At 71.3% G+C, this 57,671-nt stretch carries 51 protein-coding genes; 31 read left to right on the top strand and 20 right to left on the bottom strand.

What is annotated here, in order from left to right:
• Positions 1–764: 764 nt before the first annotated feature.
• The 3 genes from ACIHEI_RS02255 to ACIHEI_RS02265 form a co-directional block, all read right to left on the bottom strand.
• The gene (locus tag ACIHEI_RS02255; protein WP_396605319.1) at positions 765–1,424 is read right to left on the bottom strand and encodes an HAD-IA family hydrolase; all 660 of its coding nucleotides are present in this window, start codon (positions 1,422–1,424) and stop codon (positions 765–767) included.
• Between the two features lie 74 nt (positions 1,425–1,498).
• Entirely contained in the window at positions 1,499–1,945 is a 447-nt protein-coding gene (locus ACIHEI_RS02260; protein ID WP_387637754.1) for a deaminase, read from the bottom strand.
• A gap of 31 nt (positions 1,946–1,976) precedes the next feature.
• Complete coding sequence (locus tag ACIHEI_RS02265; RefSeq protein WP_396605320.1) at positions 1,977–2,564, bottom strand: pyridoxamine 5'-phosphate oxidase family protein; 588 nt, start codon at positions 2,562–2,564, stop codon at positions 1,977–1,979.
• 138 nt (positions 2,565–2,702) lie between these two features.
• On the opposite strand from ACIHEI_RS02265, the gene ACIHEI_RS02270 reads away from it, so the two are divergent.
• From ACIHEI_RS02270 to ACIHEI_RS02350, 17 genes are all read left to right on the top strand, one after another.
• Positions 2,703–3,506: a methyltransferase domain-containing protein gene (locus ACIHEI_RS02270; RefSeq protein ID WP_396605321.1), complete on the top strand. Its 804-nt coding sequence runs from the start codon at positions 2,703–2,705 to the stop codon at positions 3,504–3,506.
• 61 nt (positions 3,507–3,567) lie between these two features.
• Positions 3,568–3,777, top strand: coding sequence for an SPOR domain-containing protein (locus tag ACIHEI_RS02275; RefSeq protein WP_387868300.1), 210 nt, complete (start codon positions 3,568–3,570; stop codon positions 3,775–3,777).
• Between the two features lie 80 nt (positions 3,778–3,857).
• Positions 3,858–4,328, top strand: a complete 471-nt coding sequence (locus tag ACIHEI_RS02280) for a CYTH domain-containing protein (RefSeq protein WP_396605322.1) — start codon at positions 3,858–3,860, stop codon at positions 4,326–4,328.
• Positions 4,329–4,373: 45 nt separating this feature from the next.
• Positions 4,374–4,769: an NUDIX domain-containing protein gene (locus ACIHEI_RS02285; protein ID WP_387637740.1), complete on the top strand. Its 396-nt coding sequence runs from the start codon at positions 4,374–4,376 to the stop codon at positions 4,767–4,769.
• 216 nt (positions 4,770–4,985) lie between these two features.
• Positions 4,986–7,796: a SpoIIE family protein phosphatase gene (locus ACIHEI_RS02290; RefSeq protein WP_392953856.1), complete on the top strand. Its 2,811-nt coding sequence runs from the start codon at positions 4,986–4,988 to the stop codon at positions 7,794–7,796.
• 75 nt (positions 7,797–7,871) lie between these two features.
• Positions 7,872–10,412 (top strand): SpoIIE family protein phosphatase, encoded by a 2,541-nt coding sequence (locus ACIHEI_RS02295; protein WP_387637735.1) that lies wholly within the window; start codon positions 7,872–7,874, stop codon positions 10,410–10,412.
• Between the two features lie 201 nt (positions 10,413–10,613).
• Entirely contained in the window at positions 10,614–12,518 is a 1,905-nt protein-coding gene (gene typA / locus ACIHEI_RS02300) for a translational GTPase TypA (protein WP_392953860.1), read from the top strand.
• A 345-nt stretch (positions 12,519–12,863) separates the two neighbouring features.
• On the top strand, positions 12,864–14,489 hold the full coding sequence (locus ACIHEI_RS02305) for an ABC transporter substrate-binding protein (protein ID WP_392953863.1): 1,626 nt from the start codon (positions 12,864–12,866) through the stop codon (positions 14,487–14,489).
• A 138-nt stretch (positions 14,490–14,627) separates the two neighbouring features.
• A complete protein-coding gene (locus tag ACIHEI_RS02310; RefSeq protein ID WP_387637728.1) occupies positions 14,628–15,554 on the top strand; it encodes an ABC transporter permease in 927 nt (308 codons plus the stop codon).
• On the top strand, positions 15,547–16,470 hold the full coding sequence (locus tag ACIHEI_RS02315) for an ABC transporter permease (RefSeq protein ID WP_392953867.1): 924 nt from the start codon (positions 15,547–15,549) through the stop codon (positions 16,468–16,470). The genes ACIHEI_RS02310 and ACIHEI_RS02315 overlap by 8 nt, the downstream gene beginning before the upstream one ends.
• A 17-nt stretch (positions 16,471–16,487) precedes the next feature.
• Positions 16,488–17,540: an ABC transporter ATP-binding protein gene (locus ACIHEI_RS02320; RefSeq protein WP_387637722.1), complete on the top strand. Its 1,053-nt coding sequence runs from the start codon at positions 16,488–16,490 to the stop codon at positions 17,538–17,540.
• Positions 17,533–18,549: an ABC transporter ATP-binding protein gene (locus tag ACIHEI_RS02325; protein WP_396605323.1), complete on the top strand. Its 1,017-nt coding sequence runs from the start codon at positions 17,533–17,535 to the stop codon at positions 18,547–18,549. Before ACIHEI_RS02320 ends, ACIHEI_RS02325 begins: the two co-directional genes overlap by 8 nt.
• Positions 18,550–18,772: 223 nt before the next feature.
• Positions 18,773–20,395, top strand: coding sequence for an ABC transporter substrate-binding protein (locus ACIHEI_RS02330; protein ID WP_396605324.1), 1,623 nt, complete (start codon positions 18,773–18,775; stop codon positions 20,393–20,395).
• A 78-nt stretch (positions 20,396–20,473) separates the two neighbouring features.
• Positions 20,474–21,400 carry an ABC transporter permease gene (locus ACIHEI_RS02335; protein ID WP_387637714.1) on the top strand — a complete coding sequence of 309 codons (927 nt, stop codon included), beginning with the start codon at positions 20,474–20,476 and terminating at the stop codon, positions 21,398–21,400.
• Positions 21,393–22,406, top strand: coding sequence for an ABC transporter permease (locus ACIHEI_RS02340; RefSeq protein ID WP_396605325.1), 1,014 nt, complete (start codon positions 21,393–21,395; stop codon positions 22,404–22,406). The genes ACIHEI_RS02335 and ACIHEI_RS02340 overlap by 8 nt, the downstream gene beginning before the upstream one ends.
• A gap of 16 nt (positions 22,407–22,422) precedes the next feature.
• The gene (locus ACIHEI_RS02345) at positions 22,423–23,475 is read left to right on the top strand and encodes an ABC transporter ATP-binding protein (protein WP_396605326.1); all 1,053 of its coding nucleotides are present in this window, start codon (positions 22,423–22,425) and stop codon (positions 23,473–23,475) included.
• Entirely contained in the window at positions 23,465–24,547 is a 1,083-nt protein-coding gene (locus ACIHEI_RS02350) for an ABC transporter ATP-binding protein (RefSeq protein WP_396605327.1), read from the top strand. The genes ACIHEI_RS02345 and ACIHEI_RS02350 overlap by 11 nt, the downstream gene beginning before the upstream one ends.
• 54 nt (positions 24,548–24,601) lie before the next feature.
• Here the strand turns inward: ACIHEI_RS02350 and ACIHEI_RS02355 are convergent, their stop codons facing one another.
• From ACIHEI_RS02355 to ACIHEI_RS02400, 10 genes are all read right to left on the bottom strand, one after another.
• Positions 24,602–25,666 carry an ABC transporter ATP-binding protein gene (locus tag ACIHEI_RS02355; RefSeq protein WP_396605328.1) on the bottom strand — a complete coding sequence of 355 codons (1,065 nt, stop codon included), beginning with the start codon at positions 25,664–25,666 and terminating at the stop codon, positions 24,602–24,604.
• 10 nt (positions 25,667–25,676) lie between these two features.
• The gene (locus ACIHEI_RS02360; RefSeq protein WP_387637700.1) at positions 25,677–26,750 is read right to left on the bottom strand and encodes an ABC transporter ATP-binding protein; all 1,074 of its coding nucleotides are present in this window, start codon (positions 26,748–26,750) and stop codon (positions 25,677–25,679) included.
• Between the two features lie 64 nt (positions 26,751–26,814).
• Positions 26,815–27,792, bottom strand: a complete 978-nt coding sequence (locus ACIHEI_RS02365; RefSeq protein WP_392953888.1) for an ABC transporter permease — start codon at positions 27,790–27,792, stop codon at positions 26,815–26,817.
• A gap of 81 nt (positions 27,793–27,873) precedes the next feature.
• Positions 27,874–29,637 carry an ABC transporter substrate-binding protein gene (locus ACIHEI_RS02370; protein ID WP_392953891.1) on the bottom strand — a complete coding sequence of 588 codons (1,764 nt, stop codon included), beginning with the start codon at positions 29,635–29,637 and terminating at the stop codon, positions 27,874–27,876.
• An 89-nt stretch (positions 29,638–29,726) separates the two neighbouring features.
• Positions 29,727–30,764, bottom strand: coding sequence for an ABC transporter permease (locus tag ACIHEI_RS02375; RefSeq protein WP_392953894.1), 1,038 nt, complete (start codon positions 30,762–30,764; stop codon positions 29,727–29,729).
• A 484-nt stretch (positions 30,765–31,248) separates the two neighbouring features.
• Positions 31,249–32,976 (bottom strand): ABC transporter family substrate-binding protein, encoded by a 1,728-nt coding sequence (locus ACIHEI_RS02380; protein WP_392953897.1) that lies wholly within the window; start codon positions 32,974–32,976, stop codon positions 31,249–31,251.
• Positions 32,977–33,169: 193 nt separating this feature from the next.
• The gene (locus ACIHEI_RS02385; protein WP_396605329.1) at positions 33,170–35,554 is read right to left on the bottom strand and encodes a hypothetical protein; all 2,385 of its coding nucleotides are present in this window, start codon (positions 35,552–35,554) and stop codon (positions 33,170–33,172) included.
• A 300-nt stretch (positions 35,555–35,854) separates the two neighbouring features.
• A complete protein-coding gene (locus ACIHEI_RS02390; RefSeq protein ID WP_396605330.1) occupies positions 35,855–36,310 on the bottom strand; it encodes a DUF6113 family protein in 456 nt (151 codons plus the stop codon).
• Entirely contained in the window at positions 36,307–37,194 is an 888-nt protein-coding gene (gene mshB / locus ACIHEI_RS02395; protein WP_396605331.1) for an N-acetyl-1-D-myo-inositol-2-amino-2-deoxy-alpha-D-glucopyranoside deacetylase, read from the bottom strand. The genes ACIHEI_RS02390 and mshB overlap by 4 nt, the downstream gene beginning before the upstream one ends.
• A 67-nt stretch (positions 37,195–37,261) precedes the next feature.
• Positions 37,262–37,456, bottom strand: a complete 195-nt coding sequence (locus ACIHEI_RS02400) for a DUF2304 domain-containing protein (RefSeq protein ID WP_380487809.1) — start codon at positions 37,454–37,456, stop codon at positions 37,262–37,264.
• A 229-nt stretch (positions 37,457–37,685) separates the two neighbouring features.
• On the opposite strand from ACIHEI_RS02400, the gene ACIHEI_RS02405 reads away from it, so the two are divergent.
• The 5 genes from ACIHEI_RS02405 (at position 37,686) to ACIHEI_RS02425 (ending at position 43,478) form a co-directional block, all read left to right on the top strand.
• Complete coding sequence (locus ACIHEI_RS02405) at positions 37,686–39,803, top strand: alpha/beta fold hydrolase (RefSeq protein ID WP_396605332.1); 2,118 nt, start codon at positions 37,686–37,688, stop codon at positions 39,801–39,803.
• Positions 39,804–39,924: 121 nt separating this feature from the next.
• A complete protein-coding gene (locus ACIHEI_RS02410; RefSeq protein ID WP_396605333.1) occupies positions 39,925–40,878 on the top strand; it encodes an ABC transporter ATP-binding protein in 954 nt (317 codons plus the stop codon).
• Positions 40,875–41,597, top strand: coding sequence for an ABC transporter permease (locus ACIHEI_RS02415; RefSeq protein ID WP_396605334.1), 723 nt, complete (start codon positions 40,875–40,877; stop codon positions 41,595–41,597). The genes ACIHEI_RS02410 and ACIHEI_RS02415 overlap by 4 nt, the downstream gene beginning before the upstream one ends.
• 8 nt (positions 41,598–41,605) lie before the next feature.
• Positions 41,606–42,838, top strand: a complete 1,233-nt coding sequence (locus ACIHEI_RS02420; protein ID WP_396605335.1) for a sensor histidine kinase — start codon at positions 41,606–41,608, stop codon at positions 42,836–42,838.
• A 10-nt stretch (positions 42,839–42,848) separates the two neighbouring features.
• Positions 42,849–43,478 carry a response regulator gene (locus ACIHEI_RS02425; protein ID WP_392953916.1) on the top strand — a complete coding sequence of 210 codons (630 nt, stop codon included), beginning with the start codon at positions 42,849–42,851 and terminating at the stop codon, positions 43,476–43,478.
• 212 nt (positions 43,479–43,690) lie between these two features.
• Here the strand turns inward: ACIHEI_RS02425 and ACIHEI_RS02430 are convergent, their stop codons facing one another.
• Positions 43,691–44,560 carry a transglutaminase family protein gene (locus ACIHEI_RS02430; protein WP_387637669.1) on the bottom strand — a complete coding sequence of 290 codons (870 nt, stop codon included), beginning with the start codon at positions 44,558–44,560 and terminating at the stop codon, positions 43,691–43,693.
• Positions 44,561–44,610: 50 nt separating this feature from the next.
• Positions 44,611–45,558: a GNAT family N-acetyltransferase gene (locus ACIHEI_RS02435; protein ID WP_396605336.1), complete on the bottom strand. Its 948-nt coding sequence runs from the start codon at positions 45,556–45,558 to the stop codon at positions 44,611–44,613.
• Positions 45,559–45,742: 184 nt separating this feature from the next.
• On the opposite strand from ACIHEI_RS02435, the gene fdxA reads away from it, so the two are divergent.
• Together fdxA and dapC are read left to right on the top strand one after the other, a co-directional pair.
• Positions 45,743–46,069, top strand: a complete 327-nt coding sequence (fdxA, locus tag ACIHEI_RS02440) for a ferredoxin (protein WP_350511846.1) — start codon at positions 45,743–45,745, stop codon at positions 46,067–46,069.
• Positions 46,070–46,086: 17 nt separating this feature from the next.
• Positions 46,087–47,232, top strand: a complete 1,146-nt coding sequence (gene dapC, locus ACIHEI_RS02445; RefSeq protein WP_396605337.1) for a succinyldiaminopimelate transaminase — start codon at positions 46,087–46,089, stop codon at positions 47,230–47,232.
• Between the two features lie 56 nt (positions 47,233–47,288).
• Here the strand turns inward: dapC and ACIHEI_RS02450 are convergent, their stop codons facing one another.
• Both ACIHEI_RS02450 and ACIHEI_RS02455 read right to left on the bottom strand, forming a co-directional pair.
• Positions 47,289–48,017, bottom strand: a complete 729-nt coding sequence (locus tag ACIHEI_RS02450) for a hypothetical protein (RefSeq protein WP_392953927.1) — start codon at positions 48,015–48,017, stop codon at positions 47,289–47,291.
• A gap of 347 nt (positions 48,018–48,364) precedes the next feature.
• Positions 48,365–49,318, bottom strand: a complete 954-nt coding sequence (locus tag ACIHEI_RS02455) for a hypothetical protein (RefSeq protein WP_396605338.1) — start codon at positions 49,316–49,318, stop codon at positions 48,365–48,367.
• A 156-nt stretch (positions 49,319–49,474) separates the two neighbouring features.
• Here ACIHEI_RS02455 and dapE point away from each other — a divergent pair, with 156 nt between their 5' ends.
• Positions 49,475–50,548 carry a succinyl-diaminopimelate desuccinylase gene (gene dapE, locus ACIHEI_RS02460; protein WP_387637655.1) on the top strand — a complete coding sequence of 358 codons (1,074 nt, stop codon included), beginning with the start codon at positions 49,475–49,477 and terminating at the stop codon, positions 50,546–50,548.
• A gap of 279 nt (positions 50,549–50,827) precedes the next feature.
• The gene (locus tag ACIHEI_RS02465) at positions 50,828–51,610 is read left to right on the top strand and encodes a TIGR00730 family Rossman fold protein (RefSeq protein ID WP_387637652.1); all 783 of its coding nucleotides are present in this window, start codon (positions 50,828–50,830) and stop codon (positions 51,608–51,610) included.
• A gap of 20 nt (positions 51,611–51,630) precedes the next feature.
• Here the strand turns inward: ACIHEI_RS02465 and folP are convergent, their stop codons facing one another.
• Positions 51,631–52,443 carry a dihydropteroate synthase gene (folP, locus tag ACIHEI_RS02470; protein WP_387638864.1) on the bottom strand — a complete coding sequence of 271 codons (813 nt, stop codon included), beginning with the start codon at positions 52,441–52,443 and terminating at the stop codon, positions 51,631–51,633.
• A gap of 207 nt (positions 52,444–52,650) precedes the next feature.
• Here folP and ACIHEI_RS02475 point away from each other — a divergent pair, with 207 nt between their 5' ends.
• Positions 52,651–53,097, top strand: a complete 447-nt coding sequence (locus ACIHEI_RS02475) for a DivIVA domain-containing protein (RefSeq protein ID WP_396605339.1) — start codon at positions 52,651–52,653, stop codon at positions 53,095–53,097.
• A complete protein-coding gene (tag, locus tag ACIHEI_RS02480; RefSeq protein WP_387637647.1) occupies positions 53,094–53,660 on the top strand; it encodes a DNA-3-methyladenine glycosylase I in 567 nt (188 codons plus the stop codon). Before ACIHEI_RS02475 ends, tag begins: the two co-directional genes overlap by 4 nt.
• A gap of 102 nt (positions 53,661–53,762) precedes the next feature.
• Here the strand turns inward: tag and ACIHEI_RS02485 are convergent, their stop codons facing one another.
• Entirely contained in the window at positions 53,763–54,563 is an 801-nt protein-coding gene (locus ACIHEI_RS02485) for an enoyl-CoA hydratase/isomerase family protein (protein ID WP_396605340.1), read from the bottom strand.
• A gap of 292 nt (positions 54,564–54,855) precedes the next feature.
• On the opposite strand from ACIHEI_RS02485, the gene ACIHEI_RS02490 reads away from it, so the two are divergent.
• A complete protein-coding gene (locus ACIHEI_RS02490) occupies positions 54,856–55,023 on the top strand; it encodes a DUF3117 domain-containing protein (protein WP_014137929.1) in 168 nt (55 codons plus the stop codon).
• 105 nt (positions 55,024–55,128) lie between these two features.
• On the opposite strand, the gene ACIHEI_RS02495 is transcribed toward ACIHEI_RS02490, so the two are convergent.
• Positions 55,129–55,806, bottom strand: a complete 678-nt coding sequence (locus tag ACIHEI_RS02495) for an O-methyltransferase (RefSeq protein ID WP_387637642.1) — start codon at positions 55,804–55,806, stop codon at positions 55,129–55,131.
• Between the two features lie 247 nt (positions 55,807–56,053).
• Between ACIHEI_RS02495 and sigE the strand changes: the two genes are divergently transcribed.
• Both sigE and ACIHEI_RS02505 read left to right on the top strand, forming a co-directional pair.
• On the top strand, positions 56,054–56,761 hold the full coding sequence (gene sigE, locus ACIHEI_RS02500; RefSeq protein ID WP_387637639.1) for an RNA polymerase sigma factor SigE: 708 nt from the start codon (positions 56,054–56,056) through the stop codon (positions 56,759–56,761).
• Positions 56,758–57,594: an anti-sigma factor family protein gene (locus tag ACIHEI_RS02505; RefSeq protein ID WP_396605341.1), complete on the top strand. Its 837-nt coding sequence runs from the start codon at positions 56,758–56,760 to the stop codon at positions 57,592–57,594. The genes sigE and ACIHEI_RS02505 overlap by 4 nt, the downstream gene beginning before the upstream one ends.
• The last annotated feature ends 77 nt before the right edge of the window (positions 57,595–57,671 follow it).

Here is a 57,671-nt window from a genome sequence, read left to right on the forward strand (position 1 = left end):
GCCTGGTTGGGCGTCAGGGAGGCCGTACTGCCGGCGGACCGCCGCCTGAACGGCCGCCAGGGAGGTCGCACGGTCAGCCCGTCGGCCACACGCTCGGCACCTGGCTGAGCGGCCACCCGGAGCGCCGCGTCCAAGTGGTTGCCGCGTCTCTCACCGACGCCTGAACGGCCGTCGCGCCCAGCCGCACGGCTGGCCCGCCCCGCCGACGCCTGAACAGTCGCAGGAGGGGGCATGGTCGGCCCGCCGCTGCCTGGTTGGGCGTCAGGGAGGCCGTACTGCCGGCGGACCGCCGCCTGAACGGCCGCCAGGGAGGTCGCACGGTCAGCCCGTCGGCCACACGCTCGACACCTGGCTGAGCGGCCACCCGGAGCGCGCCGCGCCCAGGTGGCCACCGCGTCTCTCGCCGACGCCTGAACGGCCGTCGCGCCCAGCCGCACGGCTGGCCCGCCCCGCCGAGGTCTGAACAGTCGCAGGAGGGGGCATGGTCGGCCCGCCGCTGCCTGGTTGGGCGTCAGGGAGGCCGTACTGCCGGCGGACCGCCGCCTGAACAGCCGCCAGGGAGGTCGCACGGTCAGCCCGTCGGCCACACGCTCGACACCTGGCTGAGCGGCCACCCGGAGTGCCGCGTCCAAGTGGTTGCCGCGTTTGCCGCGTTCCTCGCCGACGCCCGAGCATCCGCCGGAGCAGCCCCGCGACAGTCCGCCGACGCCTGAACGCCCGCCCGGGAGGCCGCACGAGCAGCCCGCCCAGCGCCCGAGTGCCCGTCAGGGCAGTCGTACGACCAGTCCGCCGCCGTTCGGGTCGGCGGTGACGGTGACGCCGGTGAGGTCGTCCACCCAGTGATCAGGCCGGTGGGCGGCGGCGCGGGGGCCGATGCCGAGGACTGGCATGCCGGCGGCGCGGGCGGCGGTGATGCCGGCTTCGGAGTCCTCGAGGACCAGGCATTCGGCGGGGGCGACGCCGAGCTCGGCGGCGGCCTTCAGGAAGCCCTCGGGGTCGGGCTTGCTGGCGCCGACGTGTTCGGCGGTGATCATCAGCGGGGGCAGCGGGACGTCGGCGGCGGCCATCCGGACTCGGGCGAGGCGGTCGTCGGCGGAGGTGACCAGGGCGTGCGGCAGTCCGGCCAGTGACTCCAACAGGCGTCGGGCGCCGGGGACTTCGACCACGCCGTCGGTGTCGGCGGTCTCCTCGGCGAGCATCTGCCGGTTCTCGGCGAGGTTCTGTTCCATCGGGCGGTCGGGCAGCAGCAGGGCCATGGTCAGGTGGCCCTGCCGGCCGTGGACGGTGCGCATCGCCTCGTCCGCGTCGAGGCCGTTCCGTTCGGCCCAGCGGCGCCAGCAGCGTTCGACCACGGCGTCGGAGTTGACCAGGGTGCCGTCCATGTCGAGCAGGACGGCCCGGACCGGCGGGGTGAGGACGGGCATCGGGGCTCCTCGGGGGCCTCGGACGAGTGTTTGTTCCACAATCGTACAAAACCGGGGCCGAGGGCCGTCCGGGCTCACCCCAGCAGGTGCGCGTTGACCGCCCGGGCCTCCGCGGCCAGCTCCGGCAGCTCCACCACCTCGACGCCCGCCGCGGTGAGCAGCGCGCCGCCCCGGCCCTCGGTGACGAACAGCGCGGGCTCCAGCCAGGCCACCACTACCCGCGGCACCCCGGCCGCGACGATCAACTCGGCGCACGGGTGCGGCCGGGAGGCGCGCTGCCCGCACGGCTCCAAGGTGCTGTAGACGGTGGCGGTGCGCAGCCGCGGATCGCCGGGCGCGAGCTTGCCGAGCGCGGCCTCCTCGGCGTGGTTCACCGCGTCGACCTCCCGGCTGAAGCCTTCGGCCAGCACCTCGCCGTCCGCACCGACGATCACCGCGCCCACCGAGAACGCCGTCCGGGACGGCGGGCAGCGCCGGGACAGTTCGATCGCGTGGCGCAGCCACTCCTGGTCGGTGGTCATGGGGGGCTCCTTCGGTACGGGACGGCGCCCCTCACCGTACGGGCCGCGGCGGCAGCGGGAGTGGCACCGAGGGCAGGCCGTCGATGCTGACGGCGACGTGGTCCTTGCCCTCGCAGTAGGCGCTGAAGTTCTCCTCGCCCTTGCGGGTGAAGAACTGGTCGTGCAGGTCGCGTTCGGAGCGGTAGTCCATGAACGGGACGGCGTACCCGCAGGAGTCGCTCACCCTCTCGGCCCGCACCAGGACGATCGCGCGCAGCCCGACACCGTCCGCGGACGGGTCGAAGTGCCCGAGCAGTTCGGCGAACCGCGGGTCGTCGCGGAAGACCGGCTCGCCCCGGCCGTGCACCCGCAGCACCGTCGGCGGGCCCTCGAAGGCGGTCCACATCAGGGTGATCCGGCCGTTCTCCCGCAGGTGGGCGATGGTCTCGGCGTGCGAACCGCCGAAGTCCAGGTAGGCGACGGTGAGTTCGTCGAGGACGGCGAGGGTGCCGGCCCGGCCTTTGGGGGAGAGGTTGACGTGTCCGTCGCCGGAGAGCGGGGCGGTGGCCACGAAGAACACGGGCTGCCTGTCGATGAACGCGCGCAGCCGGTCGTCGATGCGTTCGTAGGTCTTTCCCATACCCGCGATTCTGCGCCCGGCCGAGCCCGGCGGGCGAGGGGAATTGGGGAGCGTCCCACAGTGCGAGACGCGATTGTCCGATTCGTGGAACGTTTTCCTATCCTGGGAGGGTCGTTTTCGAGGGAGAGGGGAACCGCCGTGGCCGGCTACACCCACGGGCACCACGCCGCCGTCCTGCGCTCGCACCGCACCCGCACCGCCGCCAACTCCGCGGCCTATCTGCTGCCCGAACTGCGCCCCGGGCAGCGGCTGTTGGACGTCGGTTGCGGGCCCGGCACGATCACCGCCGACCTGGCCGACCGGCTCGGCCCGACCGGCCGGGTGATCGGCATCGACCCGTCCGCCGAGGTGCTCGCCCAGGCCGCCGCGCTCGCCGCCGAACGCGGGCTGGAGCAGCTGATCTTCGAGGCCGCCGACGTGTACCGACTCCCGTACGCCGATGCCTCGTTCGACGTGGTGCACGCCCACCAGGTGCTCCAGCACCTCGCCGACCCGGTCGCCGCGCTGCGCGAGCTGCGCCGGGTCACCGCCCCCGGCGGGGTGATCGCGGTCCGCGACGCCGACTACGCCGCGATGGCCTGGTACCCCCAACTGCCCGAACTGGACGAATGGTTGGCGCTCTACCGGAAGACCGCCCGGGCCAGTGGCGGCGAACCCGACGCCGGCCGCCGACTGCTGTCCTGGGCGCACGCCGCCGGGCTGACCGACGTCCGGCCGTCCTCCGGCACCTGGACGTACGCCACCGAGGCCGAACGTGCCTGGTGGTCGGAGAGCTGGGCCGAGCGGACGGTGCACTCCAACACCGCCGCCACCGCCCTGGCCGAGGGCCTCGCCACCCCCGCCGACCTGGACCGGATCGCCGCCGGCTGGCCCCGCTGGGCCGCGCATCCGGACGCCTGGTTCGCCGTACTGCACGGTGAACTCCTGGTGCGCGTAAGCTAGTTGGCCCAGCCGAGCGGTCCGGCCCGCCCCCCATCGGGCCGGACCGCTACCGTGTGGCGCCATGGGACAACCGGACCGCACGCCCGCCACGCACCGCGTCATGCGGCAGGACGACAACGGCAATCGCTTCCTGCTCGCCCGCGGACTCACCCGCCCCGCCGCCGAGGCCCTGGCCGCCGAGTACGAGGCCCGCGGTCACAAGCAGCTCTACTGGATCGAAGCCGAGGACCCCGACGGACCCGCCCAGCCCGAGGGGACCCGCGCCCCGTAGCTTCCGGGCCCTGCCGCCCGCGGCCGCGTAGCGTGGCGGCCACCGGGAGAGCCGGAACGCCGAGCGAGGAGGGCCTTTCGTTGGCTGAGGAGATCGAGCGCAAGTTCCTGGTGCCGTCGGGCGAAACCGTCCCCGACGGGCGGGAGTTCGAAGTCCGGCAGGGCTACCTGGTGATCGGGCCGGAGGGGTCCGAGGCCCGGGTGCGCGACCAGGGCGGGGAGTACTCCCTGACGGTCAAGCGCGGCACCGGCCTGGTGCGCGGCGAGTGGGAGACCCCGCTCACCGCCGAGCAGTTCGAGGCGCTGTGGCCCGCCACCGAGCAGGCCCGGGTCGCCAAGACCCGCCGGGTGGTGCAGCTCGGCCGGTGCGAGGCCGTGGTCGACACCTTCCACGGCCGGCTGGCCGGACTGCGCACCGTCGAGGTCGAGTTCACCGACCGGGAGGAGGCCGCCGCCTTCACCCCGCCGCCCTGGTTCGGACCCGAGGTCACCGACCGCCCGGACCTGAAGAACCAGCACCTCGCCACCGCCGCCGGGCCGCCGCGCCCCTGACATAGGGTCGGGAGCCGACGAGCGGTACGAACGGCAAGGGCGGCCATGGCAGAGCTGATCGACACGGTGGCGTGGGTGCGACTGGAGGGCGGGCGGATCCTCTGCGCGCGCCCCCGCGGCAAGGACGTTTTCTACATCCCCGGCGGCAAGCGCGAGGGCGACGAGACCGACCTGCAGACGCTGACCCGCGAGATCGCCGAGGAACTCACCGTCGCCATCCGCCCCGACACCGTCACCCACGCCGGCACCTACCACGCCGACGCCCACCCGGGCGGCCCCACCGTCCGGATGGCCTGCTACCGCGCCGAATACACCGGCACCCTCGCCGCCAGCAGCGAGATCGAGGACGTCGAATGGTTCGGCTACGCCGACCGCGACCGCGTCCCCCCGGTCGACCAGCTGCTCTTCGACGACCTGCACCGCGACGGCCACCTGCACTGAGCACGGGAGACCCCGGCCGCGCAGGGAAATGCCCGTTCTGTACGCCAATCGGACAGACGACCCGTATGCCGGGATAGCTGCGCGTTTCCCTGGGTATGGCAGTGTTCGGCTTGATTCGTCACGATCAGTGGGCCGGGTTCGGCGCGGCCGTGGCGACGGCCCATGCCCCGGCAGCCCGTCGGCGGCGTGTTCCAGCGACGGCCGGAGGCCCCGTAGGTGGCGAAGCCGGGTGACGGCGGGGAAGAACACGAGGCGTCGGGCCTGCCCCCGCGCGGGCCGCGGCGGCCGAGCCGCCCCGCACTGCCCCGGGGCGCCGACCGGTCCGGCAGCGCGGCCGCCCGCGCTCGCCTGCGCCGCCACCCCGGCCACGAACCGCCGCCGCCCACCCCCGGGCCGTCCGCCGGCCCCGTCGCCGGGCAGCGCCCCGCCGGGCTCGAACCGTCCGCCCGGAGCAGCGGTACGTCCCGCGGCCGCCCCGCCCGGGCGTTCCCCGGCGGGCCCGGCCAGCACCCGGCCGCGCGCTCCGAGGCCCCGCCGACCACGCTGCACCCGAGCCGCCGCACCGAGGGCGGCAGCCTGCTCGACGTGGTGCGGGTGGCGATCGTCATCCTGGACACCGCGGGCCGGGTGGTGCTGTGGAGCCCGACCGCCGAGGAGATGCTCGGCTGGCCCAGCGAGGTGCTGGTCGGCCGGGCGATCGAGGACCTGCTGTCCGACCCGGCCGACCAGCAGCGCGCCAGGGCCGCCCTCCAGGAGACGCTGAGCCGCGGCTCCTGGCACGGCTTCACCGGCATCAGCGACCGGTACGGCATGCCGGTCGAGGTGGAGGTCCGGCTGTCGCTGCTGGTGGACGGCGACGGCGCCCCCTACGTGCAGGCCGCGCTCACCGAGGCCGCCGCGCTGCGCGCCGTCGAACGCGACCTCGCGGTCCGCGACGCGCTGTTCGAACAGTCCCCGCTGGGCATCGCCGTGCTGGACACCGACCTGCGCTACACCGCCGTCAACCGCACGCTGGCCGAGATGAACAACCTGCCCGCCGAGGCGCACATCGGCCGCACCACCGGCGAGACCATGCCGGAGCGCTCCACCGACGAGATCACCGCCCTGCAGCGCCAGGTACTGGCCACCGGCGAGCCCGTCATCGACGTCACGCTGGCCTCGCCGAACAGCGGCCGGGGCGGCTACCGGTCGATCTCGTTCAGCCGGATGACCGACCGGGCCGGCCGGGTGCTCGGCATCTCCGGCACCGCGATGGACGTCACCGAGCGCTACCGGGCGGTGGCCAAGGTGGAGGGCGCCCGGCGGCGGCTGTCGCTGCTCAACGAGTTCGGCTCCCGGGTCGGTGACCTGCTGGACGCCTCGATGATCGCCCAGGAACTGGCCGGCGCGGTGGTCCCGCGGCTGGCCGACTACGCCGCGGTGATCCTGCTGCAGGCCGTCGCGCACGGTGACGACCTGCCCCGGCACGGCCACGACCGGCGCACCTCGCTGCTGCAGCTCGGCGTGGCCGGCGTCGAGGACGGGCCGGCGGTGGAGACCATGCTCCGGCGCAGCGCCCGGATCACCTTCGAGGACGACTCGGTGTTCGGCCGCGTGCTGCGCCGCGGCGTCCCCGAACTGCTCACCGGCGCCGAACTGGAGGCGCTGTCCTTCCCCGGCGACCCCAAGGTGGAGGCCGCCCGCGACCTCGGCATCCACTCCCGGCTGGTGGTGCCGCTGCGGGCCCGCGGCATCGTGATCGGCCTGCTGGTGGTCAGCCGGGCCGGCTACCGGGAGGGCTTCGACCGCGACGACCTGGCCTTCACCGTCGAACTCGCCGACCGGGCCGGCAGCTCGCTCGACAACGCCCGGCTGTACGCCCGCGAGCGGACGGCCGCGCTCACCCTGCAGCGCACCCTGCTGCCCCAGCAGGTGCCGCAGCCGGCCGGCGTCGAGGTGGCGTACCGGTACGTGCCGGGCTCCAGCGGCACCGAGGTCGGCGGCGACTGGTTCGACGTCATCCCGCTGCCCGGCGAGCGCACCGCGCTGGTGGTCGGCGACGTGATGGGCCACGGCCTGCGGGCCGCCGCCACGATGGGCCGGCTGCGCACCGCGGTCCGGGTGCTGGCCGCCCTCGACCTGGCGCCCGAGGTGGTCCTGCGGCACGTCCACGAGCTCGCCGACGACCTCGCCCAGGGCCCCGACGAGGCCCTGCTCGCCACCTGCGTCTACGCGGTGTTCGACCCCGCGCGGCGCAACCTGACCGTCACCAAGGCCGGCCACATCCCGCCGGTCCTGGTGGTGCCCGGCGCCGACGCCGAGCCGGCCCGCTCCGGCGGCCCGCTGCCCGGCGGCGCCGGCCAGGTGCTCGATCTGCCCTCCGGTGCGCCGCTCGGCGTCGGCGGGGTGCCGTTCGAATCCATCGAGATGGAGATCCCCGACGGCAGCCTGCTCGCCCTGTGCACGGACGGGCTGGTGGAGTCCCGGGACAAGGATCTGGACGTGGGACTCGGGAGGTTGATCAGCGTGCTCGAACAGCCGTACGCCTCGATCCAGCAGGCGTGCGAGGCCGTCCTCGACACCATGGAGCAGGGCCGCGAACCCGACGACGTGGCGCTGCTGCTGGCCCGGCTGGGCCGGGAACGGGAGGACGCCCCCACCGCCGGCTGGACCCTGCCGGCCGAGCCGACCGCGGTCTCCCGGGCCCGCCGGCTGGTCCGCCACACACTCGCCGACTGGGGCGTCGAAGCACTCACCGACACCGCCGAACTGCTGGTCAGCGAACTCGTCACGAACGCCGTCCGGTACGCCAGCGCCCCGATCGGGGTCCGGCTCACGCTCGGCGAGGTGCTGCTGGTGGAGATCTCCGACCCGCTGCCGGACCCGCCCCGGGAGCGGCACGCGAGCGCCGGCGACGAGGGCGGGCGCGGTCTCGAACTGGTCCGCCGGCTCGCGCTGCGCTGGGGAACCAGGGCGGAGGGGCTGGGCAAGGTCGTCTGGTTCGAACTGGCAGACTCGGACGTTCAACCACCCGAGTCGATGTTGTGACGTTGAAGGGCGTGTGCGTCCACGCCCGAATGATGAATACTCGGACATCGAAATACTCGGTCGTCTCGACACCGGATGGGCGCGCGGGTTGGAGGGGTCGGTCCGTTGAACAGCTTCCCGGCACGGAACACGACGCACGGCAGCAGCGGCCGAGCCGCACTGCCGGAGCAGCCGGGTGCCCCGACGGTGCCTGCCACCCTCCCTGACGGCTGGGAACAGGCCTCCTCGGGCACCATCTACGACTACATCCGGGTCGCCACCTTCGCGATCGGCCCCGACGGGCGGATCGCGCAGTGGAGCGACCGGGCCGCCGAATTCTTCGGCGTGCCCGCCGCCGAGGCGGTCGGCGCGGACCCGATCACCGCGTTCGTCCCGCGCGAACTGTGGCAGCGCGGCCGGGCCCGGCTGGAACGCATCCTGTCCGGCGAGGAGTGGGTCGGCACCGCCCCCTACCGGGACCTGTCCGGCGCGGAGAGCCTCGCAGAGGTCTACGCGATGCCCGACAGCGCCGACGGCTCCGCCACCTGCCTGGCCGTCGACCTCGGCCGGCTGCGCGCCATCGAGACCGACCTGGCCGCCTCCGAGGCGGTCATCGGCCAGACCCCCACCGGGTTCTTCCTGTTCGACACCGACCTGAAGCTGCAGCGCGTCAACGCCGCCTTCGCCACCGGCGTCGGCCGCAGCCCCGCCGCCCTGCAGGGCCTCGCCCCGGGCGACGTGTTCCGGCCCTCCGACGCGGACCGGCTGCTGCTCGCCCTGCGCAAGGTCCTCACCGGCCAGGAGCCGGTCCTCGACCTGCGGCTGTCCGGCCCCGCCCGCCCCGGCCGCCCGGCCGCCCGCGAGGACGACCGCACCTGGGCCGTCTCGCTGTACCGCCTCACCGCCGCCGGCGGACGCCCGATCGGCGTCGCCGGACAGGTCCAGGACGTCACCAGCCGGCACATCGCCGAACGCGAGGCCGCCGGCGTGCGCCGCAGCCTCGCCCTGCTCAACGAGGCGTCCACCCACATCGGCTCCACCCTCGACCTGGAGACCACCGCCAAGGAACTGCTCGACGTGATCGTCCCGCAGTTCTGCGACGTCGCCACCGTCGACCTGTACACCGCGCTGCTCACCGGCGACTCCTCGCTCACCGCCAACCCGGAGAACGGCGAACTGCGTCGGGTCGCCGTCTCCAGCGTGGTCGGCAACGCCCCGTCGGTGCTCGGCAGCGAACGCGGCGGCGTCCGGGTCGCCGAGGCCGGCGGCACGCTCTGCTACCCGCCGCGCTCCCCGCACGCCCGCGCGCTGCGCACCGGCCGCAGCGTCGTCCCGCAGCCCGGGCCCGACCCGCTGCTGCGCTCCACCCTGGTGGTGCCGCTGGTCGCCCGCGACCAGGTGCTCGGCCTGGTGCAGCTGTCCCGGGCCATCGGCAGCGAGCCGTTCGACGCCCGCGAGGTCGCGATCGCCGAGGAACTCGTCGCCCGCGCCGCCGTCTGCGTCGACAACGCCCGGCTGTACCGCCGCGAGCACGAGCGCGCGCTGATCCTGCAGCGCAGCCTGCTGCCCCCGGGCAACCCGGCCGCGTCCGGCCTGGAGATCGCCCGCCGCTACCTGCCCAGCAACAACAACACCGAGGTCGGCGGCGACTGGTTCGACGTCATCCCGCTGCCCGGCAGCCGCACCGCCCTGGTGATCGGCGACGTGATGGGCCGCGGCCTGCGCGCCGCCGTCGCGATGGGCCAACTGCGCACCGCCGTGCGCACCCTGGCGATGCTCGACCTGGACCCGGAAGAGGTGCTCTCCGCCCTCGACGAGATCGCCCGGGGCCTCGGCAACGACGACGCCGAACCGGACCGGGCCGGCGCCGAGGTCTACCTCGCCACCTGCGTGTACGCCGTGTACGACGCCGTCAAGCAGCGCTGCACCTTCGCCAACGCCGGCCACCTCCCGCCGGTGCTGCTCGCCCCCGGCGAGCGCGCCCGGATGCTCGACGTGCCGCCCGGCCTGCCGCTCGGCGTCGGCGGCGAACCGTTCGAGGAGGTCACCGTCGACCTGCCCGAGGGCGCCGTCCTCGGCCTGTACACCGACGGACTGGTGGAGTCCCGCAAGCACCAGCTGGACGAGGGCCTGAAGGCCTTCCGCACCGCCCTCACCAACGGCTCCGACCAGCTGGAGGAGCTCTGCGACCAGGTGCTGGAGGAGCTCAACCCGCACCACGGCGAGGACGACATCGCGCTGCTGATGGCCAAGGTCCACGCGCTGCCCAAGGGTTCGGTCGGCGACTGGCGGCTGCCGCCCGAGCCGACCTCGGTCGCCCGGGCCCGCGAGGCCGCCTGCGGCTGGCTGCTGGAACGCGGCCTCGACGAGCTCGTCGACACCTCCGAACTGCTGGTCAGCGAACTCGTCACCAACGCCCTGCGGCACGGCCGCGGCGAGATCCGGCTGCGCCTGCTGCGCGACAAGACCATGGTCTGCGAGGTCTGGGACGACGCCTACGCCCAACCGCGCCAGCGCCGCGCCCAGGAGACCGACGAGGGCGGCCGCGGCCTGCAGCTCGTCTCGCTGCTGGCCGAGCGCTGGGGCAGCCGCCGCACACCCAAGGGCAAGATCGTCTGGTTCGAGCTGTCCCTCTAGGCTCCGGCGTCCGTTCGTACCGGAAGCGGGTGTCGGGCCGTTGTGATTCAAACCTCGACCGGCTGCCCGTTTCTGCTCCATTGCGGGCTTCCCCGTACGATGGGGAGAAGCCGAGGCATGTGCCGTGCCCGGTGGGTGGACCGGTGAATGCTGACGCGGGCCGGGCACCGTGACCCACGATTCCGGGAGAATCAGCGCCGCATGCCCACGCGCAACGACATCCGCAACGTCGCCATCGTCGCCCACGTCGACCACGGCAAGACCACTCTGGTCGACGCCATGCTCAAGCAGGCCGGTGCCTTCGCGGCCCACCAGCACCTCGACGACCGCATGATGGACTCGAACGACCTGGAGCGCGAGAAGGGCATCACCATTCTCGCGAAGAACACCGCGGTCAAGTACCACCCCAAGGACGGCGGCGCGCCGATCACCATCAACATCATCGACACCCCGGGCCACGCCGACTTCGGTGGCGAGGTCGAGCGCGGCCTGTCGATGGTGGACGCGGTCGTCCTGCTGGTCGACGCCTCCGAGGGCCCGCTGCCGCAGACCCGCTTCGTGCTGCGCAAGGCGCTCTCCGCGCGCCTGCCCGTCATCCTGTGCATCAACAAGACCGACCGTCCGGACGCCCGGATCGACGAGGTCATCAACGAGACCTACGACCTGTTCCTGGACCTGGACGCGGACGAGGACCAGATCGAGTTCCCGATCGTCTACGCCTGCGCCCGTGACGGCGTGGCCTCGCTGACCAAGCCGGAGAACGGCACGGTGCCGGCCGACTCCGAGAACCTGGAGCCGTTCTTCTCCACCATCCTGGAGCACGTCCCGGCCCCGACCTTCGACGAGAACGCCCCGCTGCAGGCGCACGTCACCAACCTGGACGCCGACAACTTCCTCGGCCGCATCGCGCTGCTCCGCGTCGAGCAGGGCGAGCTGCGCAAGGGCCAGACGGTGGCCTGGATCAAGCGCGACGGCTCGATCCAGAACGTCCGCATCTCCGAGCTGCTGATGACCGAGGCGCTCACCCGCAAGCCCGCCGAGGTGGCCGGCCCCGGTGACATCTGCGCCGTCGCCGGCATCGGCGACATCATGATCGGTGAGACCCTCGCCGACCCCGAGAACCCGATCGCGCTGCCGCTGATCACCGTCGACGAGCCGGCGATCTCGATGACCATCGGCACCAACACCTCGCCGCTGGTCGGCAAGGGCGGCTCCGGCAAGGGCGCGGACGCCAAGTCCGCCGGCAAGGTCGACCGCAAGGTGACGGCCCGCCAGGTCAAGGACCGCCTGGACCGCGAGCTGATCGGTAACGTCTCGCTGCGCGTGCTCGAGACCGAGCGTCCCGACGCCTGGGAGGTGCAGGGCCGCGGTGAGCTGGCGCTGGCCATCCTGATCGAGACCATGCGCCGGGAAGGCTTCGAGCTGACCGTCGGCAAGCCGCAGGTCGTCACCCGCGAGGTCAACGGCAAGACCCACGAGCCGGTCGAGCGCCTCACGGTGGACGTCCCCGAGGAGCACATGGGCGCCGTCACCCAGCTGATGGGCATCCGCAAGGGCCGGATGGACAACATGTCCAACCACGGTTCGGGCTGGGTCCGGATGGAGTTCGTGGTGCCGTCCCGCGGCCTGATCGGATTCCGGACGGAGTTCCTCACCAACACCCGCGGCACCGGCATCGCGCACTCGATCCACGAGGGCTACGAGCCGTGGTTCGGCAACCTGACGACCCGTAACAACGGTTCGCTGGTCGCCGACCGCTCCGGTGTGGTCACCGCCTTCGCGATGACCAACCTGCAGGAGCGCGGCGTGCTGTTCTGCGACCCCGGCACCGAGGTGTACGAGGGCATGATCGTCGGCGAGAACTCGCGCTCCGACGACATGGACGTGAACATCACCAAGGAGAAGAAGCTCACCAACATGCGTTCCTCGAACGCTGACGTGGCCGAGTCGATCGTCCCGCCGCGCAAGCTCTCGCTGGAGCAGTCGCTGGAGTTCTGCCGCGAGGACGAGTGCATCGAGGTGACCCCGGAGACCGTGCGCATCCGCAAGGTCGTCCTGGACGCCAAGGACCGCGGCCGCACCGCGTCGCGCGCCAAGAAGGGCTGACGCCCGCCAGTTTCGGCCGACCGGCCGGTGTCCTTCGGGACGCCGGCCGGTCGTGTTTTTGGTGACTCTCCGTCATGAACGGCCAGAGAGGGAGTGTTCGTTAATCGGACGTCACTGATCGTCATCTGTGACAACTGTCCGTTTCGCCCCTGTCTGGCTATGTCTGCAATGTCCGATTTTTGAGATTCATCCAACATTCATGTGACCAAATTGAAATCTGGATTGGTCAATTCCGTATCCAAGGGTGACCGATAGTGGGTGCAGTCGAGCTCGGGTCGAGGCTCCTGCGCAGGGGTGCGCGCCAGGCCGCGAGCGATCTGTAACACGATTTCAGGAGGCACACCCATGCGCGGTGCCAGCCAGGCCAAGTGGGTTGTCGCGGCCGTCGCGGTCGCCCTCGCCGCCACTGCTTGCGGCAGCGGCTCTTCGGACGGCGCTTCCGGGCCGGCCAACGCTCAGGGCACGTTCAGCTACCAGAGCGCCGAGCCGCAGAACCCGCTCCAGCCCGCCAACGCCATGGAGGTCGGCGGCGGTCGCGTCATCAAGAACCTGTTCAAGGGTCTGGTGGACTACGACCCCGGCAACGGCCAGCTGCGCAACCAGGTCGCCGACAAGATCGAGACCACCGACGCGCAGAACTACACCGTCACCCTGAAGTCCGGCTGGACCTTCCACGACGGCACCCCGGTGACCGCGCAGTCCTTCGTGGACGCGTGGAACTGGTCCGCCAACGTCAAGAACAACCAGATCAACTCCAACTGGTTCTCCGACATCCAGGGCTACGACGCGGTCCACCCGGCCAAGGGCGACCCGACCGCCGACACCATGTCCGGCCTGAAGGTCGTCGACGACACCCACTTCACCATCGCGCTGACCGGCCCGGTGTCGTACTTCCAGTACAAGCTCGGCTACACCGCCTTCGCGCCGCTGCCGAAGGTGTTCTACACCGACCCGGCGAAGTACGGTCAGTCGCCGATCGGCAACGGCCCCTACAAGTTCGTCTCGTGGGAGCACAACAAGGCGATCACCCTCGCCGCCTACGACAACTACGCGGGCGTCGACAAGCCGAAGAACGGCGGCGTCGTCTTCAAGAGCTACTCGCAGCCCGAGGCCGCGTACAAGGACCTGGTCTCCGACAACCTGGACGTGCTGGACCAGGTCGACCCGAGCGACCTCGCCTCCTACAAGAGCGACCTGGGCGACCGGGCCGTCGACCAGCCGCAGGGCTCCATCCAGGCGCTGTCCTTCTCGCTCTACCAGGACTCCTGGAAGGGCCAGGACAAGGCCAAGGTCCGGCAGGGCCTGTCGATGGCGATCGACCGCGACACCATCACCAAGACGGTGCTCAACGGCTCCCGCCAGCCCGCCAACACCTGGGTCGCCCCGGGCGCCATGGGCTACAAGGACAACACCTGCGGCGAGGCCTGCACCTACAACCCGGCGAAGGCCAAGCAGCTGATCGCCGAGGGCGGCGGCGTCCCCGGCAACAAGATCACCGTGCTGTACAACTCCGACGGCGGCCACAAGGACTGGGTGGACGCGGTCTGCAACTCCATCCGCCAGGCCACCGGCGTGGAGTGCGTCGGCGACCCGAAGCCCGACATGAAGAGCGCCCGTGACCTGATCAAGGGCAAGAAGGTCGACGGTCTGATGCGGACCGGCTGGCAGCAGGACTACCCGCTGAACGCCAACTTCCTGCGCGACGTGTACGGCACCGGCGCCGACGCCAACGACGCCGGCTACTCCAGCCCGGAGTTCGACAAGCTGGCCGCCGCGGCGGACAAGGCCACCACCGTCGAGGAGACCGCCGCCCTGTACCAGCAGGCCGAGGCCCAGCTGGCCAAGGACATGCCGGCCATCCCGCTCTGGTACTACAAGACCACCACCGGTTACTCGAAGAACGTGCAGAACGTGAAGTACGACTCGTTCGGCGACCCGGTGTTCACCCAGGTCGAGGTCAAGCAGAAGTAACCGAGCCGGCACCGCGCGGCTCGAACCGACACGGCCGGTGTCCGTCCCCGCCCCACCGGGCGGACCGGCACCGGCCGTTGTCACGCCAAGAACTCTGATCGGGACGACGGCCCGTCAGAGCAGTAAATTGGAGGCACGATGGGGCGCTTTGTCGCTAGGCGACTGCTCCAGATGATCCCGGTGTTCCTGGGCACGGTCACGATCATTTTCTTCATGACCCGCATGCTGCCCGGCGACCCGGCGGCGGCCATGTGGGGAGACAAGGCCGCCGACCCCGCACAGCTGGCGGCGTTCAAGCACCGGATGGGACTCGACGTCTCCATCGGCCAGCAGTACCTCAACTACATGGGGGACCTGTTCCGGGGAAACTTCGGTGAGACCCTGTCCGGCCGCAAGGTCGTCGACGTCATCGGTGAGGCCCTTCCGGTCACCATCCGACTGGCGCTGCTGGCCTTCCTCTTCGAGCTGGTGGTCGGCGTCGGCATCGGCCTGCTGGCCGGCCTGCGCCGCGGCAAGGCGTTCGACAAGAGCACCCTGGTGTTCACCCTGCTGCTGATCTCGATCCCGGTCCCGGTGCTCGGCTTCATCTTCCAGAACGTCTTCGCGATCCAGCTCAAGTGGATCACCCCGACCGTTCAGGACTCGATGAACCTCGGCCAGCTGATGCTGCCCGCCATCGTGCTCGGCTCGCTGTCCCTCGCGTACGTCGCCCGACTGACCCGCACCTCCATCGCGGAGAACATCAAGTCGGACTACATGCGCACCGCGATCGCCAAGGGCCTGCCCCGGCGCAAGGTCATCGGCACCCACCTGCTGCGCAACTCGATGATCCCGGTGGTGACCTTCCTGGGCACCGACCTCGGCGCCCTGATGGGCGGCGCGATCGTCACCGAGGGCATCTTCAACGTCAAGGGCGTCGGCAACGCGCTGTACCACGCCATCAACCTCAACGAGGGCGCGACCGTCTCCGGTTTCGTCGTCGTGCTGGTGCTGGTGTACCTGGCCGCCAGCCTGATCGTCGACCTGCTCTACGCGGTCCTGGACCCGAGGATCCGGTATGCCTGACCTGATCGAGAAGACCGCCCCGGCGCAGGGCTCCGCCGAGCCCAAGCCGGAGAAGCCCCGCAGCCTCGGCTCGGACGCCTGGCACGACCTGCGCAAGCGGCCGATCTTCATCATCTCGGCGGCGCTGATCGTGCTGCTGATCGCCTTCGCTATCGCCCCCAGCCTGTTCACCTCGGTGGACCCACGGGCCGGCGACCTGCGCCTGCACTACCTGAGCAAGCCGAACTACCTGCACTTCTTCCAGGCGGACTGGTTCGGCTACGACGGCCAGGGCCGGTCCATCTACGCCCGGATGATCTACGGCGCCCGCGCCTCCGTGGTGGTCGGCATCTGCGTCACCGCCGGCGTCACCGTCCTCGGCGGCCTGGCCGGCATGATCGCCGGCTACTACGGCGGCTGGGTCGACGCGGTGATCTCCCGGATCACCGACATGTTCTTCGGCATCCCGCTGCTGCTCGGCGCGCTGGTCGTGCTGAACGCCTTCACCACCCGCACCGTCTGGTCGGTGGTCTTCGCCCTGGTCGCCCTCGGCTGGACCCAGATGACCCGCGTGATGCGCGGCTCGGTGATCACCGTCAAGCAGTCGGACTACGTGACCGCCGCCAAGGCGCTCGGCGCCGGCACCGGCCGGATCATGCTCAAGCACATCCTGCCGAACGCGATCGCCCCGGTGATCGTGGTCGCCACCATCGCGCTCGGCGGATACATCGCCACCGAGGCCACGCTGAGCTTCCTCGGCATCGGCCTGCAGGACCCGACCATCTCCTGGGGCATCGACATCAACTCGGCCCAGAAGGTCCTCCGTACCGCGCCGTTCGCGCTGTTCTTCCCGGCCGGCATGCTCAGCATCACCGTGCTGGCGTTCATCATGCTCGGCGACGCGGTGCGCGACGCCCTCGACCCGAAGCTGCGCTGAGAGAGGCGGCCCGCATCATGACCACCGCACCCGAGAAGACCACTGCCACCAAGGACCGCCTGGTCCCCGGCACCCCGCTGCTCGAAGTCCGCGACCTGCACGTCGAGTTCAAGACCCGGGACGGCATCGCCAAGGCCGTCAACGGCGTCAACTACTCGGTCGCCGCCGGCGAGACCCTCGCCGTGCTCGGCGAGTCCGGCTCCGGCAAGTCCGTCACCGCGCAGACCATCATGGGCATCCTCGACATGCCGCCCGGCCGGGTCACCGCCGGCGAGATCATGTTCCGCGGCCGGGACATGCTCAAGATGTCGAACGAGGAACGCCGGAAGATCCGCGGCCGCAAGATCGCGATGATCTTCCAGGACGCGCTGTCCTCGCTGAACCCGGTGCTCTCCGTCGGCTACCAGCTCGGCGAGATGTTCCGCGTCCACGAGGGCGCCTCCCGCAAGGAGGCCAAGGCCAAGGCCATCGAACTGATGGACCGGGTCCGCATCCCCGCCGCCGCGCAGCGGGTGAACGACTACCCGCACCAGTTCTCCGGCGGCATGCGGCAGCGCATCATGATCGCGATGGCGCTGGCCCTCGAGCCGGACCTGATCATCGCGGACGAGCCCACCACCGCGCTGGACGTCACCGTCCAGGCGCAGGTGATGGACCTGCTGGCCGAGCTCCAGGCCGAGTACCACATGGGCCTGATCCTGATCACCCACGACCTCGGTGTGGTCGCCGACGTCGCCGACAAGATCGCCGTCATGTACGCGGGCCGGATCGTCGAGACCGCCCCCGTGCACGACCTGTACGCCAGCCCCGCCCACCCCTACACCAAGGGCCTGCTCCGGTCGATCCCGAGCCTCGACCAGAAGGGCGAGGAGCTCTACGCGATCAAGGGCCTGCCGCCCAACCTCTACAAGGTCCCGGCCGGCTGCGCGTTCAACCCGCGCTGCGACGTGGCCACCGACCTGTGCCGCACCGAGATCCCCGCCCTGCACCAGGTCACCGACCGGGACGGGGCCGAGCTCGCCGGCCGCAAGAGCGCCTGCCACTTCTGGAAGGAGACCCTCCATGGCTGAGCCCATCCTGGAGGTCCGCGACCTGGTCAAGCACTACCCGCTCACCCAGGGCGTCCTCCTCAAGAAGCAGGTCGGCGCGGTCAAGGCCGTCGACGGCGTCTCCTTCACCCTCGACAAGGGCGAGACCCTCGGCATCGTCGGCGAGTCCGGCTGCGGCAAGTCCACCCTCGCCAAGGTCCTGATGAACCTGGAGCGGGCGACCGCCGGCCAGGTCCTCTACAAGGGCGAGGACATCTCCCGGCTGTCGGGCTCCGCGCTGAAGGCGGTGCGGCGCAACATCCAGATGGTGTTCCAGGACCCGTACACCTCGCTGAACCCGCGCATGACGGTCGGCGACATCATCGGGGAGCCGTTCGAGATCCACCCCGAGGTGGCGCCGAAGGGCGACCGCCGCAAGGCCGTTCAGGATCTGCTGGACGTGGTCGGTCTCAACCCCGAGTACATCAACCGGTACCCGCACCAGTTCTCCGGCGGCCAGCGTCAGCGCATCGGCATCGCCCGCGGTCTGGCGCTGAAGCCGGAGATCATCATCTGCGACGAGCCGGTCTCCGCGCTGGACGTGTCGGTGCAGGCCCAGGTGATCAACCTGCTGGAACAGCTCCAGAGCGAGTTCGAGCTGTCGTACATGTTCATCGCGCACGACCTGTCGATCGTCCGGCACATCTCCGACCGCGTCGGCGTGATGTACCTCGGCAAGATCGTCGAGATCGGCACCGACGCCGAGATCTACGAGCACGCCACCCACCCCTACACCCAGGCGCTGCTGTCCGCCGTGCCGGTGCCCGACCCGACCGGCCGCGAGAGCCGCGAGCGGATCATCCTCACCGGCGACATCCCGTCCCCGGCGAACCCGCCGTCCGGCTGCCGGTTCCGCACCCGGTGCTGGAAGGCGGAGGAGCGCTGCTCCACGGAGCTGCCGCTGTTGGCCGTTCCGGAGCTGCTGACCGGCGAGGCCAAGCACGAGTCGGCCTGCCACTTCGCTGCCGAGCGCGAGGTCGCGGCGGCGTAGCGCACAACCACGGGCACGAGTAACCAGGCACCCATCAGCCGGGTCGCGATCAACGGCAAGTCATTGCCCGCGACGCGATCTTGCTGGTGGGTGCCTTCCGCTGCGCGCAGTTCCTCACGCCCCTGGTTGGTGTGCTCCGTCCGGCTGCGCTGTGGTCGCGTGACCGCTCGGCGGCACTTCTCATGAGGTGAGATGCGTCATGCACCCTTGAGGAGGAAGCTCCATGCCTTCAGGCACCCGTGTGCGCCGGGCCGTGGTCAGTGCGACGTCCGTGGCCCTGATGGCCACGGGTTGTGGTGGTGGCGGCAGTTCGAGCAACGGTCCGTCGGATGCCGCCAAGACGTTCACGTACCAGGGCTCCGAGCCGCAGAATCCGTTGCAGCCGGCGAACGCCAACGAGGTTGGTGGCGGGCGCATCGTGCAGAACCTGTTCAAGGGCCTGGTGGACTACGACCCCGCCACCGGGAAGCTGCGCAACCAGGTCGCGGACACCATCGACACCACTGACGCGCAGACGTACACCGTGGTGCTGAAGTCGGGTTGGACGTTCCACGACGGGACGCCGGTGACGGCGAAGAGCTTCGTGGACGCGTGGAACTGGGCGGCGAACACCAAGAACAACCAGATCAACAGTTCGTGGTTCGAGGACATCCAGGGCTACCCGGACGTCCACCCGGAGAGCGGCAGTCCGACGGCGGACACCATGTCGGGGCTGACCGTCCAGGACGGGACGCACTTCACGATCAAGCTGAACCACAAGGTCTCGTACTTCCCGTACAAGCTGGGGTACGTGGCCTTTTCGCCGCTTCCGGAGGGGTTCTACCAGGACCCGGCGGGCTACGGGCAGAAGCCGGTGGGCAACGGGCCCTACGAGTTCGTGAGTTGGGACCACAACTCGCAGGTGGTCACCAAGACGTTCGCCAACTACCAGGGGGTGGACAAGCCGAAGAACGGCGGCGTGGTGTTCAAGATGTACACCAACGCGGAGGCGGCCTACGCGGACCTGCAGTCGAACAACCTGGACGTGATGGACCAGGTGCCGCCGTCGGCACTGGCGAACTACAAGGGAGATCTGGGCTCCCGGGCGATCGACGCTCCGCAGGGTGGGATCCAGAACGTCGGGTTCACGCTGTACCAGCCGGAGTGGCAAGGGGCGGACAAGGCCAAGGTCCGGCAGGGACTGTCGATGGCGATCGACCGGAACACCATCACCAGAACGGTGCTCCAGGGTTCGCGGGCGCCGGCGTCGGCGTGGGTCGCGGAGGGGGTGGAGGGCTACAAGGCGGGGACGTGCGGGGACTTCTGCACGTACAACCCGGACAAGGCGAAGCAACTGATCCAGGAGGGCGGTGGCGTCCCCGGGAACTCGCTGAAGATCACCTACAACGCGGACGGCGGTCACAAGGAGTGGGTGGACGCGGTCTGCAACTCGATCCGGCAGACGACCGGGGTGAACTGCGCCGGTGATCCGAAGACCGACTTCAAGACCGCCCGGGCGGCGATCACCGGGCACCAGATCAACGGCATGTTCCGGACCGGCTGGGTGCAGGACTACCCGTTGAACGCGAATTTCCTGGCGGACGTGTACCGCACCGGCGCGGCCTCGAACGACACCGGCTACTCCAGCCCGGAGTTCGACAAGCTCGCCACGGAGGCCGACAAGGCCGCGTCGATCCAGGCCACCGCGACCGGCTACCAGCAGGCCGAGGCGCAGCTGGCGACGGACATGCCGGCCATCCCGCTCTGGTACTACCGGACGAACTCCGGCTACTCCAACAAGGTGCAGAACGTGTCGTTCGACTCCTTCGGCAACCCGGCCTGGACCCAGGTCGAGGTCAAGAGCTGATCCCGTCCGGCGCCGGCCCCGCCCTCCCCGCACGGAGGGCGGGGCCACACCGGTCACCCCCTCGGAGGGAGGGCTCCCATGGGTCATTACGTCCTGCGGCGCGTGCTCCAGATGATCCCGGTGTTCTTCGGGGCCACGCTGCTGATCTTCCTGATGGTGTACAGCCTGCCGGGCGACCCGATCGCGGCGATGTTCGGCGACAAGGCGGCCGACCCGGCGACCGTGGCCCACCTGAAGCACCAGTACTACCTCGACCAGCCGCTGTGGAAGCAGTACCTGCACTACATGAACAACATCTTCCACCTGGACTTCGGCACCAGTTTCACCGGCCGCCCGGTCTCCGAGATCATGAAGGACGCCTTCCCGGTCACCATCCGGCTCGCGCTGGTCGCGTTCTTCTTCGAGATCGTGATCGGCCTGCCGCTGGGCCTGATCGCCGGCCTGAAGCGGGGAAGTGTCGCGGACACCGCGGTGCTGCTGCTGACCCTGATCGTGATCTCGATCCCGGTGTTCGTGCTCGGGTACATCGCGCAGACGGTGTTCGCGATCAACCTGGGCTGGGTGACGGCGACGGTCCAGGACTCCCGGGACATCACCCAGTTGATCCTGCCCGGCCTGGTGCTGGCCTCGCTGTCGCTGGCGTACGTGGCCCGGCTGACCCGCACCTCGATCGGCGAGAACCTGCGCGCCGACTACATGCGCACAGCGGTGGCCAAGGGCCTGCCGCGGCGGACCATCGTCGGGCGGCACCTGCTGCGCAACTCGCTGATCCCGGTGGTGACGTTCCTGGGCACCGACCTGGGCGCGCTGATGGGCGGCGCGATCGTCATCGAGGGCATCTTCAACATCACCGGTGTCGGCAACGTCCTCTACCGGGCGATCAACCAGAAGGAAGGCCCGACGGTGGTCGGCATCGTCACGGTGCTGGTGATGGTGTACCTGCTCGCCAGCCTGATCGTCGACCTGCTGTACGCCGTCCTGGACCCGAGGATCCGCTATGCCTGACCGCAACGAGTCCCTCCCGGACGACCACGATCCGCTGCGGAACATCAACCCCACCGACAGCGACCACCTGGACTACGTCGGCCAGCAGGGCCTGGCGGTGGAGCGGGACTCGCTGATCGAACCGGACCCCGGCAAGCGGGAGCAGGCCCGCAGCCTGTGGGGCGACGCCTGGCGGGATCTGCGGCGGCGGCCGATCTTCCTGGTCTCGGCGGCGCTGATCGTGCTGCTGATCCTGATCGCGGTCTTCCCGCAGCTGTTCACCAGCACCGATCCACGGGCCTCCGACCTGCTCCACAACTACCTGCGCCGGCCGGACTGGACGGACTTCTTCGGGGCCGGCTGGTTCGGTTACGACGGGCAGGGCCGGTCCATCTACGCCCGGGTGATCTACGGGGCGCGGGCGTCGATCACGGTCGGCATCTGCGTCACCCTGGCGGTCACCCTGCTGGGCGGCCTGACCGGGATGGTCGCCGGGTACTTCGGCGGCAGCGTCGACGCGGTGCTGTCCCGGGTCACCGACATCTTCTTCGGCATCCCGCTGCTGCTCGGCGCCCTGGTGCTGCTGAACGCGTTCGCCACCCGCAACGTGTGGTCGGTGGTGATCGCGCTGGCCTTCCTCGGCTGGACCCAACTGGCGCGCGTGATGCGCGGGTCGGTGATCACCGTCAAGCAGTCGGACTACGTGGTGGCCGGGCGGGCACTGGGCGCCGGGACGGGGCGGCTGATGTTCCGGCACATCCTGCCGAACGCGATCGCCCCGGTGATCGTGGTCGCCACCATCGCGCTGGGCGGGTACATCACGGCGGAGGCGACGCTGAGCTTCCTCGGCATCGGCCTGCAGGACCCGACCATCTCCTGGGGCGTGGACATCTCCTCCGCGCAGAAGGTGATCCGGCAGGCGCCGTTCGTGCTGTTCTTCCCGGCCGCGGCGCTCTCCATCACCGTGCTGGCCTTCATCATGCTGGGCGACGCGGTGCGCGACGCCCTCGATCCGAAGCTGCGCTGAGCGAGGGGAGAGGCACATGACCACCGCCGCCGACCAGGCCCGCCCGGCCCGCGAGGAGCCGTACACCGGCCCGCTGCTGGACGTGAAGGACCTGCACGTCGAGTTCAAGACCCGCGACGGCGTCGTCCGGGCCGTCAACGGCGTCAACTACAGCGTCAGCGCGGGTGAGACGCTCGCCGTGCTGGGCGAGTCCGGCTCCGGAAAGTCCGTCACCGCGCAGGCCGTCATGGGCATCCTCGACATGCCGCCGGCCAGTATCCCCAAGGGGGAGATCCTGTTCCGCGGCCGGGACATGCTGAAGATGTCCAAGGACGAGCGCCGGAAGATCCGCGGGCAGAAGATCGCGATGATCTTCCAGGACGCGCTGTCCTCGCTGAACCCGGTGCTCTCCGTCGGCTACCAGCTCGGCGAGATGTACCGGGCGCACCGCGGCAGCAACCGGAAGGACGCCAGGGCCAAGGCCGTCGAACTGATGGACCGGGTGCGGATCCCCGCCGCCGCGCAGCGGGTGGACGACTACCCGCACCAGTTCTCCGGCGGCATGCGGCAGCGCATCATGATCGCGATGGCGCTGGCCCTGGAGCCGGACCTGATCATCGCGGACGAGCCGACCACGGCGCTGGACGTCACCGTCCAGGCGCAGGTGATGGACCTGCTGGCGGAGCTCCAGGCCGAGTACCACATGGGCCTGATCCTGATCACCCACGACCTCGGTGTGGTCGCCGACGTCGCCGACAAGATCGCCGTCATGTACGCCGGCCGGATCGTCGAGACCGCCCCCGTGCACGACCTGTACGCCAGCCCCGCCCACCCGTACACCCGCGGCCTGCTGGACTCCATTCCGCGTCTCGACCAGAAGGGCCAGGAGCTCTACGCGATCAAGGGCCTGCCGCCCAACCTGCTGCGGATCCCGGCCGGCTGCGCGTTCAACCCGCGCTGCCCGCGGGCGCAGGAGGTGTGCCGGCAGGAGGTGCCGCCGCTGGCGCAGGTGACCGAGGACGACGGGACGCCGCTGGCCGGGCGGGGCAGCGCGTGCTTCTTCTGGAAGGAGACCCTCCATGACAGCTAACGGCGCCACACCGCTCGGGGCGACCACCCCCGAGGAGGTCGCGTTCGCCCAGGAGGTGCGGCGCGGCGAACCCATCCTGGAGGTGCGGAACCTGGTCAAGCACTTCCCGCTGACCCAGGGCGTCCTGCTCAAGAAGCAGGTCGGCGCGGTCAAGGCCGTCGACGGGGTGTCCTTCGACCTGATGCAGGGGGAGACGCTCGGCATCGTCGGCGAGTCCGGCTGCGGCAAGTCCACGCTGGCCAAGGTGCTGATGAACCTGGAGCGGGCGACCGCCGGCCAGGTCCTCTACAAGGGCGAGGAGATCTCGCGCCTGTCCGGCTCCGCGCTGAAGGCGGTGCGGCGCAACATCCAGATGGTGTTCCAGGACCCGTACACCTCGCTGAACCCGCGCATGACGGTCGGCGACATCATCGGGGAGCCGTTCGAGATCCACCCCGAGGTGGCTCCGAAGGGCGACCGCCGCAAGGCCGTTCAGGATCTGCTGGACGTGGTCGGTCTCAACCCCGAGTACATCAACCGGTACCCGCACCAGTTCTCCGGCGGACAGCGTCAGCGCATCGGCATCGCGCGCGGTCTGGCGCTGAAGCCGGAGATCATCATCTGCGACGAGCCGGTCTCCGCACTGGACGTGTCGGTGCAGGCCCAGGTGATCAACCTGCTGGAGCAGCTCCAGAGCGAGTTCGAGCTGTCCTACATGTTCATCGCGCACGACCTGTCGATCGTCCGGCACATCTCCGACCGCGTCGGCGTGATGTACCTCGGGCGGATGGTGGAGATCGGCACCGACCTGGAGATCTACGACCACGCCACCCACCCGTACACCCAGGCGCTGCTGTCCGCCGTCCCGGTGCCCGACCCGACCGCGCGGGAGTCCCGGGACCGGATCGTGCTGATCGGGGACGTGCCCTCGCCGGCGAACCCGCCGTCCGGGTGCCGGTTCCGCACCCGGTGTTGGAAGGCCCAGGAGCGGTGCGAGCGGGAGGACCCGGCGCTGACCGTCCGGGAGTGGCTGGAGGGCCGGGCCCGGCACGACTCGGCCTGCCACTTCGCCGCCGAACGCGAGAACACCTGACACGAAGAGGGCCCCCACCGAGCGGTGGGGGCCCTCTTCGGGCGTGACGCGGGATCAGGCGCGCTGCTCCGGAACGGCGGCCGTCGAGCCGTCCTCCGGGAAGTGGCAGGCAGTCAGGTGACCTGCGACGTTGCCGGACAGCTGGATCAGCGGCGGCTCCTCCACGGAGCACTTCTCCTGCGCCTTCCAGCAGCGGGTGCGGAAGCGGCAGCCCGACGGCGGGTTGAGCGGCGACGGGACGTCACCGGTCAGCCGGATCCGCTCGCGGTTGTCGTCCGGGTCGGCCTCGGGCACGGCGGACAGCAGCGCGTGGGTGTACGGGTGGCGGGGCGACTCGTACAGCGACTTGCGGTCGGCGATCTCGACGATCTTGCCGAGGTACATGACCGCGACACGCTGCGAGAAGTGGCGCACCACCGACAGGTCGTGGGCGATGAACAGGAAGGCGATGCCCAGCTCGCGCTGCAGCTCCTGGAGCAGGTTGACGACCTGCGCCTGGATGGAGACGTCCAGCGCCGAGACCGGCTCGTCCGCGACGATCAGCTTCGGGTTCAGCGACAGCGCGCGGGCCACGCCGATGCGCTGGCGCTGGCCGCCGGAGAACTCGTGCGGGAAGCGGTTGTAGTGCTCCGGGTTGAGACCGACGGTCTCCAGCAGCTCCTGCACCCGGCGCTGGATGCCGCCCTTCGGGTTGATCCCGTTGATCTCCATCGGCGCGCCGATGATCGCGCCGACGGTGTGCCGCGGGTTCAGCGAGGAGTACGGGTCCTGGAAGATCATCTGGATCTCGGACCGGATCGGCGCCAGCTCCTTGCGGGAGGCGTGCGTGATGTCCTGGCCGTTGTAGCGGATCTCGCCGCCGGTCGGCTCCAGCAGGCGGGTCACCAGCCGGCCGAGGGTCGACTTGCCGCAGCCGGACTCGCCGACCAGGCCGACCGACTCGCTGCCGTAGACCTCCAGGTCCACGCCGTCCACCGCGTGCACCGCGCCGACCTGGCGCTTGAACAGGAAGCCGTCCATCACCGGGAAGTGCTTCTGCACGCCCTTGATGGTCAGCAGCGGGTCACCGGAACCGGTGGCGGCGCCGCCCGGCTTTTCGAGGGTCAGTTCGTTGCTCATGATGTCCCTCTCAGCCGAGCCGCGGCTTGATCTGGTCGATGAAGATGTCCTGCCGCTTCGCCGCGCTCAGGTGGCAGGCAGCGGCGTGCCCGGTGGCCGGGGCGAGCGGCGGGCGCTCCGAGGTGCAGCCGCCGCCGATGACCTGCTCGACGAAGTCGCAGCGCGGGTTGAACGGGCAGCCGGTCGGCAGGTTGATCAGGCTCGGCGGGGTGCCGCGGACCGGACGCAGCGGCAGGTCCACGTCGCCGGTCAGGCTCGGCATCGAGGACAGCAGGCCCCAGGTGTAGGGGTGCTGCGGGGCCTTCAGGACCTCGCGGACGGTGCCGCGCTCCACGGCCCGGCCCGCGTACATCACCATGATGTTCTGCGCGGTGCGCGCCACCACGCCCAGGTCGTGGGTGATCAGGATGATCGCGGTGCCCATCTCCTGCTGAAGGTCCTTCAGCAGGTCGAGGATCTGGGCCTGGACGGTGACGTCCAGCGCGGTGGTCGGCTCGTCGGCGATCACCAGCTTGGGGTCGCAGACCAGCGACATGGCGATCATCGCGCGCTGGCGCATACCGCCGGAGAACTGGTGCGGGTAGTCGTCGACCCGGGTGGTGGGCTGCGGGATGCCGACCCGGGTCAGCATCTCGATGGCCCGGTCCCGGGACTCCTTCTTGGAGGCACCGGTGTGCTTGCGGAACGTCTCGCCGATCTGCTTGCCGATGGTGTGGTACGGCGACAGCGCGGTCAGCGGGTCCTGGAAGATCATCGACATGGTCTTGCCGCGGAGCTTCTCCAGCTCGCGGTTGGACGCGCCGACCAGCTCCTGGCCGTCCAGCTTGATCGAGCCGGTGATGTCGGTCCGGTCCGGGTTGTGCAGGCCCAGCACGGCCAGGTTGGTCACCGACTTGCCGGAGCCGGACTCACCGACGATGCCGAGCGTGCTGCCCGGGGACACGTCGAAGGAGAGGTTGTCCACGGCCCGGACCACGCCGTCCTCGGTGCTGAAACGGACCGAGAGGTCGCGGACTGAGAGGAACGGCTTGTCGCCGCCGCTGCCGGCGGACGAGGCCTCCTCGGGCTTGGCCTGGGTGGTCATGGACTGGGCTCCTCGGTGCGGTACGTGAGGTCGGGACTGCTGGGTCGGCCTGGGGTGCGGCCGGTCAGGCCAGGCGGATGCGCGGGTCGATCAGGGCGTAGGCGGCGTCGACGATGATGTTGAAGAACACGATCAGCGTGGCGGCCACCACGGTGACACCGACCAGCAGCGAGAGGTCGGAGTCGTTGAAGGAGTGGATCGCCAGCTCACCCAGGCCGTGCAGGCTGAAGGTGGTCTCGGTGATGATCGCGCCGCCGAGCAGGACGCCGAGGTCGATGCCGAAGACGGTGACGATGGTGCCCATCGCGCCGCGCCAGGCGTAGCGCATGAAGACCGAGGTGCCGGACATGCCCTTGGCGCGGGCCGTACGCACGAAGTCCTCGGACAGCTGCTCGACCATCGAGGAGCGGGTCATACGGGTGTAGTTGGCCGTCCAGATCAGCGACAGGACGATCCACGGGACCAGCAGGCCGGTGAACCAGCCGACCGGATCCTGGGTGATCGGCACGTAGGTGGGCTGGTCCAGCAGGTCGGTGCTGTAGACCAGGGCGACCAGCGCGAGCGGACCGGCCACGTAGATCTGCATCGAGGAGACGACCAGCGAGGCGGCACTGGCGATCTTGTCGGCCGGCTTGCCCTGCTTGTGGGCGGCCAGCATGCCGGTGCCGATGCCGAAGATCAGGAAGATCACGGCGGAGCCGACGGTCAGCGACAGGGTGGTCGGGAAGCGGTCCGCCAGGATGCTGCCGACCAGTTCCTTCTTGTCGAAGGAGTAGCCGAAGCACGGGGCGGAGCAGGCCACGTTGTTGTAGGTGCCACCGGTGAAGATGGCGCTCAGCCAGTTCCAGTACTGGACCGGCAGGGACTTGTCGAAGCCCATGTCGTGCCTGATCAGGGCGAGGTTCTCGGGCGTGCAGATCTTGCCGCAGTAGAGCCGCGCCGGGTCCGCCGGGATCGCGAAGAACAGCGCATAGGTGACCATCGAGACGATCACCAGAATGACGAGAGCGCCGAGTGATCGGCGGACGAGGAATCGGAGCATCGGACGGGCTCTCCTGATCGGGGAGGGGCACCGGCAGGTCGTGCCGGTGCCCCACCGTGAGCTACTGCTCGGTGATGACTACTACTTGACGTAGATGTTGAGCGGCGACTGCAGGCCGGCCAGGGTGTCGAACTTGACGCCGCCGAGGCCCGAGCCGTACAGGCTCAGCGAACGCTGGTACACGTCCGGGATCGAGTACGCCTTGTCCTGCAGCTTCTTGTCGATCGCGGCCCACGCCTTGCCCTGGGCGACCGGGTCGGCGATCTTGACCGCCGCGTCCATGGCGGCGTTGATCTCCGGGTCGTTCACGTGGGCGTAGTTCTGACCACCGTCGGCGATCATGCGGCCGTCCCACACCGGCTGCAGCGAGGTGTAACCGGTCGGCCAGTCGGCGCCCCAGCCACCCCAGTACAGGTCGAACTCGTTGTTGACGACCTGGATCGCGTCGTAGTAGGTCTTCGAGTCCAGCGGCTTCGGCACGAACTTGAAGCCGGCGGCCTCGAGGTTGGTGCGGATGGCCTCGGTGACCTTCTGCTGGATCGGGGTGTTGTTGAAGGCGTAGACGATGGTCTGGCCCTGGGCGTTCGCCTCGGTCAGCAGCTTCTTGGCCGCCTCGATGTCGCCCTGCGGCTTCTTCTTGATCTCGAACGGGTCGTACGACTCGAAGCCGAGGACGGTCGGGCTCATGTACGAGGTGGCGTAGTCACCGTAGGAGGTGCCGCCCTGCAGCTGGCGGGTCTGCTGGTGCGGGAACGCCTTGACCAGCGCCTCGCGGACCTTCTGGTCCTTGATGCGGCTGTTGTTGATGTAGTAGTAGTCCACGTACGGGGTCAGACCCTCGAGCGTGCGGGACTTCAGCTTCTCGTCGCCCTTGACCTTGTCCACGTAGGTCGGGTTGACCGTGTTGTGGAAGGTGAAGGTGTTCTTGTCGTCGCCGTTGTCCGCCATGAAGCGCTCGGTGGACTGCTGGGTCTGGACACCGAAGGTCATGTGCCACTTGTCCGGGTACGCGTTCCGGATCGGGTCGGTGGCGCCGTCCCAGTTCGGGTTGCGCTCCAGGTCCAGCGAGCGGTCGGTGACGTGCTCGGTGATCTGGTACGGGCCCGAGGAGAACGGCTTCTTGTCGTACTCCTCCTTGGTGTCGTGGGCCTTCGGCACGGCACCGTAGCCGGTCATGGCCAGGGTGAAGTTGGCGTCCGGGTGGACGTCCTGGAACGCGATGATGACGGTCTTGTCATCCGGGGTGGTGATCGCGTCGAGTTCCTTGCCGTCGTACGGACCGGTGTAGGCGGCGCGGTAGTTGTCACCCGAGATCCACTGCTGGATGTAGGTCGGGCCACCCTTGATGAACGAGGCGTAGGTGCGCTCGATCGAGTACTTGATGTCGGCCGAGGTGATCGGCGCACCGTCCTGCCACTTCACGCCGTCCTTCAGCGTGAACTTCCAGGTCTTGCCACCGTCGGTGGTGGTGCCGGTGTCGGTGGCCAGGTCGCCGACCAGCTTCTGCGAGCCGTCCGCGCCGGTCTTGTAGCCCGTCAGCTGACGGGTGAACAGCAGCGAGGCCTCGGCGTTGTAGTTCATGTAGACCATGGCCGGGTCCAGGTGCGAGAAGTCGTCGCGGTCGATCATGTTGACCGTGCCGCCCTTCTTCGCGCCGGGCTCGGGGATGGCCGGACCCTTCGAGTCCTCGGCGGTGCCGACGGAGATCGTGGTGGCGGCAACCGGCTCCTTCGAGCCGCTCGCCTTCGGGTCGTTGTTGGAGTGGCCACTGGAGCACGCCGTGGTGACGGTCAGGGCCCCGGCGACCATGATGGCTGCAGCGAGCCGCGACTTGCGAGAACTCATCTTCATCCTGCCTGGGGTAGGTGTAGTGACTATGTGCAGTGGGGTGCCCGGGGCTGGCTTTCCCATCCCCCCGGAGTCTTGAGGACCTGCTAGCGGTTGGCCTTGGGGTCGAAGGCGTCCCGGACGGAGTCGCCGAGCAGGTTGAAGGCGAGAACGAAGATCACCATGGCAAGGCCCGGGAAGAGCAGGAAGGTGACGTCGGTCCGCAGGTAGTTCGCCGCGTCGGCGATCATCCGGCCCCAGTCGGGGACCGGCTCGCTGACGCCCACACCGAGGTAGGACAGGCCGGCTTCGGCGGTGACGAACGCCGGGAGCGCGAGGGTGGCCTGAACCAGGATCGGGGTCCACAGGTTGGGCAGGATCTCCTTGAAGATGATCCGCATCGGAGAGGCACCGGTGACCTTGGCGGCCTCGATGAACTCCCGCTCGCGCAGCGCCAGCGCGGTACCGCGCAGGATGCGGGCCAGGCCCATCCAGCCGAGCAGCGAGAGCACGATGGTCACCGCGACGAACGGCAGCCACTCCGGGATCTTCTCGTTCTTGCTCACCAGCAGGCTGGTGACCACCGGCATGGTGGCGATCAGGAAGATCTGCGACGGGAACGACATGAGCACGTCGATGACGCGGCCGATGAAGAAGTCGGCCTTTCCGCCCAGGTAGCCGGCCGCGATGCCGAGCGCGACACCGATCACGGTGGTCAGGATCGAGGTGGCGAAGGCGATGATCAGCGAGGTACGGATGCCGTAGACCAGCTGCATCATGATGTCCCGGCCGAGGCCCGGCTCCAGACCGAACCAGAAGTCACCGCTCATGCCGCCGTTGGGGGCCACCGGAAGACCGGAGTCGGTCAGCAGGGTCGGGTCGTCCTGGCCGTAGTGGGTCTGCGGGTCGTTGCCGTAGATCATCGAGATGAGCGGCGCGAAGATCGCCACCAGGATGAAGAACAGCACCACACAGGCGCTCACTACGCCGGTGCGGTCACGGAGGAAGCGGCGCCACATCAGCTTCCCGGGAGAGAGGCCGCGGAAGCCGGGTTCGGCGGGCGCGTCGGCCGAGGCGTTGTCCGCGAGGTCCGACGTGGACCCGGGGGTGTCCCCGTCCGTCGTGGCCCCAGTAGGCGTCGTCATGGTGCTAAAGCTCCCGACCGTGGTCCGTGCAGAAGCAAGGAGTAAGAACTTGGATGAATGGACTCTTGCAAGTCGTTTATCGAACGTCAAGAGTTCCTCAGTTGTCAGGGGCCCATTTCCTGCTTCGTGCTGGAATGTCAACCACTTTGTAGTTCCTGAACTCTTGACAGCCTCCGATCGAGACGGTCAAAACCGGACAAACGTGATCAAGGCTCGTTCACGTGTCCGTAACGATGAACTGTCAGGTCCGCTATCTGGACAGCGAGTTCAGCGGGCCGATCTTGCGACGCGCGTAGACCCCGTGTCCGTTTTGGTGTTATTCGGTGGAATTGGGCTCGGCAATTGAGTGTCCGATAATCGGACACCTGCGTTTTCGGGCATGCCGGAGCGAATTCATGGGTAGGGGTCACCCAATTCGGGCGGCAGGCCCGGCGTCGACCGGCTGGCAATTTCTCGCCATTGGCGAGACTTCGCCGCGCGGGCGTTACTTCAGCAGCCCGATGTTCTCGTAGACGAGGTCGCCGAGCCCGGCCGCGCCGAGGTTGGCGAGGTTCTTCCGGACGCCGTAAATGGCCGGGCGCTGGTACAGCGGAACCATGCCGGCCACCTCCCACGCCTCGGCGTCGGCCCGGTTGAGCGCCGTCGTCCGGTCGTCCACGCTGTCGGCCTTGGCGGCGTCCGCCATGGCCCGGTCGAGCGCCTTGGTGCCCACCTGGGACCAGTTGGAGCCGGAGTCCTGCTGGAAGGTGCTGATCGAGTTGGAGACCGGGAAGGGGGTGCCCATCAGCGCGAACGCGGTCAGGTCGAAGTCGTGCTTGTACACGTAGCCGTCGAAGAACTCACCGGCGGGCACGGTCTGCACCGTCACCTTCACCCCGACCTGTCCCAGCATCCGGGTGACCAGCGCGCTCTCGTTGGCGGCCAGGTTGTTGTCGGCCGGCGCCACGAACCGCAGCGTCAGCTCCTTGCCGTCCTTCGTACGGACGCCCGAGGGCCCGAGCTTCCAGCCCAGCGAGTCCAGGGACGCCTTCGCGGCGTCGGGGTCGAAGCGGCTCAGGCCGCTCGAGTTGTCCTGGTAGCCGTGCTGGGACGGCACCAGGAAGTGGTTGTTCATCGGCACGTACGGCCAGTCCAGGCCGGCCAGGTCGGTGCGGGTGATCTCCGCCCGGTCGATCGCCCGGACCAGCGCCTGCCGGAGCTTCGGGTCGGCCAGCAGCGGGCTGCGGCCGTTCAGCACCAGGTGCCGCAGGTTCGGACCGCCGGCCCGGCGGGCCTCCCCGCCCGGGGTGGACCCGATGATCCGGTAGCCCTCGGTGTTGGGCCCGTTGTTGTAGTAGTCGACCGTGCCGGCGGCGAACGCCTGCGGCATCTTCCCGGTGTCGATCGCCTTGAAGACGATCCGGTCCAGCAGCGGCTTGTCGCCCCACCAGTCCGGGTCGGCGACCACCGTGACGGTGCGCGCCTCCGGGTCCATCTTCTCCACCTTGAACGGACCGGCGGTGACCGGGAAGCGTCCCTTGAAGGAGGTGTTGAACAGCTCCGGCGTGGCGATGTACTTCGCGGGCAGCAGCGGGGCGTTGCCGGCGTTGTTGAACATCGCCTGCCACTCCGAGTACGGCTCCCGGAAGGTCATCACGGCCTGGTGGTCGTCCTGGCCGCGGACCACGCTCTCCACCTGGTCGAAGCCGTTGCTGAAGGCGGTCCGGTACGCCGGGTCCTGGCCGTTCAGCGCCTGCCAGTCGGCCTGCAGGTCGCGCCAGGTGATCGGGGTGCCGTCGGACCAGTGGGCCTTCGGGTTGAGCGTCCACACCACGGTCTGCTTGCCCTGCCGCAGTTCGCTCGTGGCGTCGGTCAGGTAGGCCGGGTTGGGGGTCTGCATGCCGCCCGCGTCGGAGCGCCAGAAGGTCGGCAGCAGCGCCTTGGCCACGTCGTTGGTGGAGACCTCGGGGCCGTCCGCCTGGATCGGGTTCCACTGGCCGGAGTACTGGTCGATCGCCCAGTTCAGGGTGCCGCCCTGACGCAGTGCCGCGCGCGGCTTCGCGTTCAGCGCCTGCTGCGTCATCCGGGGGGCGTCGCCGCCCGTCGGAACCCTGGATCCGCCGTCGTCCGACCCGCTCTTCGAAGCGCAGGAGCACAGCGCGAAGGACAGCACCGCCACCGAGGCGGTCAGGGCGAGGGCGCGGCGGCTTCGCGGGGCGGGGGGTCTCGGCACGCGGCACATCTTGCGTACCGGTACGACAAGTTGTCGACCAGCGGTCGATCAAGTCTTGATAACGCGGCGCGGCCACCCCGCACGCCGCCCGTTTCGTCCCGTTCTGGGACGCCACTGGCGAGGATTCGCCAGCATGCCGAAGGCCGGGGCTCCGACGGTGGAGCCCCGGCCCGGCGCGGGTGTTGACGGCGGGTCAGCCGGCGAACTTGTACGCCCGGTCCCGGCCCGTCTTGGCGATGGTCTGGCCGACCGCGTCCGCCACGTCCTGCGCGGTGATCGCCGAGGACTGGCCGGCCTTGGTGATCTTCACCTTGTCGAAGGTGGTGCCGAGGGCCTTGGTCAGCTCGTCCAGGTCCCACTTCAGGACGACGTTGCCGGAGGCGTCCGGGACCAGCGTCAGCGCCTTCGCCGCGGTGCTCTTGCCGAAGTTGAACTGCTTGGTGCCCGCGGAGATGGTGATCTGGCCGTTCAGCACCTGCTTGCCGATGCTCTCCGCGGCGGCCTGCAGGGCGTCCTGACCGACCTTCGGCTTGGCGTCGGTCAGCGGCAGCGCCACCTCGGCGTCCGGCTTGCCGGCCGCCCGGTCCCGGTAGGACTGCTCGACCTTGTCGGCGGCCGACGAGGAGTCCAGGCCCTGTCCGGCCTTGCCCGGCACCACGACGGCGGCGCCCGCGCCCGCCTCGGTGAACTTGACGTAGCCCTCCTGCAGGCCCTGCCCGGACTTCGAGGCCAGGTCGTCCAGCGCCGCCTTCAGCTTCGCCTTGTCCACCCGCACCTGCGGCTCGACCGCCTTGCTGCTGCCGGTCAGCGAGGAAAGCACCTCGACCGGGTTGTAGCTGTGCTTGGTCAGCCCGTCCACCGTCGCCGTGGTGTCGAAGCTCAGACCGGCACTGGCCGGGTCCAGGGTCACCGACTGCTCGCCGATCTTCAGCCGCAGCGGCTGCTGCCCGGCCTTGCCGACCGAACCGTCCAGCGCCGTCACCGCCTGGTCGCGGGAGTCGCCGCCGATGTCGGTGCCCAGCACCGTGACGCCCTTGGGAATGTCGGACTGATTCATCATCAGGCCCGCGCCGTACGCCGCCGCGCCCAGGAACACCAGGCCGGCGACGCCCGTCACCATGAGCTTCTTGGCCTTGCCGCCACCGGACTTCTTGGCGGCCGGCTTCTTCGGGGCGGGCTTCTCGGCCTCCTCCGGCTCCACCGGCGGCTGGTCGTTCGACAGGTCGCGCCTGGGCGTCGCCGCCCGCGGCCCGCCGGGGAACGGCTGCGCCTCGGGCAGGTCGGCGAACCGGCCGCCGCCGTTGCCGCCGTTGCCGTTGCCGTTGCCGTTGCCGTTCGCCGGACGGGGCCGGTCGGCGGCGAAGGGGTCGGCCGCGGCCGGACCGGACGGCGTCTTCGGGGCGTTCAGGAACAGCTGGGTGGTCGGCGGGTCAGCGGCTATCGCACCGCCCCGGGGCGACTCCTCGCCGGTGATCGGGTCGAAGCCGCCGATCTGGGTGTCCTCCGGCTCCGCGCCCGGGCCCTGGGCGGCGGCCGGCTCGGCCGCGAACGGGTCCTGGCCACCGGGGAACGGGGCCGGGGCGCCCTGGCCGCCCGGCACGCCACCGCGCTGCGGCCGGGCCGCGCCCGGGGCCTCGGCGGCGAACGGGTCCTGGGGGCCCGCGAAGGGCTCGCCCTGCGGCTCCTGGGCGGCGTACGGCTCCTGAGCGGCGAACGGCTCCTGGGCACCGGCGTACGGGTCCTGGGCGGCGTACGGGTCCTGGGCGGCGGCGAACGGCTCGCCCTGCGGCGCCTGCTGCTGCCGGCGCTGCGGCGTGGCGGCCCGCGGACGGCCCGCGAAGGGGTCCTGAGCGGCCATCGGCTGCTGCTGGTGGTGCTGCTCGGGCTGCTGCTCGGCCGCGTACGGGTCCTGAGCGGCCATCGGCCGCTGCTGCCCGGGCACCGGCGCCTGCTGCTGCGACGGCTCGGCGGCGGGGGCGAACGGCGAGGCCGGGGCGCCGGACGGGCGCGGCGCGGCCTGCGGGCCGCCGGCCGGGCCGCCGGCCGGGCCGCCCGCCGCCGGGGCCGCCGGGGTGGCCGGCGCGGGAGCCGGGGTGGGAGCCGGGGCGGGCTCCTGACGGCTCTTCTGCCGGGGCTTGAACCACTCGCCGGTGGACTCCGACTCGGAGGCCTTGGGCGCGGCGGGCTCCTGCCACTCCGGCGGCAGCTTCGGCGGGGTGGCCGTGCCGCGGCCGGCGCCGGCGTCCATCACGCCGAGCACCGGGTCGCCGCCGGCCCCGCCGCGGTGGCGCGGGCCGGCCGGCTCGGCGGGCTTCTCGTCCTTGACCTTGCTCTGCACCACGACCGGCGGGATCGGCCGGGAGCCGGGGATGTTGATCCGGATCCGGGTGGTCAGCGTGGTCTCCGTCTTCGGCCCGTCGGCCTCGTCGGCGCGGGCGCCGGGAGCGGTCCGTGCGGCGGCGGGGTCCGGAAGTCCACCGGGCAGGCCGGTGCCGTACGGCGGGGTGCCCGACGGGTACGCGTCGGGGCCGCCGCGGCGGGGCTGCGGGTGGGCGTTGTCAGATTCGCGGCTGCTCAATGCTGCTCTGCTCCGGATTCGCGGCCGGGCCGGCTGGGCCGTCCGCTGCGTATGGGGCGGGTTGGGCCGCCGTACGGCGGCGCGTGCGGCGTGCGGCGGGCCGAACGGCCCCGGGGACATCGGCTGTTCACATGTCGGCTGCGGCAACGCCCCGTCACGCGAGTGGTGCCGAAGGTACCGCCCGGCCCGGTTCGGGCCAAACGGAGGGGGTGGCCCGCCGAAGCACCACCATACCGACTGCGCATACGGCCCGTCGGACGGCCGGGGGATGCCGATGGTCCGGATCCCCCCGGTACGGCGCTACTTGCCGCCGTCCTTGACGGCCTGTCGGGGCTGCGGCGCCGGTACGCCGAACAGGAACCCGGAGCGGGTCGGCAGGGTCGCGCACACCACGCCGAGCACCGAGCCGCCGAACAGGTAGGCGTACGCGGTCGCCGTCGCGGAGAGCACCAGGTCGCCCTCCGGACGGGGCGCCAGCAGCACCGCCAGCACCACGAACCAGCCCGCCAGCGGGGCGCCCGCGCCGAGCTTGGTGCCGGTCGCCCGCAGCCCGCCGTAGAACAGTCCGGCGCAGGCCAGCAGGGCCAGCAGCACGCCCACCGGCGCCCACAGAGCCTGCACGAAAGCTCCGCACACCGAGACCGCCGCGCCCAGCAGGAACAGCACCGCGTAGGCGGCGATCCGGACGCCGCGCGGCGGCAGCCGCTCGCCCAGGCGGTCGTCGCGGCTGCCGAAGAAGGGGTGGAGGAGCTTCACCGGGCCACCCCGGCGAACAGGTCGCTCTCCGGGCCGCCGGGGCCGAGCGCGCCGCGGACCAGCTGGTAGTACTCGGTGGCCAGCAGCGGCTGGCCCAGGTCGTTGCTGAGCGCGAAGTGCTGCCCGTCCACCACGATCTGGGTGGCGTGCGCCCGCATCGCGGCGGCCTTCGCACCGGCGTGCGCCGCGTTGTCGAGCGCGGTGGTGATCAGCAGGTCGTCGACCACGCCGGGGATCTGGTCGACCGGTGCGACGCCCTTGAACGGGGCCTCGTCGGCGGTCCGGCGCAGCCCGGCCTCGATCACCGAGCGGGGCATCCGGTTGTAGTAGACCTTGGCGATCCGCCAGGGCTCGCCCAGCTCCGGGCGGAACGCCGGGTCGGCGGCCAGCTCGTAGCCGCGCAGCGCGACCCGGTGGGCCTGGATGTGGTCGGGGTGGCCGTAGCCGCCGTCCTCGTCGTACGTCACCAGCACCTGCGGGCGGGTCTCGCGGATCACCGCGACCAGGTGGCCGGCGGCCTCGTCCACGTCGGCCTGCCAGAAGCAGGACGGGTCCTCGTTGTCCGCGACGCCCATCATCCCGGAGTCCCGGTAGCGGCCCGCGCCGCCCAGGAAACGGTGGTCGGTGACTCCCAACTCCTGCATGGCGGCGGTCAGTTCGACGATCCGGTGGGCGCCCAGGGTGTTGTCCCGGTCCTGCGCCAGGTGGGCCAGCTCCGGCGGGATCACCTCACCGCCCTCGCCCAGGGTGCAGGTCACCAGGGTGACCCGGACGCCCTCGGCGGCGTAACGCGCCATGGTGGAGCCGTTGTTGATCGACTCGTCGTCGGGGTGGGCGTGCACCAGCAGCAGCCCGCGCGCGTCGGCCGGGGGTACGGAGGTCATGTCCGGCAGCTTACGGCCTGCCCGGAGGGGACTCCCCGGACAGGCCGTGGCGGCACGCGGGCGGCGGTCAGAGCTTCAAGCTGTTGATCATTCCGGCCAGGTTGGCCGTCACCTCCTGGATCGACGGTGCGATCGAACTGGAGGCCAGGTAGAAGCCGAGCAGTGCGCACACCAGCGCATGGCCCAGTTTCAGGCCCGAACGCCGGACCAGGAGCCAGACCACGAAGAGCATCAGGACGGCGGCGGAGACGGACAAAGCCATGACGGCTCACACCCTTCCTCGGGTGCGCCGCCCCGGGGAGGGGCAGCGGGCGGAACGATGGTCAACTGATACCGGATCGGTGACCTCCGGGTGACGTTCCGTGAGCCCGCCCGGGGTGTCGTGGCGGGCTCGTCCGGGTACAGCGCCGCCGGTCAGGGGCGGTCCGAACGGCCGTACGCCGCGGGTGCGGCGGGCTGCTCCGAAGGGGTGAGGCCCTAGGGTCTGCGGCATGACCACCGAGAAGCCGCACGACACCTTCCCCCGGCAGTACGCGCGCACCAACCGGTTCACCACCGGCGCGCCCCGGTCGTTCACCGTCACCCCGGACGGCGCGCGGGTGCTGTTCCTGCGCTCCCGGGGCGCCGGGGCGCCCGCCAACCTGCTGTGGAGCCTGGACGTCGCGACCGGCGCCGAGACCGTGCTCGCCGACCCGGCGGTGCTGCTCGGCGGCGGCGCCGAGGAGCTGTCCGCCGCCGAGCGGGCCCGTCGCGAACGCAGCCGGGAGACCTCCGCCGGCATCGTCGGCTACACCCTGGACTCCGCCGGGCGGACCGCGGTCTTCGCCCTCTCCGGGCGGCTGTTCGCGGTCGCGGTGGAGACCGGCGAGTACCGCGAACTGCCCGCCGCCGCACCGTTGTTGGACCCGCGCCCGAGTCCGGACGGCAACCACGTCGGGTACGCCACCCCCAGCGGCGAGCTACGGGTGACGGCCCTCGACGGCAGCGGCGACCGGCTGCTCGCCGGGCCCGAGGGCGAGGGCATCAGCTGGGGGCAGGCCGAGTTCATCGCCCAGGAGGAGATGGGCCGCGACCGCGGCCACTGGTGGGCCCCCGACGGCAGCGCGCTGCTCGCCGCCCGGGTCGACGACACGCCGGTGCGCCGCTGGTGGATCGCCGACCCCGCCAACCCCGGGCGCCCGCCGGTCGAGATCGCCTACCCGGCCGCCGGCACCCCCAACGCCGAGGTCGGACTCTGGCTGCTCGGCCTGGACGGCACCCGCACCGAGATCCGCTGGGACCGTGCCGCCCACCCCTACCTGGCCCGCGTGCACTGGTCGGCCGGCGGCCCGCCGCTGCTCCAGGTGCAGGCCCGTGACCAGCGCGAACAGCTGGTGCTCGAGGTGGACCCGGCCACCGGCGACACCACCGTGCTGCTCACCGAGCGGGACGAGGACTGGCTGGAGCTGTTCGGCGGCGTCCCGGTACGGCGCGCCGACGGGCAGCTGGTGCGGATCGCCGACCACGGCGACGCCCGGGTCCTGATGGTCGGCGAACAGGCCGTCACCGACGCCGAGTTGCACGTCCGCTCGGTGCTCGGCCTGGACGGCGAGCAGGTGCTGTTCTCGGCCTCCTGCGGCGCCGCCGAGTTCGAGCGACGCCCGCCCGGCTGGCTCGGCGTCTTCACGTACGGCCCGGACGGCGTGCGGGAGCTCGGCGAGGGCGCGCTCGGCGCGGTGCGCGGGGGCGGTACCACCGTGCTCACCACCGCCGACCCGCGCCGGCCCGGCACCACCGTCACCGTGCTGCGGGACGGCGCCGAACCGCTGGTGATCGCCTCGCACGCGGACACCCCGCTGCTGACCGCCCGCCCGGTGTTCCGGTTCGCCGGCGAGCGGCGGATCCCCTGCGCGGTGCTGCTGCCCACCGGCTACGACCCGGACGTGGACGGCGACCTGCCGGTGCTGATGGACCCGTACGGCGGCCCGCACGGGCAGCGCGTGGTGCAGGCGCACAACCCGCACCTGACCTCGCAGTGGTTCGCCGACCAGGGCTTCGCGGTGATCGTCGCCGACGGGCGCGGAACCCCCGGGCACAGCCCCGCCTGGGAGAAGTCCATCAACCGGCGCACCGCCGAGATCACCGTCGCCGACCAGGTCGACGCGCTGCACGCGCTCGCCGAGGAGTTCCCGCTCGACCTCGGCCGGGTCGCCATCCGCGGCTGGTCCTACGGCGGCTACCTGGCCGCCGCCGCCGTGCTCCGCGAGCCCGACGTGTTCCACGCCGCGGTGGCCGGCGCGCCCGTCACCGAGCACGACCTGTACGACACCCACTACACCGAGCGCTACTACGGCGACCCCGCGGTGGAACCGGAGGCGTACGAGGCCAACTCGGTGGTGGCGCTGGCTCCTTCGCTGCGCCGGCCGCTGATGATCGTGCACGGCCTGGCCGACGACAACGTGGTGGTCGCGCACAGCCTGCGGCTGTCCACCGCGCTGCTCGCCGCCGGCCGCCCGCACACCGTGCTGCCGCTCTCCGGGGTCACCCACATGACGCCGCAGGAGGACGTCGCGGAGAACCTGCTGCTGCTCCAGGTCCGGTTCCTGAAGGACGCCCTGGGCATGGCGTAACCGGCGCACCCGTGACATCCGTCATGCGGACGTCACGACGGTGCACACTGCCGACGGCACCCCCGTTCCGAGGAGTCTTGAGGAGTCGCAGAGAAACGGCTCCGAAGGGACTGGGAGACAGATGGGTACGGGAACGGGGGAGGTCGCGGCCTTCCGGAACGTCAGCAAGAGCTACGGCCGGGTGAAGGCGGTGAACGGACTCGACCTGGTCCTGCGACCGGGCGAGACGGTCGCCCTGCTCGGCCCGAACGGCGCGGGCAAATCCAGCAGCCTCGACCTGCTGCTGGGCCTGCGCGAACCCGACAGCGGCACCGTCGAACTGTTCGGCGGCACCCCGCGCGAGGCGATCACCGGCGGCCGGGTCGGCGCGATGCTGCAGAGCGGCGGCCTGATGAGCGACGTCAAGGTCCGCGAACTGGTCACCCTCGCCTGCAAGGTGCACCCCAAGGGGCACAAGCCCCAGGAGGTGCTGACGACCGCCGGGATCGCCGACCTCGCCGACCGCCGGGTCGACAAGCTCTCCGGCGGCCAGGAACAGCGCGTCCGGTTCGCCCTCGCGGTGGCCGGCGCCAACGACCTGATCGTGCTGGACGAACCCACCACCGGTATGGACGTCTCGGTCCGCCAGCAGTTCTGGGCCACCATGCGCGCCCAGGCCGACGCCGGCCGCACCGTGCTCTTCGCCACCCACTACCTGGAAGAGGCGGACTCCATCGCCGACCGGGTCCTCGTCCTGCACAAGGGCCGGCTGATCGCCGACGGCACCTCCGCCGAGATCAAGGCCAAGGCCGGCGCCCGCCGGATCGGCTTCGAACTGCACCCCTCCGACGGCGGCCCGCTCGACGAGGCCGTGCTGCGCGCCCTGCCCGGCACCGTCGGACTGGACGTCAGCACCCGCACCGACGGCGTGCACACCGTCCGGATCCGCTCCACCGACGCCGACGCGGGCGTCGCCGCGCTCTACAAGGCCGGCCTGTACCCGCGCGGGCTGGAGGTCACCAGCCTCGGCCTGGAGCAGGCCTTCCTGACCATCACCGGAGAGCAGGACAAGGACGACGAGGAGAGCGCGCGATGACCACCCTGATCCAGCTGGAGATCCTGCGCACCCTGCGCAACAAGAAGTACCTGATGCTCATCGTCCTCTACCCGGCCCTGCTGTACGTGTTCTTCATCAGCGCCTACGGCAGCGGCGGCACCGTGGCCGGCGGAGTCCCCGTCAAGTCGTACTTCATGGTCTCGATGGCCACCTTCGGCGCGGTCGGCGCCGTCCTCACCGGCTCCGCGCAGCGGATCTCGCTGGAACGCAAGGCCGGCTGGACCCGCCAACTCCGGCTCACCGCACTGCCCGGCCGGGCCTACACCATCGGCAAGATCGCCGCCTGCGCCGTCACCACGCTGCCCGCCATCGCCGTGGTCTTCGCGGTCGGCGCGATCGAGGGCGTCGACCTCACCGCCACCCAGTGGCTCGGCCTGGCCGCCGTCCTGTGGCTCGGCAGCTTCGTGTTCGCCGCGCTCGGCGTCGCCCTCGGGTACGCCGCCCAGCCGGACGCCGTCCAGCCCGTCGTGATGATCGCCTACATGCTGATGGCACTGCTCGGCGGCACCTGGTTCCCGGTCAGCGACTCGCTGAAGACCTTCGCCCGGTTCAACCCCGTCTACGACTACAACCAGCTGGCCTCGTTCATCCACGGCCAGGGCGTCGCGGGCTCCGCGATCGCCGCCCTCGCCGGCTTCCTGGTGCTGTTCACGGCCGTCGCGGCCTACCTGTACCGCAAGGACTCCCGGCAGGCATGATGGCCCGCATGCAGACCACCGGCCCGGCCCGCCGCCCCGACCACCCCGGGGAGGACGGGCCGGACGGCCGCTGGACGACGTACCCGGGCGCGCCCGTCGACACCCGCCGCCAGCTCCTGGTCAAGCTGATGTGGACGTCCGTCTGGGCGTTCTACCTGCTGTACCCCGTCCAGGACCTGGCGACCGGCCGGCACACCACCGCCGCCACCGTGGCCGGAGCGGCGCTGCTGGTGGTCTTCCTGGCCGCCTACATGTCGCTGGTGGTGATCCGCAACAGCCGGCGGACCACCCGCTCCAGGCAGTACCTGCCGTTCGCGCTGATCCTCGGCATCGCCGTCGGTACCTCGATCGGCCTCGGCGAAGCCTGGCTGACCCTGTTCACCTACACCTCGGTCTGCGCCGCCATCATCCTGCCCGGCCGCAGAGCCCTCGCCGGCATCGCCGGCGTCACCGGGGTCTTCGCGACCATCGGCTTCGCCACCGCCGCCGACCGCACCACCTTGGTCGCGGTCGGGCTGCCCTGCCTGCTGGCCGGCCTCGCCATGTACGGCATGCAGCGCCTTGTCACCACCATGCGCGAACTGCGCGAAGCCCGCACCGCCGTCGCCCACCTCGCCGCCTCCGAGGAACGGCTGCGCCTCGCCCGCGACCTGCACGACCTGCTCGGGCACTCGCTCTCGCTGATCGCCATCAAGAGCGAACTCGCCGGCCGCTTCATGGACGCCGAGAAAGCCGCCGAGGCCCGCGCCCAGGTCGGCGACATCGAAAAGGTCGCCCGGCAGTCGCTCACCGACGTCCGCGAAGCCGTCAGCGGCTTCCGTCGCCCCACCCTGGCCGTCGAACTCGCCGCCGCCCGCACTGCCCTGACCGCCAGCCGGATCGAACTCGACGCCGACCCCCGCCTGACCGACGAACGCCCCGGCCTCGGCCCCGAGGAGACCGGCGCCCTCGCCTGGGCCCTGCGCGAAGCCGTCACCAACGTGGTCCGGCACGGCGTCGGCGCCACCCGCTGCTCCGTCCACCTCGACGAGACCTGGGAGGACGACGGCCGCCACGCCGTCCTGGAAGTCGTCGACAACGGCCCCGGCCCCGGCAAGTCCCACCCCGGCAACGGCCTCTCCGGCCTCCGCGAACGCCTCGAACAGGTCGGGGGCCACCTCGACGCCGGCCCCGCCAACCGCGGCAAGGGCTTCCGGCTGCGCGCCCTCGTCCCCCTGCGGCCCGGCCCCAGCGGGGAATAGGCTGCGCCCCGTGACGGACCGAACCGGTGACCAGCAAGTACGCGTACTCCTGGCGGAAGACCAGAGCATGGTGCGGGAGGCCCTCGCCGCACTCCTCTCCCTGGAGGACGACCTCGACGTCGTCGCCCAGGTCGCCCGCGGCGACGAGGTCGCGGCCGCAGTGACGGAACACCGGATCGACGTCGCGGTCCTCGACATCGAGATGCCCGGCATGACCGGCATCGACGCCTGCGCCGAGATCCGCCGCGTCCACCCCCGCACCAAGGTCGTCATCGCCACCACCTTCGGCCGCCCCGGCTACCTCCGCCGCGCCATGGAATCCGGCGCCGACGCGTTCCTGGTCAAGGACGCGCCGGCCGCGGAACTCGCCGAAGCGATCCGGCGCGTCCTGCGCGGCGAGAAGGTCATCGACCCCACCCTGGCCGCCGCCGCACTCGCGGAAGGCGCGAACCCCCTCACCCCACGCGAACGCGACGTCCTGGCCGCGGCGGCGGACGGCTCCGTCAACGCGGACATCGCGGCCCGGCTGCACCTCTCCGAGGGGACGGTGCGGAACTACCTGTCGATGGCGATCCAGAAGACCTCGGCGCGCAACCGCGCGGAGGCGGTACGGGTCGCCCGCGAAAAGGGCTGGCTGTAACAGGATGAGGTGAACCACCAGGGGCGCGGGAAGACTTGCGCGAGCAGGCGGGTGCGAAAACAGGGGCGCGGGGAACTGCGCGACCAGCGCAGACCACGTCCCCAAGGTCGCGATCAAGTGCAGGTCATTGTCCTGCGTCGCGATCTTGCGGACGGGGTGCCTCCCGCCTCGCGCAGTTCCCCGCGCCCCCGGTTTCGCACCCTCTCGCGCCCTCAGTTCAGCCGGTGCCGCGCCGATTTGGCCTCGTCGCGGACGCGTCTCGCGCTGTCCGGGTCGAACGCGTCCAGGATCTCCGCGTACGAGTCCATCTCCGCGGCCCCGCCCAGGAAATCGCCGGTCTTGACCAGCAACTCGGCGCGCTCCAGCCGGAGTTGTGCGGGGTGGCGGGGGAGGAGCAGGGCGAGTTCCGCGGCCCAGAGCTGGGTGCGGGCGTGTTCGGGGCGTTCGGCGGCCCAGTGGCGGATGTTGCCGAGGACGCGCAGGACGGTGTCGAGCGGCTGGGCGGGGGTGAGCAGTTCGGGGGTGTAGGGGTGGCCGGACGCGGCGACCAGGCGTTCGACGTCGGGGATGTCGAGCAGGCGGCCGCCGTGGAAGGGGTCGGCGAGGACGTAGTCGTCGCTCCCGTCGGGCCCGCCGACCGCGACGATGAAGTGGCCGGGCAGGGCGATGCCGTGGACGGTCAGGCCGGCCCGGGCGGCGACCGCCGACCAGACCAGGGAGAGCATGATCGGCAGCCCGCGGCGGCGACGGAGCACCTCGGGGAGGAGGGAGGACTCCAGCCGCCGGTAGTCGGACTGGCGGCCGTGGAAGCGTTCCCGGCCGCCGAGCACCGCCGCGAGGAGCGCGGCGGTCTCCTCGGGGCCGCGCGGGCGGCGTTCGGCGACGGCCTCGCGGATGGCGGCGGCGTGCCGGTCCAGGGCGGTCTGGCAGGCGCTCAGGACGGCGTCGAGGTCGGGCGGTTCGGCGCTGTCGCCGGGGTCGCCGAGGGTGTGCTCGGCGGCGGCGAGCAGGCACAGCAGCACCGGGTCGGGGTTGTCGGCCCGGGCCTCGGCTCGGAAGCGGGTTCTGCTCTGCTCGGTCACTGCGGCCTTCGGTTCAGCAGCGGTTCGTGGCTCGGTTCAGGTGGTGCACGCTACCGCTGGGGAAGGCGCGCGTAATGGTAAGTGTGACTGGTCGTGAAGCCCCGGTGGTCGTAGAGCGCCTGAGCGCCGTGGTTGTCGGCCTCGACCTGCAGGTAGGCGCCGGTGGCGCCCTCTTCGGCGGCACGCGCGGCGAGTACCGCCATCACGGTGGTGGCCAGGCCGCTGCGGCGGGCGGCCGGGACGACCTCGATCGCGGAGAACCCGGCCCAGTCGCCGTCCACCGCCATCCGGCCGATCGCGAGCGGGGTGCCGTCGGGGCCGGGCACGTGGGCGAACCAGACCGACGGCCCGCCGTGCAGGACGGCGCCGGCGGCGGCCTCCAGGGCGGGGTCGTCGCCCACCCGGCGGTACAGGGAGAGCCAGTCGCGGTCGGCCGTGCGGGACAGCCGGACCTGCCGCCAGCTGTCCGGTGCGGCCGCCCTGGTCAGTCCGCCGAGCCGGGCCTTGCGGACCGCGGTCGGGGCCAACCGGTCGCCCAGCCCGTCGAGTCCGGGCGGCGAGGCGCCGTCCACCACCTCGACGAGTGCGGGCAGGCCGCGGGCCGCGTACCAGTTGCGGACCAGGTCCAGCGCCTCGTCCAGCGGCAGGCCTGGGTCGCCGATCGCCTGCACCGAGTTGGCGCGCTTGGTGAAACCGGCGGAGGCGCGCAGCACCCAGTCGCCGAGCGGCTGCTGTTCGACGGCGGGCCAGCCGCGCGCCGCGGTCCGCTGGAGTTCGGCCGGAGTGATGCCGGGCATCGGGACGTTCCGGGCGGGGAACGGCGGCACCGGCTTGCCCGCGACCAGCAGATCTGCGGCGAAACGCGCCGACACGCCGCGCCGGGACTCGATCGTCAACCCGTCGCCGTCCCAGGAAGTGAGCACGCCGATCACATCGCGGAACACCGGCCGTCCGTCCGCCACGCCGTCAACGCGCCGCGCCGAGACGCGTCTTCCCACGTCAGACGGGTCTATCCGGACCTCCGGACGGGCCTCCAGCGGTACTCCGCCGACCATCAACCGCACCTCCTGTGCATTTGCGTCCCCCGACCCGCGATACTAGGGGCGGGCATCGACGACGCCGCGCGCACCGCGCGACCGAGTAAACAGTAGGGCGGCAGCCCTTCCGAGGAGGAACGACAGCGTGACCTACGTCATCGCGCAGCCTTGTGTCGACGTGAAGGACAAGGCGTGCATCGAGGAGTGCCCCGTCGACTGCATCTATGAGGGTTCGCGTTCCCTCTACATCCACCCGGACGAGTGTGTGGACTGCGGTGCGTGCGAGCCGGTGTGCCCCGTTGAGGCGATCTTCTACGAGGACGACACTCCGGAGGAGTGGAAGGACTACTACAAGGCGAACGTCGAGTTCTTCGACGACCTGGGCTCGCCCGGCGGCGCCTCCAAGCTCGGCCTGATCGAGCGTGACCACCCGTTCATCGCGGCCCTGCCCCCGCAGAACGCCGACCACTGATCGGTGGCATCCACGCTGTGAGCACCAACGACAGCACGCACGCGCCGTTCCCGGGACACCCGGGGGCGGCGCGCCGCGTATCCGACCGCCTGCCGGTCTTCCCGTGGGACAAGCTCGAACCGTACAAGCGCACCGCCGAGAGCCACCCGGACGGGCTGTGCGACTTCTCCGTCGGCACCCCCGTGGACCCGGTGCCGGAGCTGATCCAGCAGGCCCTGGCCGCGCACACCGACACGCCCGGCTACCCGACCGTGTGGGGCCCGCTGGCCCTGCGCGAGGCGATCGCCGGCTGGCTGAACCGCCGGGTCGGCGCCGAGATCGGCCCCGCTGCGGTGCTGCCCACCGTCGGTTCCAAGGAACTGGTGGCGTGGCTGCCCGGCCAGCTCGGCCTCGGCCCCGGCGACCAGGTCGCCTACCCGAAGCTCGCCTACCCCACCTACGAGGTCGGCGCGCTGCTCTGCGGCGCCGAGCCGGTCGCGTACGGGGACATCGACGAGCTGGACGGCGGCAAGGTCCGGCTGCTCTGGCTGAACTCGCCGTCCAACCCGACCGGACGGGTGCTCGGCACCGACGAGCTGCGCCGCGCCGTCGAGTGGGCCCGGGAGCACCGGGTGCTGCTGGTCAGCGACGAGTGCTACCTCGAACTCGGCTGGGAGGCCGAGCCGGTGTCGGTGCTGCACCCGTCGGTGTGCGGCGACTCGCACGAGGGGCTGCTCACCGTCCACTCGCTGTCCAAGCGCTCCAACCTCGCCGGGTACCGGGCCTCGTTCGTGGCCGGCGACCCGGTGGTGGTCCGTGAGCTGCTGGAGATCCGCAAGCACGGCGGCATGATCGTGCCCGCGCCGGTGCAGGCGGCCACCGCGGCCGCGCTCGCCGACGACGCGCACGTCGCCGAGCAGCGGGAGCGGTACGCCAAGCGGCGCGGCGCTCTGCGGGCCGCGCTGGAGGCGTACGGGTTCCGGATCGAGCACTCCGAGGCGAGCCTGTACCTGTGGGCGACCCAGGACCGGCCGTGCTGGGAGACCGTGGCCGAACTCGCCGAGCTGGGCATCCTGGTGGCCCCCGGCGACTTCTACGGCCCGGCGGGCGACCGCTTCGTGCGGGTGGCGTTCACCGCCACCGACGAGCGGGTGGCCGCCGCCGTGGAGCGGCTCAAGCGCTAAGCATGTGGAAGGGGCGGAGCCGGTCGGCTCCGCCCCTTCGGCGTTCGTGCGAGGGATCAGCCGGCGAGGTGGCTGCCGCCCGCGCCGCCCAGCCCGCCGAGCAGCCCGCCCAGCGGGGTGGCGCCCAGCAGGCCGCTCAGCGGGTTGTTGGTGCCCCCCATCGGGGGCATCCCGCCCAGGCGGTTGGCGGACTCGTGCTCGGCCAGGCCCGCGACGGCGCCGGTGACCGGCAGCGACTGGACGGCGCCGAGGACCGGGGCGAGCTTCTCGGCGGCCGGCAGGCTCTGCGCCAGGCGGTCCACCGGCAGGTTCTTGGCGACGGTGCCGAGCGGGGTGGCGGTGGCCTTGCGGGCGGCCGGGAGGACCTTGTCGGTGACCGCGGGGCCGACCTTCTGCTCGACGGCCGGGACGACCCGGTCGGACAGCGTGCCGAGCGCACCGGTCAGCTGGTCGGCGTGGGCGGCCGGGCCGAGGTGGCCGAGCGCCTCGTCGGTGGAGGGCAGGGCGTGCGCGACGGTGCTGCCGGCCGCGTCACCGACGGCCGGACCGCCCGCCGCGAGGGCCGCGGAGCCGGTGGTGCCGACCATGTGGCCGAGCTCGTGGCTCGCCCCCTGCACCGTGTCGCCCGAGTTGGGGACGTTGGCCAGCTTGGTCACTCCGGCGCCCAGGTCGGTCTGCGGGACCACCTCGGAGGCGGAGGCGGCACCCGCGGCCGCGAGCGGCGCCGCGGTGGCGGCGACGAGCAGCGCGGCCTGGGCGAGCCGGCGCGTGAGGGGGAGGGACATGGTGCTCCTAAGAGGTGAGGTCTACGGTCCGCCGGGCGGACGGCCGGTACGGCTGTCCGCCCGGCGGGCGACGTGTATGACCGCAAGAGCACCGGGAAGGTTTCGGCCGGTCAAGGTCAAGGGTTGGTAAAGATCGGACGATCCGCTTTCCGGCAAACCGGGTGGATCGTCCACGATGCGACGGCTGAAGAATCGTCACTTCCCTTGGCGGGCACGGAAACCCTCGTCCGCGTCCCGGACCGGCGTGTCGGCGGTTCGCCGACTGCCGTGCCGTCAGCGGGAGTTGACGCGAATCACCCGGTGGGCCGTCACCCGGGCATTTGTGCGTCAACGCACCGCCGGCGCCGTCACTTCTTCTTCGGCGGCGCGCCCAGCGTCACCAGCACCCGGTCCGTCGGGGCGGTCGGCAGCGGCTTCCAGCCGTCGTTGGGCCGGTCCACCCGCCACACCTTGCCGTCGTAGGCGACCTGCCCGATGCCCAGGTCCGCCGCCCGCGCCACCGACCACTGGGCCAGCGCCCAGCCGGTCTGCTGGGTGCCGCCCGCGCTCGCGGTGCTCGCGGTCGGCTGCGGGGTGAAGGCCAGCACCTCGCGCGGGTCCTTGGCCGCCTTGTCGGCGGGCGCCACCGTCACCGCCTTGCCGAACTCCCGTCGCACCCGGTCGGACACGCCGGTGGCCGGCGGGGCCGCCGAGTCCGGCTGCGGAAGCTCGTGCACCACGCAGTTCAGCGCCGCCGGCTCGCGGCCCATCAGCACGGTGGCCAGCAGCGTCGCGTTGTTCTCGTGCTTGGCGTACGCCTGCGGGTAGCCGCTGCGCTGCACCTGCTGGGCGGCGTCGGTCAGCGGCATCTGCGCGTAGCCGTTCACCTTCACCAGCGCGTCCAGGAACTTGTTGGTCGCGTACACCGGGTCCATGATCTGCTCGACGGTGCCCCAACCCTGCGACGGGCGCTGCTGGAACAGGCCCACCGAGTCCCGGTCACCGCCCTCCAGGTTGCGCAGCTTGGACTCCTGTATGGCGGTCGCCAGCGCGATCGTCACCGCCCGCTCGGGCAGGCCGCGGGACATCGCCACCGCCGTGATGGTCGCCGCGTTCGCCGCCGCGCCCAGCTCCATCGACCCGGAACCGGACGTGGCGGTGACCTTGCAGCCCTCGTCCGGGACGGTGATCTTCTCGCGGTTCAGCCACACCACCAGGCCGCCGACCACCGCAAGTGCCAGTACCCCCACCAGGATTCGCCGCCACGGCCGCCGACGGCGCTCCTCGGCGCCACCCTCCGAGTACTCGGCGTCTGTGGCCACCGTGGCCCCTCTCCTCGTCGTCCGTCGTCCACGCAGCGGTCCGCTTTCCGATTCCGCGCCGTCCGCGGACACCGTAACCGTTCGGACGGTCGTACGGGTCCGCGCGGTTGCGTGCCAGGCCCCGGGGCCGCCCGGCCGCTCGGTAGGGTGGCCGCCATGAGCAGCCCGAACGAGCCCCTCGACCTGACCCTCGACGGCGGCACGCTGACCGCCCGCCTCGTCGACTTCCCGTCCGTCAGCGGCGAGGAGACCGCCCTCGCCGACGCGGTCGAGGCCGCGCTCCGGGCCTACCCGCACCTCACCGTCGACCGGTTCGGCAACAACGTGGTCGCCCGCACCCACCTCGGCCGGGCCGCGCGGGTGGTGCTCGCCGGACACCTGGACACCGTCCCGATCGCCGACAACGTGCCCTCGCACGTCGAGGGCGACCTGCTCTACGGCTGCGGCACGTCCGACATGAAGTCCGGCGTCGCGGTCCAACTCCGGCTCGCCGCAACGGTGGAGGAGCCCAACCACGACGTCACCTACGTGTTCTACGACAACGAGGAGGTGGAGGCCGAGCGCAACGGCCTCGGCCACCTGTTCGCCACCCACCCCGACTGGCTGGCGGCCGACTTCGCGGTCCTGATGGAACCCAGCGGCGCCGTCGTCGAGGGCGGCTGCCAGGGCAGCCTGCGCGCCGACATCACGCTCACCGGCGTGCGCGCCCACGCCGCGCGCAGCTGGCTCGGCGACAACGCCATCCACAAGGCCGCCGAAGTGCTGCGCCGGCTGGTCGAGTACAAGCCCCGACGGGTCGTCATCGACGGCCTGGAGTACCGCGAGGGCCTGAACGCCACCCGGATCGACGGCGGCGTCGCCGGGAACGTCATCCCCGACGAGTGCCGGATCCACGTCGCCTTCCGGTTCGCCCCCGACCGCAGCCTGGAGCAGGCCGAGGACCACCTGCGGGAGGTCTTCGACGGCTACCAGCTGGACATCGTGGACGCCTCCCCCGCCGCTCTCCCCGGTCTCTCCCAGCCCGCCGCACAGGCCTTCCTGGCCGCCGTCGGCGGCGAGCCGCGGGCCAAGTTCGGCTGGACCGACGTCGCCCGGTTCTCCGCGCACGGCGTCCCCGCGGTCAACTACGGCCCCGGCGACCCGAATCTGGCACACAAGCGCGAGGAGCACTGCTCGCTGACCGCGATCGCCGAGGTCGAGGCCCGCCTGCGGGCCTGGCTCACCGCGTAGGGGTTGTCCGGCCGGTCTTGCCGGGCGCGCGAAGCCGGATCATCCCGCCTGGAAGCACCGGCAAACCATCCAAGTACACCCAGTACGAGGACGGTTCGCCGGCACTCCCAGCCGGGCGCGAAATGGGGGCACCTCCCAGCCCCCAAGGGCTGGGGGATCCGCGCGCTGATCCGACAAGACCGGCCGGACAACCCCTGGCCGCCGCACGGCCTTTGGCGGACGGGCAGCCGTTTCCCGTTGTTCCTCGGAAAGTTGCCTTGTCAGGCGTAGGGTTTCGTCATGACAGCCAACGGAGATGAACCCGTCCGCAGGGCCAGGAAGCCGTGGCCCGAGAAGCGCAAGGGCCCGGTGCTGCTGCGGCGGGACCAGGTCGAGACGAAAACGACGGACCAGGCCCTGCTGGACACCACCGGGCCGACCGACTGGTTGCACACCGACCCGTGGCGGGTGCTGCGGATCACCTCGGAGTTCGTCGAAGGCTTCGGCGCGCTCGCCAAACTGCCCACCGCCATCAGCGTGTTCGGCTCCGCCCGGACGCAGGTCGGCTCGCCCGAGTACCAGACCGGCGTGGAGATCGGGCGGGCCCTCGCCGAGGCGGGCTACGCGGTGATCACCGGCGGCGGCCCCGGTGCGATGGAGGCCGCCAACAAGGGCGCCGTCGAGGCCGACGGGCTGAGCGTCGGCCTCGGCATCGAGCTGCCCTTCGAGCAGGGCCTGAACGAGTACGTCGACCTGGGCCTGAACTTCCGCTACTTCTTCGTCCGCAAGACGATGTTCGTGAAGTACTCCCAGGGCTTCGTCGTGCTCCCCGGCGGACTCGGCACCCTGGACGAGCTGTTCGAGGCGCTCACCCTGGTGCAGACCCACAAGGTCACCCGGTTCCCGGTGATCCTGTTCGGCAGCGCCTACTGGGGCGGGCTGGTGGAGTGGCTGAAGTCCACCCTGGTCGCCCAGGGCAAGGCCAACCCCGAGGACCTCGAACTGTTCCACGTCACCGACGACGTCGCCGAGGTGCTGAAGGTCCTGGAAGAGGCCCGCAAGCCGCAGGGCACGCCCGCCTAGCCGAGGCGGACGGACGGACCCTAGGCGAGCCCCCGGCGGGCGACCGCCGGGGGACGGGTGCCGCGGATCGACGCCACCATGTCCAGCACCTGACGGGTCTCCGCGACCTGGTGCACCCGGTAGACCTGCGCGCCCAGCCAGGCGGAGACGGCGGTGGTGGCCAGGGTGCCGAGCAGCCGCTCGTCCACCGGCTTGTCGAGCGTCTCGCCGACGAAGTCCTTGTTCGACAGCGACACCAGCACCGGGAACCCGGTCGCTGTCATCTCCGGCAGCCGGCGGGTCGCCTCCAGCGAGTGCCGGGTGTTCTTCCCGAAGTCGTGCCCCGGGTCGATGATCAACCCGTCGCGGCGCACCCCGAGTTCGATCGCCCGCTCGGCCAGCCCGACGGTCACCCGCAGGATGTCCGCCATCACGTCCTCGTACCCCACCCGGTGCGGACGGGTGCGCGGCTCCGCGCCGCCCGCGTGCGTGCACACCAGGCCCGCGCCGTACCGGGCCGCGACCTCGGCGAGCTTCGGGTCGAAGCCGCCCCAGGCGTCGTTCAGCAGGTCCGCACCGACCTCGCAGACCGCCTCGCCGACCTCGTGCCGCCAGGTGTCCACGCTGATCACCGCGTCCGGGTGGCGCTTGCGCAGCTCCGCCACGAACGGCACCGTGCGCCGCAACTCCTCCTCGACGGTGACCTCTTCGCCCGGACCGGCCTTCACCCCGCCGATGTCCAGGATCGCCGCGCCCTCGGCCATCGCCCGGTCCGCCGCGGCGAACGCGGCCTCGTCGGCGAAGGTCGCCCCCCGGTCGAAGAACGAGTCCGGGGTGCGGTTGACGATCGCCATGACGACCAGCTCGTCCGGGCCGAACTCCCTTGTGCCGAGGCGTAGTGCCACCGTTGTCTCCTCCTCAGCGCTCCCGGGTGCAATGATGGGCCCCGGCCTGTACCGGACCATGATCCCACCTGATCCTGACCACGGGCCGAAGCCGACCGTAACTGCCGGGCCGGAACTGCCGGAGCCGGAACTGCCGGGGACTGACGGAGGACGCTCGTGTTCTGGGTGATCGTGGTTGCGATGGCCGTGGTGGTCGGCGGTGCCGCGCTGGTGGCACTCGGCGCCGGCGGATCCCTCCCCGAGGCGGAGCACGACCGCCTCACCGCACGCCTTCCGCAGGACCGCCCGCTCAGCCGCACCGACGTCGACGACCTGCGCCTGCCGATGGCGCTGCGCGGCTACCGGATGGACGAGGTCGACGACGTCCTCGACCGCCTCGGCGCCGAACTCGCCCTCCGGGACGCGAAGATCGCCGAACTGGAGGCCGTCGGCGCGGTGCGCGGCTCGGTCGAGGCGACGGGCGGCGCGTCCGGCGAGCCGCTGCCCGGGCTGGAGTCGTTCACGGCCGTGCTGGAGAAGAAGCCCCACTCCGAGGGCCCTGCCGACGCCGCTTCCGAGAAGTCCGAGAAGTCCGAGAAGTTCGAGAAGGGTGACCGCTCGTGACCGGTGCCGTGCTCGGTGAGGACGGGCTGCTGCGCTGCGGATGGGGCGACTCGTCCGACGACTACCGGGTCTACCACGACACCGAGTGGGGCCGTCCGGTCCACGGCGACCAGGCGCTGTTCGAGCGGATCTCGCTGGAGGCGTTCCAGTCCGGGCTGTCCTGGATCACCATCCTGCGGCGCCGCGAAGGCTTCCGGGCGGCGTTCCGGGACTTCTCGATCGCCGAGGTCGCGGAGTTCGGGGACGACGACGTGGAACGGCTGCTGGCCGACACCGGAATCATCCGCAACCGCGCGAAGATCGTCGCCACCATCGCCAACGCCCGCGCCGCACGTGAACTCGACGGCGAGCTGGACGCGTTGGTCTGGAGCCACGCCGGGGACCCGGCCCGGCCGGCGCCGAAGACGCTGGCGGAGGTGCCGGCCGTGACGGCGGAGTCGACGGCGCTGGCGAAGGCGCTGAAGAAGAACGGGTTCCGGTTCGTGGGGCCGACGACCGCGTATGCGCTGATGCAGGCGTGCGGGCTGGTGAACGATCACCTGGCCGATTGCCACGCGCGGTAGCCCGCCCGAGCAGCCACGGCTCGCCGTCCACGGACCTTACCGGGGGTGTCGTTCCCCTTCGCGCCGTTCCCCGCGCCCCTGACGGGGCGCGGGGGTTGAGAGCTACTTGCCCACGAAGGTGGGCTTTTCCTTGGCCACGAAGGCATCGACCGCGATGCGGTGGTCCTCGCTGTTGCCGGCCATGGTCTGCAACTCCTCCTCCTTGTCGAGGAGTTCGTCCAGCGAGTGGGACGCGCCGTACGCCAGCGACTCCTTGATCGCGCCGTAGGCGACGGTCGGGCCGCTCGCCAGGGTGAGGGCGAACTCGTGGGCGGTGGCGGCGAGTTCGGCGGCGGGGACGACGCGGGTGGCGAGGCCGAGGGTGAGGGCTTCGTCGGCGCGGACGGTGCGGGGGAGCATCAGGAGTTCGGTGGCGCGGGCGTGGCCGACCAGGCGGGGGAGGGTCCAGGAGGCGCCGGAGTCGGTGGTGAGGGCGACGCCGGCGAAGGAGGTGTTGAAGCCGGCGGTGTCGGCGACGATCCGGAAGTCGCAGGCGAAGGCGAGCGAGGCACCGGCGCCGGCCGCGATGCCGTTGACGGCGGCGACGGTGGGCTTGCGCATCCCGGCGAGGGCGCGGACCAGCGGGTTGTAGTGCTCGGCGACGGTGCGCAGCGCGCTCTCGCCGGTCGCCTGCTGGTGGTGCAGCAGCCCGAGGTGTTCCTTGAGGTCCTGTCCGACGCAGAAGGCCTTCTGGCCGGCGCCGGTGAGCAGCACGGCCCGCACGTCGGGGTCGGTCGCGGCGGTGGTGACGGCGTCCCGGAGGGCGACCTTGGTGGCGACGTCGAGGGCGTTCATGGCGTCGGCGCGGTCGATGGTGAGGACGGCGAGGGCGCCGTCGCGGTGGTAGCGCACGGTGTCGGACATCGGTGAGGGCTCCCGGGTCGCGGTGGGCTGTCGTGGGCACAGCATGCCGGAGTGCGGCCGGGTGGGGGAGTGTGAGGTGGCGCACCCCTGGCGGGCGTGTCGGAGTGCGGCGGGATGCGGCTTCCAGCCGGTAATAGGCGCTTTGGTGCGGGTTCGGGAGGCTTGGCGGAGAGAGTGATGTTGGTCATCGAGCGGTCGCATGCGGGATAATGGCTTCCGATCAATGCGTTCGATACCGGCGGTGGACGGACTGCCGGTGCGTACCTGAACGGTTGCAGGAAGGGGAACGAGCATGGCGGCCATGAAGCCGCGGACGGGTGACGGCCCGCTGGAGGTAACCAAGGAGGGGCGGGGCATCATCATGCGAGTTCCGCTCGAAGGGGGTGGGCGCCTGGTGGTGGAGCTGACGCCGGACGAGGCGGACGCTCTGGGCGAGGCTCTGAAGAAGGCCTGCGGCTGACCCGAGCGGGTACTGCCACTCGCACGTCCCGGGCGCTCCGGGAGTGTTCGACGGGCCCGGTCCCCCGGTGCGGGGAGCGGGCCCGTTCCGCGTGTCCGGGCGGGTTCAGCGTTTGACGGCGCAGAGCAGGCCGTCGCTGACCGGGAGCAGCGCGGGCAGCAGGGTGTCGCCCTGTTCCCGGATGTCGGCGACCAGGTCGCGCACCGCGCGGGTCTGCGGGTCGTCGGCCTCGGGTTCGGCGAGCCGGCCCTCCTGGAAGACGCCCTCGAAGCAGACCACGCCGCGCGGCCGGAGCAGCCGCATCGCCTCGGTGAGGTGGAAGCCGGAGTCGGCCGGGTCGCCGTCGCAGAACACCAGGTCGTACTGCCCGTCGGCGAGCCGGGGCAGCACGTCGCGGGCCCGGCCGGGGATGAAGCGGGCCCGGTTGGCGGCGAATCCGGCGGCCAGGTACGCCTCGCGGGCGTACTGCTGGCGGACGGGTTCGGAGTCGACGGTGGTGAGCACGCCGTCGGGCCGCATGCCGCGCAACAGGTAGACGCCGGAGACGCCGGTGCCGGTTCCGATCTCGACCACCGCCTTGGCGTCGAGCGCGGCGGCCAGCAGGCGCAGGGCCGCGCCGCCGCTGGGTTCGATCGCGCGTATGCCGGTGCGGGCCGACTGGGCCCGGGCGTAGGTCAGCACCGCGTCCTCGCCGACGTAGGTGTCGGCGAGGGCCACTCGCTGGGGCCCGAACTCGGTGATGGCTGCCTCTTCCGGAGCGCCGATGTCGATGGAAGTCGACAAATTCCAGCGACAGACTACTGGCCGTCCGGGAACCGCGTTCGACGGCTGGCCGTTGAGTTGTCGTGGGTGGCCGGACCGCCCGCGGCGGTCGCTGTTCGACCGCTCTTATCCGGGCTTGACGTGTGAGGTGGATATGGTGGTGGCTCTGCTGGGCAGAAGAGCCGACCGAGGAGGTGTGGCCGAGGGCGACGTCCCTGTGCAGCGGCACGTCCGCGGCACCACGTCGGCCCGTACGCCGAAGCCCGTGATGAACCAGTCTGTGCACTCCCCCCTGGACAAGTCGACCGCAGCCGACGACTCGGTGGCCGAGGCCCCCGGCAAGCTCGCGTCCTTCGCGGAGGGGCCCGACGCGCAGAGCTGGACGCCGCCCAGCTGGGAGGAGATCGTCGAGGCGCACAGCGCCCGGGTCTACCGCCTCGCCTACCGGCTGACGGGCAATCAGCACGACGCCGAGGACCTCACGCAGGAGGTCTTCGTCCGGGTGTTCCGCTCGCTGTCCACGTACACCCCCGGCACGTTCGAGGGCTGGCTGCACCGGATCACCACCAACCTGTTCCTGGACATGGTGCGCCGCCGCCAGCGGATCCGCTTCGACGCCCTCGCCGAGGACGCGGCGGAGCGCCTGGCCAGCCGTGAGCCCAGCCCCGCCCAGCACTTCAGCGACACCCACTTCGACGCGGATGTCCAGCAGGCGCTGGACACCCTCGCCCCGGAGTTCCGTGCCGCCGTGGTGCTGTGCGACATCGAGGGCCTCTCCTACGAGGAGATCGCCGCCACCCTCGGGGTGAAGCTCGGCACCGTCCGCAGCCGGATCCACCGCGGCCGCTCGCACCTGCGCGCCGCCCTCAAGCACCGGGCGCCGAACGCCGCCGCGGGCCGTTCGCGCCGGGGCGGCTCCGTCGAGCCCGTGGCGGTCGGTGCCGAACCGGGCGGAAGCGACCGGAGGGGGTCATGAGCGATCACGCCCCCGAGCGCGCGGACGCCACCGGCCGCTCGCGCTGGGCGTCGCTGCGCCGCGCCGCCGAGCAGGCCCCGGCGGCGGCCGAGTTGCGGCCCGTGACGATCCGTCCGGTCGAGCCGGCGGCCGAGGAGCACCACCACCTCGGCGACCGCCTCACCGCGTACCTGGACGGCGAACTCGGCCACGACGCCCGCGAGCGGGTGCAGGCCCACCTGGCGACGTGTCCGGAGTGCCTGGCCGAGGCGGAGGGCGCCCGCGCGGTCAAGCGGACGCTCAGCGACGCCGGCGCGCCCGGCCCGTCCGCGGCGCCGATGGCCCGGCTGCTGGCCGTGGCCGCGCTGCCGGAGGACGAATCGGGCCCTGATGGGCCGTCGGGTGCCGTGTTCGGCGGCAGCAGGCTCACCGGCGGCTCCTTCGGCCGGGGCGCCGGCTTCGGCGGCGGCGCGCTGGGCGCCGACGCCCCGATACCCGGGATCGACCCGCGGGCCGGTCTGTTCGGTGCCCGCCCGTCCGCCGCACCGCGTCCGCTGGCCGCGCTTGCCGAGCTGCCCACCCCCCGCCCGGTTCCGCCCCGCGGTCGCCGGCTGGTGTTCGCCGCCGCCGGGGCGTTCTCGGTCGCCGCGGTCACGCTCAGCGGCGTCGGCGGCCTCACCACGGGCCAGGGCGGCCCCAACCGGCAGCCCACCAGCGTGACCCCGGTCGGCGGCGCGATCGTCCCCGTCAACGCGCAGCAGCAAATGGACGCCCCGGACTTTCCGATGCGGGCCCGGCTGCAGGCCAGCCCGCAGCCGTCGCCCAGCGGTGACCAGCTCCAGGTCCTGCGCTAGCCTGCCTTCACCGGCACGCCGTCGACGCCGGTCGCCCAGGTGGTCTTTACCACGGATTCACCTGAGGAAGGCCGGGG

The sequence above is a fragment of the Kitasatospora sp. NPDC051984 genome (assembly GCF_044593455.1).
GTDB lineage: Bacteria > Actinomycetota > Actinomycetes > Streptomycetales > Streptomycetaceae > Kitasatospora.

Coding starts and splice junctions, on each gene's coding strand:
- ACIHEI_RS02485 (WP_396605340.1), bottom strand. CDS start 54,563: ATGTCCGACACCGTGCGCTACCACCGCGACGGCGCCCTCGCCGTCCTC.
- ACIHEI_RS02305 (WP_392953863.1), top strand. CDS start 12,864: ATGCGCGGTGCCAGCCAGGCCAAGTGGGTTGTCGCGGCCGTCGCGGTC.
- ACIHEI_RS02400 (WP_380487809.1), bottom strand. CDS start 37,456: ATGGCTTTGTCCGTCTCCGCCGCCGTCCTGATGCTCTTCGTGGTCTGG.
- ACIHEI_RS02260 (WP_387637754.1), bottom strand. CDS start 1,945: ATGACCACCGACCAGGAGTGGCTGCGCCACGCGATCGAACTGTCCCGG.
- ACIHEI_RS02420 (WP_396605335.1), top strand. CDS start 41,606: ATGCAGACCACCGGCCCGGCCCGCCGCCCCGACCACCCCGGGGAGGAC.
- ACIHEI_RS02450 (WP_392953927.1), bottom strand. CDS start 48,017: ATGTCCCTCCCCCTCACGCGCCGGCTCGCCCAGGCCGCGCTGCTCGTC.
- ACIHEI_RS02255 (WP_396605319.1), bottom strand. CDS start 1,424: ATGCCCGTCCTCACCCCGCCGGTCCGGGCCGTCCTGCTCGACATGGAC.
- ACIHEI_RS02345 (WP_396605326.1), top strand. CDS start 22,423: ATGACCACCGCCGCCGACCAGGCCCGCCCGGCCCGCGAGGAGCCGTAC.
- ACIHEI_RS02350 (WP_396605327.1), top strand. CDS start 23,465: ATGACAGCTAACGGCGCCACACCGCTCGGGGCGACCACCCCCGAGGAG.
- ACIHEI_RS02335 (WP_387637714.1), top strand. CDS start 20,474: ATGGGTCATTACGTCCTGCGGCGCGTGCTCCAGATGATCCCGGTGTTC.
- ACIHEI_RS02375 (WP_392953894.1), bottom strand. CDS start 30,764: ATGACGACGCCTACTGGGGCCACGACGGACGGGGACACCCCCGGGTCC.
- ACIHEI_RS02360 (WP_387637700.1), bottom strand. CDS start 26,750: ATGACCACCCAGGCCAAGCCCGAGGAGGCCTCGTCCGCCGGCAGCGGC.
- ACIHEI_RS02465 (WP_387637652.1), top strand. CDS start 50,828: ATGACAGCCAACGGAGATGAACCCGTCCGCAGGGCCAGGAAGCCGTGG.
- folP (WP_387638864.1), bottom strand. CDS start 52,443: ATGGCGATCGTCAACCGCACCCCGGACTCGTTCTTCGACCGGGGGGCG.
- ACIHEI_RS02325 (WP_396605323.1), top strand. CDS start 17,533: ATGGCTGAGCCCATCCTGGAGGTCCGCGACCTGGTCAAGCACTACCCG.
- ACIHEI_RS02365 (WP_392953888.1), bottom strand. CDS start 27,792: ATGCTCCGATTCCTCGTCCGCCGATCACTCGGCGCTCTCGTCATTCTG.
- ACIHEI_RS02330 (WP_396605324.1), top strand. CDS start 18,773: ATGCCTTCAGGCACCCGTGTGCGCCGGGCCGTGGTCAGTGCGACGTCC.
- ACIHEI_RS02405 (WP_396605332.1), top strand. CDS start 37,686: ATGACCACCGAGAAGCCGCACGACACCTTCCCCCGGCAGTACGCGCGC.
- ACIHEI_RS02295 (WP_387637735.1), top strand. CDS start 7,872: ATGGGCGCGCGGGTTGGAGGGGTCGGTCCGTTGAACAGCTTCCCGGCA.
- dapE (WP_387637655.1), top strand. CDS start 49,475: ATGAGCAGCCCGAACGAGCCCCTCGACCTGACCCTCGACGGCGGCACG.
- ACIHEI_RS02310 (WP_387637728.1), top strand. CDS start 14,628: ATGGGGCGCTTTGTCGCTAGGCGACTGCTCCAGATGATCCCGGTGTTC.
- ACIHEI_RS02355 (WP_396605328.1), bottom strand. CDS start 25,666: ATGAGCAACGAACTGACCCTCGAAAAGCCGGGCGGCGCCGCCACCGGT.
- ACIHEI_RS02285 (WP_387637740.1), top strand. CDS start 4,374: ATGGCAGAGCTGATCGACACGGTGGCGTGGGTGCGACTGGAGGGCGGG.
- typA (WP_392953860.1), top strand. CDS start 10,614: ATGCCCACGCGCAACGACATCCGCAACGTCGCCATCGTCGCCCACGTC.
- sigE (WP_387637639.1), top strand. CDS start 56,054: ATGAACCAGTCTGTGCACTCCCCCCTGGACAAGTCGACCGCAGCCGAC.
- ACIHEI_RS02340 (WP_396605325.1), top strand. CDS start 21,393: ATGCCTGACCGCAACGAGTCCCTCCCGGACGACCACGATCCGCTGCGG.
- ACIHEI_RS02410 (WP_396605333.1), top strand. CDS start 39,925: ATGGGTACGGGAACGGGGGAGGTCGCGGCCTTCCGGAACGTCAGCAAG.
- ACIHEI_RS02505 (WP_396605341.1), top strand. CDS start 56,758: ATGAGCGATCACGCCCCCGAGCGCGCGGACGCCACCGGCCGCTCGCGC.
- mshB (WP_396605331.1), bottom strand. CDS start 37,194: ATGACCTCCGTACCCCCGGCCGACGCGCGCGGGCTGCTGCTGGTGCAC.
- ACIHEI_RS02320 (WP_387637722.1), top strand. CDS start 16,488: ATGACCACCGCACCCGAGAAGACCACTGCCACCAAGGACCGCCTGGTC.
- ACIHEI_RS02275 (WP_387868300.1), top strand. CDS start 3,568: ATGGGACAACCGGACCGCACGCCCGCCACGCACCGCGTCATGCGGCAG.
- ACIHEI_RS02370 (WP_392953891.1), bottom strand. CDS start 29,637: ATGAGTTCTCGCAAGTCGCGGCTCGCTGCAGCCATCATGGTCGCCGGG.
- ACIHEI_RS02490 (WP_014137929.1), top strand. CDS start 54,856: ATGGCGGCCATGAAGCCGCGGACGGGTGACGGCCCGCTGGAGGTAACC.
- ACIHEI_RS02315 (WP_392953867.1), top strand. CDS start 15,547: ATGCCTGACCTGATCGAGAAGACCGCCCCGGCGCAGGGCTCCGCCGAG.
- ACIHEI_RS02265 (WP_396605320.1), bottom strand. CDS start 2,564: ATGGGAAAGACCTACGAACGCATCGACGACCGGCTGCGCGCGTTCATC.
- ACIHEI_RS02415 (WP_396605334.1), top strand. CDS start 40,875: ATGACCACCCTGATCCAGCTGGAGATCCTGCGCACCCTGCGCAACAAG.